The sequence below is a fragment of the Cyclobacterium sediminis genome (assembly GCF_054781075.1).
This window is the reverse complement of sequence record NZ_BAAGVC010000008.1, coordinates 115,343-173,013: the sequence shown is the minus strand read 5'-3', so window position 1 is coordinate 173,013 and position 57,671 is coordinate 115,343. Positions and strand designations below refer to the sequence as shown.

The 57,671-nt window shown below is 36.9% G+C and carries 53 protein-coding genes (2 of these 53 running past the window's edge); 14 read left to right on the top strand and 39 right to left on the bottom strand.

All coding sequences use genetic code 11. The features are described from left to right. The 4 genes from ACYVHJ_RS11470 to ACYVHJ_RS11455 all read right to left on the bottom strand — a co-directional run. On the bottom strand, positions 1-68 hold the beginning of the coding sequence (locus tag ACYVHJ_RS11470) for a Rossmann-fold NAD(P)-binding domain-containing protein (RefSeq protein WP_460514884.1). It extends 703 nt beyond the left edge of the window; 68 of the gene's 771 nt are visible here — the first part of the coding sequence; it begins with the start codon at positions 66-68; the stop codon falls past the left edge of the window. 375 nt (positions 69-443) lie between these two features. Continuing rightward, positions 444-1,460 carry a zinc-dependent alcohol dehydrogenase gene (locus ACYVHJ_RS11465; RefSeq protein WP_460514882.1) on the bottom strand — a complete coding sequence of 339 codons (1,017 nt, stop codon included), beginning with the start codon at positions 1,458-1,460 and terminating at the stop codon, positions 444-446. 192 nt (positions 1,461-1,652) lie between these two features. After that, on the bottom strand, positions 1,653-2,693 hold the full coding sequence (locus ACYVHJ_RS11460) for a sterol desaturase family protein (protein ID WP_460514880.1): 1,041 nt from the start codon (positions 2,691-2,693) through the stop codon (positions 1,653-1,655). 93 nt (positions 2,694-2,786) lie between these two features. Next, the gene (locus ACYVHJ_RS11455; protein ID WP_460514878.1) at positions 2,787-3,863 is read right to left on the bottom strand and encodes an amidohydrolase family protein; all 1,077 of its coding nucleotides are present in this window, start codon (positions 3,861-3,863) and stop codon (positions 2,787-2,789) included. A gap of 331 nt (positions 3,864-4,194) precedes the next feature. Between ACYVHJ_RS11455 and ACYVHJ_RS11450 the strand changes: the two genes are divergently transcribed. Next, positions 4,195-6,894, top strand: coding sequence for a DUF7133 domain-containing protein (locus ACYVHJ_RS11450; RefSeq protein ID WP_460514876.1), 2,700 nt, complete (start codon positions 4,195-4,197; stop codon positions 6,892-6,894). Positions 6,895-7,013: 119 nt separating this feature from the next. Here the strand turns inward: ACYVHJ_RS11450 and ACYVHJ_RS11445 are convergent, their stop codons facing one another. Both ACYVHJ_RS11445 and ACYVHJ_RS11440 read right to left on the bottom strand, forming a co-directional pair. Further along, complete coding sequence (locus ACYVHJ_RS11445; RefSeq protein ID WP_460514874.1) at positions 7,014-8,021, bottom strand: metallophosphoesterase family protein; 1,008 nt, start codon at positions 8,019-8,021, stop codon at positions 7,014-7,016. Positions 8,022-8,119: 98 nt separating this feature from the next. Continuing rightward, a complete protein-coding gene (locus tag ACYVHJ_RS11440; RefSeq protein ID WP_339902093.1) occupies positions 8,120-8,752 on the bottom strand; it encodes a pyridoxamine 5'-phosphate oxidase family protein in 633 nt (210 codons plus the stop codon). 249 nt (positions 8,753-9,001) lie between these two features. Here ACYVHJ_RS11440 and ACYVHJ_RS11435 point away from each other — a divergent pair, with 249 nt between their 5' ends. From ACYVHJ_RS11435 to ACYVHJ_RS11425, 3 genes are all read left to right on the top strand, one after another. Then, positions 9,002-9,448, top strand: a complete 447-nt coding sequence (locus ACYVHJ_RS11435; protein WP_339902092.1) for a Fur family transcriptional regulator — start codon at positions 9,002-9,004, stop codon at positions 9,446-9,448. Positions 9,449-9,722: 274 nt separating this feature from the next. Beyond that, positions 9,723-10,139 carry a hypothetical protein gene (locus tag ACYVHJ_RS11430; RefSeq protein ID WP_460514871.1) on the top strand — a complete coding sequence of 139 codons (417 nt, stop codon included), beginning with the start codon at positions 9,723-9,725 and terminating at the stop codon, positions 10,137-10,139. 111 nt (positions 10,140-10,250) lie between these two features. Next, the gene (locus ACYVHJ_RS11425) at positions 10,251-11,114 is read left to right on the top strand and encodes a Rossmann-fold NAD(P)-binding domain-containing protein (RefSeq protein WP_460514869.1); all 864 of its coding nucleotides are present in this window, start codon (positions 10,251-10,253) and stop codon (positions 11,112-11,114) included. On the opposite strand, the gene ACYVHJ_RS11420 is transcribed toward ACYVHJ_RS11425, so the two are convergent. Next, a complete protein-coding gene (locus tag ACYVHJ_RS11420; RefSeq protein ID WP_339902089.1) occupies positions 11,111-11,905 on the bottom strand; it encodes an SDR family NAD(P)-dependent oxidoreductase in 795 nt (264 codons plus the stop codon). The two genes, ACYVHJ_RS11425 and ACYVHJ_RS11420, sit on opposite strands and share 4 nt — an antisense overlap. A 117-nt stretch (positions 11,906-12,022) precedes the next feature. On the opposite strand from ACYVHJ_RS11420, the gene ACYVHJ_RS11415 reads away from it, so the two are divergent. From ACYVHJ_RS11415 to ACYVHJ_RS11395, 5 genes are all read left to right on the top strand, one after another. Beyond that, positions 12,023-12,484: a YehS family protein gene (locus tag ACYVHJ_RS11415; RefSeq protein ID WP_339902088.1), complete on the top strand. Its 462-nt coding sequence runs from the start codon at positions 12,023-12,025 to the stop codon at positions 12,482-12,484. Positions 12,485-12,512: 28 nt separating this feature from the next. Further along, positions 12,513-13,301, top strand: coding sequence for a polysaccharide deacetylase family protein (locus ACYVHJ_RS11410; RefSeq protein WP_460514866.1), 789 nt, complete (start codon positions 12,513-12,515; stop codon positions 13,299-13,301). Between the two features lie 306 nt (positions 13,302-13,607). Continuing rightward, a complete protein-coding gene (locus tag ACYVHJ_RS11405) occupies positions 13,608-14,633 on the top strand; it encodes a PfkB family carbohydrate kinase (RefSeq protein WP_460514864.1) in 1,026 nt (341 codons plus the stop codon). A gap of 20 nt (positions 14,634-14,653) precedes the next feature. Then, positions 14,654-15,106, top strand: coding sequence for a NanQ anomerase/TabA/YiaL family protein (locus ACYVHJ_RS11400; protein ID WP_460514862.1), 453 nt, complete (start codon positions 14,654-14,656; stop codon positions 15,104-15,106). A gap of 88 nt (positions 15,107-15,194) precedes the next feature. Beyond that, positions 15,195-15,857 (top strand): bifunctional 4-hydroxy-2-oxoglutarate aldolase/2-dehydro-3-deoxy-phosphogluconate aldolase, encoded by a 663-nt coding sequence (locus ACYVHJ_RS11395; RefSeq protein WP_303611208.1) that lies wholly within the window; start codon positions 15,195-15,197, stop codon positions 15,855-15,857. A gap of 101 nt (positions 15,858-15,958) precedes the next feature. Here ACYVHJ_RS11395 and ACYVHJ_RS11390 read toward each other — a convergent pair whose 3' ends face one another. The 3 genes from ACYVHJ_RS11390 to ACYVHJ_RS11380 form a co-directional block, all read right to left on the bottom strand. Then, the gene (locus ACYVHJ_RS11390; protein ID WP_460514860.1) at positions 15,959-16,405 is read right to left on the bottom strand and encodes a nuclear transport factor 2 family protein; all 447 of its coding nucleotides are present in this window, start codon (positions 16,403-16,405) and stop codon (positions 15,959-15,961) included. Positions 16,406-16,558: 153 nt separating this feature from the next. Next, positions 16,559-16,957, bottom strand: a complete 399-nt coding sequence (locus tag ACYVHJ_RS11385; RefSeq protein ID WP_460514857.1) for a hypothetical protein — start codon at positions 16,955-16,957, stop codon at positions 16,559-16,561. Between the two features lie 777 nt (positions 16,958-17,734). Continuing rightward, the gene (locus tag ACYVHJ_RS11380) at positions 17,735-18,085 is read right to left on the bottom strand and encodes a hypothetical protein (RefSeq protein WP_460514855.1); all 351 of its coding nucleotides are present in this window, start codon (positions 18,083-18,085) and stop codon (positions 17,735-17,737) included. A gap of 414 nt (positions 18,086-18,499) precedes the next feature. Here ACYVHJ_RS11380 and ACYVHJ_RS11375 point away from each other — a divergent pair, with 414 nt between their 5' ends. Next, on the top strand, positions 18,500-19,210 hold the full coding sequence (locus ACYVHJ_RS11375) for a class I SAM-dependent methyltransferase (protein ID WP_460514853.1): 711 nt from the start codon (positions 18,500-18,502) through the stop codon (positions 19,208-19,210). 2 nt (positions 19,211-19,212) lie between these two features. Here the strand turns inward: ACYVHJ_RS11375 and ACYVHJ_RS11370 are convergent, their stop codons facing one another. Then, complete coding sequence (locus ACYVHJ_RS11370) at positions 19,213-19,779, bottom strand: acyl-CoA thioesterase (protein WP_460514851.1); 567 nt, start codon at positions 19,777-19,779, stop codon at positions 19,213-19,215. A 766-nt stretch (positions 19,780-20,545) separates the two neighbouring features. Continuing rightward, positions 20,546-21,712: a hypothetical protein gene (locus tag ACYVHJ_RS11365; protein ID WP_460514849.1), complete on the bottom strand. Its 1,167-nt coding sequence runs from the start codon at positions 21,710-21,712 to the stop codon at positions 20,546-20,548. Between the two features lie 267 nt (positions 21,713-21,979). On the opposite strand from ACYVHJ_RS11365, the gene ACYVHJ_RS11360 reads away from it, so the two are divergent. Together ACYVHJ_RS11360 and ACYVHJ_RS11355 are read left to right on the top strand one after the other, a co-directional pair. Next, a complete protein-coding gene (locus ACYVHJ_RS11360; RefSeq protein WP_460514847.1) occupies positions 21,980-23,155 on the top strand; it encodes an SGNH/GDSL hydrolase family protein in 1,176 nt (391 codons plus the stop codon). A gap of 56 nt (positions 23,156-23,211) precedes the next feature. Continuing rightward, positions 23,212-26,739, top strand: coding sequence for a PVC-type heme-binding CxxCH protein (locus tag ACYVHJ_RS11355; RefSeq protein ID WP_460514844.1), 3,528 nt, complete (start codon positions 23,212-23,214; stop codon positions 26,737-26,739). 139 nt (positions 26,740-26,878) lie between these two features. On the opposite strand, the gene ACYVHJ_RS11350 is transcribed toward ACYVHJ_RS11355, so the two are convergent. The 11 genes from ACYVHJ_RS11350 to ACYVHJ_RS11300 form a co-directional block, all read right to left on the bottom strand. Further along, positions 26,879-27,547, bottom strand: a complete 669-nt coding sequence (locus ACYVHJ_RS11350; RefSeq protein WP_460514842.1) for a hypothetical protein — start codon at positions 27,545-27,547, stop codon at positions 26,879-26,881. 92 nt (positions 27,548-27,639) lie between these two features. Then, positions 27,640-29,034 carry a vWA domain-containing protein gene (locus ACYVHJ_RS11345; protein WP_460514840.1) on the bottom strand — a complete coding sequence of 465 codons (1,395 nt, stop codon included), beginning with the start codon at positions 29,032-29,034 and terminating at the stop codon, positions 27,640-27,642. Positions 29,035-29,770: 736 nt separating this feature from the next. Further along, on the bottom strand, positions 29,771-31,060 hold the full coding sequence (locus tag ACYVHJ_RS11340; protein ID WP_460514838.1) for a toxin-antitoxin system YwqK family antitoxin: 1,290 nt from the start codon (positions 31,058-31,060) through the stop codon (positions 29,771-29,773). Between the two features lie 68 nt (positions 31,061-31,128). Then, positions 31,129-31,470: a hypothetical protein gene (locus ACYVHJ_RS11335; RefSeq protein ID WP_460514836.1), complete on the bottom strand. Its 342-nt coding sequence runs from the start codon at positions 31,468-31,470 to the stop codon at positions 31,129-31,131. A 117-nt stretch (positions 31,471-31,587) separates the two neighbouring features. After that, on the bottom strand, positions 31,588-32,064 hold the full coding sequence (locus ACYVHJ_RS11330; protein WP_460514834.1) for a hypothetical protein: 477 nt from the start codon (positions 32,062-32,064) through the stop codon (positions 31,588-31,590). 430 nt (positions 32,065-32,494) lie between these two features. Further along, positions 32,495-33,346, bottom strand: coding sequence for an AbiJ-NTD4 domain-containing protein (locus ACYVHJ_RS11325; protein WP_460514832.1), 852 nt, complete (start codon positions 33,344-33,346; stop codon positions 32,495-32,497). Positions 33,347-33,621: 275 nt separating this feature from the next. Beyond that, on the bottom strand, positions 33,622-34,062 hold the full coding sequence (locus ACYVHJ_RS11320; RefSeq protein ID WP_460514830.1) for a hypothetical protein: 441 nt from the start codon (positions 34,060-34,062) through the stop codon (positions 33,622-33,624). Positions 34,063-34,527: 465 nt separating this feature from the next. Then, positions 34,528-34,824, bottom strand: coding sequence for a type II toxin-antitoxin system RelE/ParE family toxin (locus ACYVHJ_RS11315; RefSeq protein WP_303611193.1), 297 nt, complete (start codon positions 34,822-34,824; stop codon positions 34,528-34,530). Further along, positions 34,821-35,036, bottom strand: a complete 216-nt coding sequence (locus ACYVHJ_RS11310; protein WP_460514828.1) for a hypothetical protein — start codon at positions 35,034-35,036, stop codon at positions 34,821-34,823. Before ACYVHJ_RS11310 ends, ACYVHJ_RS11315 begins: the two co-directional genes overlap by 4 nt. A 557-nt stretch (positions 35,037-35,593) precedes the next feature. After that, positions 35,594-35,938, bottom strand: a complete 345-nt coding sequence (locus tag ACYVHJ_RS11305; RefSeq protein WP_460514826.1) for a hypothetical protein — start codon at positions 35,936-35,938, stop codon at positions 35,594-35,596. Positions 35,939-36,194: 256 nt separating this feature from the next. Next, on the bottom strand, positions 36,195-36,374 hold the full coding sequence (locus ACYVHJ_RS11300; protein WP_460514824.1) for a hypothetical protein: 180 nt from the start codon (positions 36,372-36,374) through the stop codon (positions 36,195-36,197). A gap of 247 nt (positions 36,375-36,621) precedes the next feature. Between ACYVHJ_RS11300 and ACYVHJ_RS11295 the strand changes: the two genes are divergently transcribed. Beyond that, the gene (locus tag ACYVHJ_RS11295; protein ID WP_460514822.1) at positions 36,622-37,782 is read left to right on the top strand and encodes a hypothetical protein; all 1,161 of its coding nucleotides are present in this window, start codon (positions 36,622-36,624) and stop codon (positions 37,780-37,782) included. A gap of 165 nt (positions 37,783-37,947) precedes the next feature. On the opposite strand, the gene ACYVHJ_RS11290 is transcribed toward ACYVHJ_RS11295, so the two are convergent. The 11 genes from ACYVHJ_RS11290 to ACYVHJ_RS11240 all read right to left on the bottom strand — a co-directional run bounded on the left by ACYVHJ_RS11290 (position 37,948) and on the right by ACYVHJ_RS11240 (position 50,332). Continuing rightward, positions 37,948-39,594 carry an FAD-dependent oxidoreductase gene (locus ACYVHJ_RS11290; RefSeq protein WP_460514820.1) on the bottom strand — a complete coding sequence of 549 codons (1,647 nt, stop codon included), beginning with the start codon at positions 39,592-39,594 and terminating at the stop codon, positions 37,948-37,950. 12 nt (positions 39,595-39,606) lie between these two features. Further along, positions 39,607-39,879 carry a ubiquitin carboxyl-terminal hydrolase family protein gene (locus ACYVHJ_RS11285; protein WP_460514818.1) on the bottom strand — a complete coding sequence of 91 codons (273 nt, stop codon included), beginning with the start codon at positions 39,877-39,879 and terminating at the stop codon, positions 39,607-39,609. Positions 39,880-39,945: 66 nt separating this feature from the next. After that, on the bottom strand, positions 39,946-41,451 hold the full coding sequence (locus ACYVHJ_RS11280; RefSeq protein WP_460514816.1) for a serine hydrolase domain-containing protein: 1,506 nt from the start codon (positions 41,449-41,451) through the stop codon (positions 39,946-39,948). A 409-nt stretch (positions 41,452-41,860) separates the two neighbouring features. Further along, on the bottom strand, positions 41,861-42,406 hold the full coding sequence (locus ACYVHJ_RS11275) for a dihydrofolate reductase family protein (protein WP_339903201.1): 546 nt from the start codon (positions 42,404-42,406) through the stop codon (positions 41,861-41,863). Between the two features lie 138 nt (positions 42,407-42,544). Next, a complete protein-coding gene (locus ACYVHJ_RS11270) occupies positions 42,545-42,976 on the bottom strand; it encodes a hypothetical protein (RefSeq protein WP_460514814.1) in 432 nt (143 codons plus the stop codon). Between the two features lie 477 nt (positions 42,977-43,453). Next, a complete protein-coding gene (locus tag ACYVHJ_RS11265; RefSeq protein WP_460514811.1) occupies positions 43,454-44,407 on the bottom strand; it encodes a calcium/sodium antiporter in 954 nt (317 codons plus the stop codon). A 175-nt stretch (positions 44,408-44,582) separates the two neighbouring features. Continuing rightward, positions 44,583-45,188 (bottom strand): dioxygenase family protein, encoded by a 606-nt coding sequence (locus tag ACYVHJ_RS11260; RefSeq protein WP_339905547.1) that lies wholly within the window; start codon positions 45,186-45,188, stop codon positions 44,583-44,585. An 853-nt stretch (positions 45,189-46,041) separates the two neighbouring features. Continuing rightward, positions 46,042-47,736: an FAD-dependent oxidoreductase gene (locus tag ACYVHJ_RS11255; protein ID WP_460514809.1), complete on the bottom strand. Its 1,695-nt coding sequence runs from the start codon at positions 47,734-47,736 to the stop codon at positions 46,042-46,044. Between the two features lie 382 nt (positions 47,737-48,118). Next, positions 48,119-48,967: a dioxygenase family protein gene (locus tag ACYVHJ_RS11250; protein WP_460514931.1), complete on the bottom strand. Its 849-nt coding sequence runs from the start codon at positions 48,965-48,967 to the stop codon at positions 48,119-48,121. A gap of 92 nt (positions 48,968-49,059) precedes the next feature. Beyond that, the gene (locus ACYVHJ_RS11245; protein ID WP_460514807.1) at positions 49,060-49,449 is read right to left on the bottom strand and encodes a DoxX family protein; all 390 of its coding nucleotides are present in this window, start codon (positions 49,447-49,449) and stop codon (positions 49,060-49,062) included. 10 nt (positions 49,450-49,459) lie between these two features. After that, positions 49,460-50,332 carry an SDR family oxidoreductase gene (locus ACYVHJ_RS11240; RefSeq protein ID WP_460514805.1) on the bottom strand — a complete coding sequence of 291 codons (873 nt, stop codon included), beginning with the start codon at positions 50,330-50,332 and terminating at the stop codon, positions 49,460-49,462. Positions 50,333-50,450: 118 nt separating this feature from the next. Between ACYVHJ_RS11240 and ACYVHJ_RS11235 the strand changes: the two genes are divergently transcribed. Further along, positions 50,451-50,810, top strand: a complete 360-nt coding sequence (locus tag ACYVHJ_RS11235) for a winged helix-turn-helix transcriptional regulator (RefSeq protein ID WP_460514803.1) — start codon at positions 50,451-50,453, stop codon at positions 50,808-50,810. Between the two features lie 129 nt (positions 50,811-50,939). On the opposite strand, the gene ACYVHJ_RS11230 is transcribed toward ACYVHJ_RS11235, so the two are convergent. From ACYVHJ_RS11230 to ACYVHJ_RS11210, 5 genes are all read right to left on the bottom strand, one after another. Continuing rightward, the gene (locus tag ACYVHJ_RS11230) at positions 50,940-51,650 is read right to left on the bottom strand and encodes a LytR/AlgR family response regulator transcription factor (protein ID WP_460514801.1); all 711 of its coding nucleotides are present in this window, start codon (positions 51,648-51,650) and stop codon (positions 50,940-50,942) included. Further along, positions 51,643-52,743, bottom strand: a complete 1,101-nt coding sequence (locus tag ACYVHJ_RS11225; protein WP_460514799.1) for a sensor histidine kinase — start codon at positions 52,741-52,743, stop codon at positions 51,643-51,645. The genes ACYVHJ_RS11230 and ACYVHJ_RS11225 overlap by 8 nt, the downstream gene beginning before the upstream one ends. An 18-nt stretch (positions 52,744-52,761) precedes the next feature. After that, positions 52,762-53,439 carry a hypothetical protein gene (locus ACYVHJ_RS11220; RefSeq protein ID WP_460514797.1) on the bottom strand — a complete coding sequence of 226 codons (678 nt, stop codon included), beginning with the start codon at positions 53,437-53,439 and terminating at the stop codon, positions 52,762-52,764. Beyond that, positions 53,436-54,161: a peptidase associated/transthyretin-like domain-containing protein gene (locus ACYVHJ_RS11215; protein WP_460514795.1), complete on the bottom strand. Its 726-nt coding sequence runs from the start codon at positions 54,159-54,161 to the stop codon at positions 53,436-53,438. The genes ACYVHJ_RS11220 and ACYVHJ_RS11215 overlap by 4 nt, the downstream gene beginning before the upstream one ends. A gap of 683 nt (positions 54,162-54,844) precedes the next feature. Then, a protein-coding gene (locus tag ACYVHJ_RS11210; protein ID WP_460514793.1) for a malectin domain-containing carbohydrate-binding protein crosses the window boundary here: on the bottom strand, positions 54,845-57,671 show its 3' end. It continues 5,291 nt past the right edge of the window; the window shows 2,827 of its 8,118 coding nt (coding positions 5,292-8,118); its start codon lies beyond the right edge, outside the window; it ends in the stop codon at positions 54,845-54,847.

Genomic DNA, 57,671 nt, shown 5'->3' with positions numbered 1-57,671 from the left:
ATGCCTCTCTTGCAACCGGTTACCAAAGCTGTTTTACCTTCTAAACTGAAAGAATTCAATACTGACATTTCAAATTGTTTAAATGTTAAAATTTTTAATACCTCGAAAGAGGTAATTTCGTAATGATTTTGTCAACATTGTTGCAGAAAAAAGCAACAATGTTGACAAAATCAAGATATGCTTATTCTTTTATACCAAGGGCTTTCACCCTTGGCTATGATATGACGCCCCGTTGGGGCTTGGTGAGGTCTAATGAAATAATCTGCAACCCCAGTAATAAATAATCCTTGTAATTTTGTCAGTATTGTTGTCGAAAAACAGCAACAATACCGCCAAAATCAAGGTCTGTTTTTTTTCCTCTGTCTATGGGTTTAAACCCATGGCTACCAATTAAATCCTGGATATTTGAGCAAGATAGATGGAAGATAATGTTGAATTTTATTTTATAGCTGGCAATCCATTAATACTTTCAAACCTGAAGGGTTTTTATCGATGGACTCAAAAACCTGCTGGATATTGCTCAAAGGTTGCACATCGGTAATCATTTTTTCAAAAGGAAGTTCATTGGCAGTAATCAGCGCAATGGCTTTCTCGTAATCTTCCTTTTCATACACCCTTGCCCCTATTAGCCTCAACTCTTTCCAAAAGAACTTGAAAAGGTCTACCGGTTTCTTCTCCCCGTGAATGGCCACCATTACTATTCTTCCTCGTATCCCTGCCAATTCGGTCATAACATCTAATGCAGGCTGCACTCCTGCTACTTCAAAGACTACATCTGCTAGTCTTCCTTCTGTTTGCTCCCTCACCAATTCAACGATATCTGTTTTGGTTGGATCCACTGCCTGCAGTCCAAATTCAGCCGCTTTTTTTATTCTGGTCTCATTGACCTCAGAGATAATCACATTTGCACCGGTATTCTTAGCGACCAAAGCCACCAATAAACCTATTGGTCCACCACCTAACACTACAGCAGTTTCTCCAGATACCAAACCACTCATTTTCACATCGTGAACAGCCACTGATAAAGGTTCAATTAGAGCTGCCAATTTCAAGTCAGTTTCAGGTTTCAGCTTGTGCAATACAAAAGCCGGAACATTCCAATATTGCTGCATGGATCCCGGACTGTCAATGCCTATAAACTTAAGTTCTGCACAAATATGGTTATACCCCTTATCAGATGGTTTTACTAACCTGTCATCCAATGGCCGCACCACCACTTTTTCTCCTACGGAGTAGTCACTGACATGCTCCCCTACAGCATCTATGGTTCCTGACATCTCATGCCCAATGGTTTGGGGGATAGCTACACGCTTGTCCATCATGCCATGGTAAATGTGGACATCTGTCCCACAAACACCGGTGTAAGCTACCTTGATGCGTACTTCATCCGCTTTGGGGGCTTCCAAATTTTTATCGATTACAGAAAAAGTGCCATTCCCTTTATAAACTGTTGCTTTCAAAATAGTATTGGTTAAATTAAAATTTCTTTATTAATCATTGCATAAAGCAATCTGTAGAATGTTTAAAAATCAGGGTAAATATATGACCCTATAGGATTTCATAAGTAAAACGTATCATTCCTTTTTGGGTTTTTAAGGATATTATCCCATCTAAAAAGAATGCTATGCTAGTTTAGTGCAAGGTATAACTTATCAGGCAGAATGCTTGTCTTTAATTTTGTGGACGCTGTTGGTCATCTTTTTATCAGCCACCTGCGATTGCAAATAATCAGCCCTCAACTTGGTAGCCAATTGGTATTCCCCGGAATGATGCCATCCCGGAGGTTTGACCATGTACAATAACTTGTTTTTCCAGCCGGGAGCATTGATAACATCCTTGTAAAGAGCTACAAATTCACCAAAATAAACGTCCATAAAGTTACCGGAATCCATTTCTCGCGTGATACCATATTCTATTTTGACTTTGTCATCCTCGTTCTGTAAAGTACCGAAGACCTTGTCCCAGATTAGTAAAAAATTGCAAAAATTGGTATCCATGTACAGCGGGTTTTTGGCGTGATGCACCCTGTGGTGGGAAGGAGTAAGGATAAACCTGTTGAGAAATCCCATTCGTCCATCTTTCATTAAGTTTTCACCCACATGGATAAAAGCACCATAGGTCCCATCAATAAACATAATTACAAATAACATTTCCGGAGGAACTCCCAGCAAAATACAAACCGTGGTACGAATGGTATCTGCATAAGGTGCTTCCAAGAAAAAATGCGCATAAGTAACAGAAAGATTCATGTTTTCCGGTGCGTGATGCGTAGAATGCAGGCACCAAAATAGACGTACCTTATGGCCCCAGTAATGGTAAAGGTAATGCGCAAACTCCCAGACAATATATCCATAGATAAACCAGTACCAAGTCAATTGGGCATTAAAAAGAGCATAGGGTTCCAACCACCCAATAAGTAAAACCACCATGGCAATGGCGATAAACCTACCGACAACCCTATTGAAAACATAAATCAGGAAATTGACTTTATAAACCTTGGTATGTGGTTTTTTATAAATCAAACTTAAAGCCAATTCCATCAAGACAAGTAAAGGAATAATTGGGAAAATCAATGAAGTGATACCGTCGTAGGTTTTAAAAGCTGCATAGTCCCCGGAACTTAAGATTTCCATCAAGCGGTCAATTCCTAAAAATCCGGTTATTTCATTGAGTAAATTGTATAATAATTCCATTTTAATAATAAGGTGATCAAGGTTAATCGATGACGAATCAACTGTTCTATTATAATTTCCAGTCTTACACCATCGGCATTGGGTTATAAATAATTATGGTTTTAAGGCAAACCATCTGTTTGCATTTTTATAATAAACTTTGTCTACAACTTCTTTTGGCAATTGAATGCCTTGAAATGGTGAATTAATTAAGTCGCTTTCCATCATGTGGTCAGTGACAAAATATTCCCAATCTCTTTTCCAGGTATTATCCATCCTGTTTACCAGCGAAGCTTCAGTCATTTGGCCATTGTCTGCCAAGTCTGTTCCGTACATGATTCTGTCCTGGTATTTAATAAAGAAGTCCCTTACTTTCTCTCTATTTTCAACTGTTTGAAAGAAAACCTGCCCCATTCTAGCCGCAAGGCCAATGGCCATGTTGGGAAATTTTTCAAACCTTGCCGCCAAAGAATCTACACTGTACTCAAGGCTTCCCATATGTGCCCCAACAAACCTTAAGTTGGGATGTTTTTCGAGCATCCTGTCCCTACTGGCAATAATTTCCTCATGGGAGGGCATACCAGGTTGTTTGTACATATGGTATTCCGGGTGTTTCTCAAAATAGGTTCTGTCATTATTGGTAGTCATTTCTTCCAAAGGGAGCCAGCAATTTTTTGGTTCGCCCAAATGTCCCAGCAATGTTTTTCCACTTTGTTGAATGTGTTCAAATATAGGATCGAATTTCTTATCATCTATGGTAATTAGATTACCTGATGAATCCCTTGAAACCATGCCTATGTTTTTCCAGACCTTCACTCCCACTGCTCCTTCATTAAAACAACTGTCAAGCCATCCAATCACTCGATCCTCCCAAGCCGGATCATCCCAGTCTGACACCGCAAAAGCAGTAACCAGATCAACTGTTTCCGGATTTTGTTCTTGTTGGTTCTTGCCATGATTGTACTTAAAGTAAACATCCCCCCAGCCTTTATTGATCTCAAGTGCCACATTTACTAAATGAAAGTTATCCGTTTTCGCTTTTTCTACAAAAGTGGGCCTGTCTGCCGTAATATGGATATGTATGTCGGTCTTTTTGACCGATGAATAATCCTCTATTAAATAAAAGGAATCCTTCTCAGTACATGAGACAAGTAATCCCAAAGCAAAAACTATAGATAATATTTTTTTCATTTCAATTAAATATAAATATTCAGTCAATAACATAGAAAATGATTAATTTCGGGCACATTTATTTATAGAAAAGATTGACTCTAAAGGCTCATATTGAAGCATTGATTGATCCGACCCATCTCTGATTTTCACGATAATTTGGCATAATTTAAAGTAAAAAATTACCAGTAAGAAAAAATCCATGGAAAATTATTTTTTAATCATCTATAAAATTAAAAAAAATAGTATACTTTGTACCTCAAATTTTAACCAAATCCATTTATTCATTGGTTAAAATAGCTTATCATCAGAACCTTTACACTTTTAATTAAGTGTAACAAATTAAATTTTAATGCACTTATCAGGAAAATCATTCCAATACCTGCTCATTGTTGTGGGACTACTTACCAGTTGCAATCAGGAAAAATCTTATACAGAAGTCTCACCATTAGAAAGAATGGACCCAAAGCGGATGGAAACACCCTATCCGGAGGTTTCAATACCTGAATCTGCAGATCTTACATCTCCCAGGTGGAAAGGGATAGACCTTAGTCCAGTTGCGCCCTTAAACCCTCTTTCCGCATTAGAAGAACAAAAAACTTTTGTTCTACAGCCTGGGTATTCCATGACACCAATCCTTACAGAACCCCTGATCAAAGAACCTGCAGCCATTCAGTTTGATGGCAATGGAAGGATGTATGTACTTGAATTAAGAAGCTATATGCAGGATATCGATGCAGTGGGTGAGCTTTTACCTACCAGTCGTATTTCCAGATGGGAAGACAAAGACAATGATGGAATTTATGAAGATGGTGTTGTCTTTTTAGACAGCTTGGTTTTCCCAAGGTTTGTGGTACCATTTGGGCCAGGAACCATTTTATCCATGGAGTCTAACGAAGACAATGTATACAAATACACAGATACTGACAGTGATGGCAAGGCAGACAAAAAAGAGTTGTTTGCCACCGGACTGGGTAGATCAGGAAATGTGGAGCATCAAACCAGTTTCCTTACTTGGACCATGGACAATTGGATGTACAGTACTTATAATTCAAAACGGATCCGTTGGACACCTGATGGTGTAATTCAAGAACCAACAGGAAACCCATATGGCCAATGGGGTGTAACTCAGGATAACTATGGGCAAGTATGGTTTCAAGATGGTGCAGGAGGAGTTCCAAGAAATTTTAACTTCCCTATCGTTTATGGCAACTACGCTGTAAAAGAACAATTTCAAAAGGATTTTAGGATTCCTTTCAGTTTAGTAAGATTAGCTGATTTTGAACCGGGAATGAGAGAAACAAAACCGGATGGCTCTCTAAATAATGTTACAGGTGCTGCCGGAAACGATGTCTTTAGAGGAGACAGATTACCAAAAGAGTTGGTCAACCAATATTTTTATGGGGAACCTGTAGGTAGAATAGTAAGGCAGGTTTATTCAGAAAAAAAGGAAGGAATTACCTCTATTCAAAACCAATACCTTGATATTGAATCTGAGTTTATACAATCTACGGATCCTTATTTCAGACCTACAGATATGGCTACTGCCCCTGATGGTACCATGTATATTGTAGACATGTACCGTGGCATTATTCAGGAAGGAAACTGGACCCAGGAAGGAAGTTACTTGCGCACCAAAATTCTTCAGTACCAAATGGATGATGTAATTGAGAACGGAAGAATATGGAGGGTATCTTATGAGGGAATGGAAAGAGACAAAACCCAGCCAAGAATGTTTGAGGAAAGTGCAGCAACGCTTGTCAAGCATTTGGAACATCCCAATGGTTGGTGGAGAGACAAAGCACAGCAGCTCCTTATCCTACGACAAGATCATTCAGTTGAGTCAGACTTAGTGAAAATGGCTCAAAGTTCAGACAACGAATTGGCTAGAATTCATGCCTTGTGGACTTTGGAAGGTTTAGGCCTTCTTAATAAAGATTTGGTTTTGGATTTTTTAGAAGATGAAAGTATAAATATCCGAATCCAAGGCCTGAGGGCAGGTGAAACCTTGTACAAATATGGAGAGAAAAGCCTCGAAAAATCATATATAGAAATGACAGCAGATGCAGATCCATCGGTAGTCATTCAGGCCCTTCAAAGTGCTTATATTTTAAAAATCACGGATTATGAGGCTTTACTAAAAAAATTGCAAGCATCAAACCCTGCCAAGGGTGTACAACTGGTAACCAAACAGCTATTAGAAAAAATTGATAAAGCCAAAAAAATGGCAGAAACGCAATATTCACCTGAGGAACTTGTTTTGTTTAATCAAGGGAAAACGATATTTGATAGTTACTGTGCCACTTGTCATGGAGTAAAAGGCTTGGGTACCCCTACAGGTGCTGCCGGCGGACAATTGATTGCTCCGGCCTTCTCAGGTTCTCCACGAATTCAAGGCCACCCTGAATATATTGTTAAAACGCTGCTTCATGGCCTAACCGGTGCCATAGAAGGCAAAGAATACGAAGGTGTAATGATTGCCATGAGTAGCAATGATGACCAATACATCGCTTCCGTGGCATCATATATTAGAAATGAATTCGGAAATTCAGGAAGCTTTGTAACTCCCGAATATGTAGCAAAAATCCGTAAAGAAACCGAAAAGAAGGATGGAAATTACCAATACAATGCTTTGCTTGCTGAAGTACCCAAAGCACTTGCCCCACAAGACAATTGGAAAGTAACTGCCAGCAGTACATCTTTACAAGGAGTGGGATCCACTAGAGACCCTTCCTATGTATTTGGGTTTAAAGGTTGGAAAACCGATGGAAACCAAAAGAAGGGCAGTTGGTTTCAGGTGGAGTTACCACAAGCAGCTGCACTTACAGAAGTATCTTTTGAAACAGGAAATGATGAATACCCTAGAAAATTCAAGGTATCCGTTTCTATTGATGGCAAGCAATGGGCGGAAGTAGCTGAGAGAACCGGTGAAAATGGCGCCATAACCATTTCCTGGTCAAACAATACGAAAGCCAAATTCTTAAAAATTGAGAATTTGGAAGACGCTGACAAGCCTTGGAGCATGCGAAAATTAAGTTTATTCGCCAGGTAATGGCCTTTAATGACAAATCATCGCAGTGATAGCGATGATTTGTCATCATTGTTTTAATGAAACATCGATTGTCATTTTTTTTCTAGAATAAGCACTAGAATTTCTATTACTGGGCAAAATCAGAACTTAATCTTATAGTTTGATATTTCTGAGGTAGCCCTGCTCCCGTAAAGGTCTTCAGGCATTCCCAATTCATAGGGAGATGGTTTCATCCAAGTACTCCTTACCCCTTCCACTATTAATTTACCTGAAAGATCTACCGTTACAAAGGCATATAATGGGTTTTCATAAGCAGCAATATGTGGTAGATTGGGATACTTTTCGTACGCTTCTTTGGGAAATCTGTCCAAACTGGTATATTTATCTCCTATCCATTGATAAGACATGCTATTAATTTCAATATAATCTATCCCGTTCAGGTGGCGGTGAAAATCAATATGGTTATGTCCATTGAAACAACAGATAACTTTCTCAGCCTGTGCTTCCATAATTTCTTGTAGTCGCAAACGATTATTTACCCCCCATTGGTGGTGCCATAGACTTTGATGAGAAAGTACAATTGTGGGTAGTTTTGTCGCTTTTAGGTCATCCTCAAACCATTCGATCTGTTCGTTATCAATAAAAGTTCGCATGGAACTATCTACATAAAAATTGGCATTTTTATAATCGATGAATTTTCCATCTTGGTATAAAAAATTGGCGTCTAAAACAATAAAGTGGATCCCTTTTATATCATAGGAATAATAGGTTTTAGGCATACCCCAGAAATCCAGCATTTCTTCTTTGGAATTTCGATCCATGTCATGATTCCCAAGCACATGGTATTTTGGACCTTTAAAGGTTTCCCAGATATCCATAAAATCCTTGTTTTTATTGTCCTTCATACAAAAGTCTCCCAACTGGACAACCATATCCATCTCAGTGTTTATGGACTTATCAATAAACGTTTCCAATCGTTGATTGGCATCAGGAATTAAATCTTTATGTACATCAGCTACCAATCCGAAGCGCAATATTTGATTTTTCACCTTATTCGTAGCATGAGCTTTAAAAGACAATGTGGTAAAAGGAAGACCGGTTAGAAGAGCTCCTGCTCCAAATTGATTCAAAAATTTTCTTCTGTTCATGAATTTGTTAGTTCATTTATATAGTTAAAAAGGCCAAATTATCTCAATTGACCATTTTAAGTCAATTCGTTAATTTAAAATAAGCTGTTTGTTTCTTACTAATACAATCTTTTTTTATAGCTCTCTTCCAGTACGGTTTGTATCTCTTCCTTAGAAAAATTTGAGCTATTGATATGATCAGCCAAAACTTTCGCCACTATTGGGAGCTGTGCTTTCTCCGGCCAAGTCTCTGGTTCCCATAATTTAGATCTTAAAAAAGCTTTTGCACAATGGATGAAACATTCTTCGACTTCTACAATTATTCCTACCTCCGGACATTTGCCATTAACTTCATATTTATGCAATAAGTCTTTGTCACGGGTTAAAATGGCCTTGCCATTGATCCGAAGTGTTTCCTTCAAACCCGGAATAATAAATATTAATCCAATATGGGGATTAGAAAGAATGTTTTCCAAGGAATCACAACGCTTGTTGCCGGGCCGCTCCGGTAATACAAGGTATTGCTCATCCAACACATCTACAAAACCGGAGGGATCTCCTCTAGGGGAAACATCACAACTGCCATTTTCGTTGGCAGTACTAATAAATAACATGGGAGATTTGGCAATAAATTCTTTGCAATGTTCGTCAATGAAATTGATGGACTTTTTTTGCACCAACTCCCTAGGAAATCCCATCAACTCTCTCAACTCATCTATACTTTTAATTTGATTTTTAAATGTAACTTTCATTGAATTTTTATTTACTTTCCCGGTAAAGTGATAGTTCGCTTAAGACATCAAATGATTTTTTTATCAATCATTCGAAACTAAATTTAAAAATAATTCCTCATTTATAGCCTAATAAAATTAGGATAGGTTTTATAAGATTATTAAAGGTTTTTTATTTGATGAGGTAATGCTTTACCTCAAAAAAATGAATAAATTGATGGATTTTTAAGGGGAACTATTTGTAAATTGATCAGCTTCTATAATTAGGAAATGCCTGATCGGATAAGACCAAAAGCGATATTAATTATGGGGCCTGAATTGGAAATCAAACTTGAAGAAAGAAGCATTAAGCCAACTACCATGAGATTATTGGTTTTAAAGAAATTGGTGGAATCCTCAGTGGCAGTTAGCCTCAATGACCTTGAAGGCAAATTTGATCGGGCAGATAAAGCCACATTATACCGAACCCTAAAAACTTTTGAAAAGAATAAACTGATTCACAGTATTGTAGATGGGACAGGTGCTGTTAAATATGCAATATGTGAAGAGGGCTGTGCCTGCGAGCCTAAAGATCAACATACTCATTTCCATTGTATTAAGTGCAATGAGACTTTTTGCCTTACCCAATCCAAAATTCCGCAAGCAAACATCCCAACAGGGTTCAATGCATTAAGCGTAAGTATGGTTTATCAAGGCGTTTGCAATCAATGTTCTTAACCAATTTCACCTTAATTTGGTCATGACCGGATTATTTTTTTTAGCTTCAATGTCTTAAAGTCTAGAAATTTATTTAGGAAGAAATGGTAGTAACCCCTTCCTAAATAACAAAGTCAGGGTTCAACAATCTTTGGTATTAATAAGAATAATCGAAACTATCTTGATGACCTATTTCGGAGTCTATTTGCATCAAACACCACAATAGTATAATTCGTATTTACCAAGGTATTTGACTAAATTGGCTCATATGAACCAATTTCTAAAACAGCAAAAAATGGAAATCTTCAATAAAAAATTAAGATGGTTTATCGTTCTAGGTATGCTCTTTCTCTTGAAGCCTGGATTCAGTCAAGGCCAAACCGATACCCTTTCTACACCTTCAGATAGCATTATGATTACCATCATGATGAAACACCACCAAGATAAAAACATTGAAGAATTAAAAGAGATCCGAAACAAAAATGGATTTTTGGAAAAATTTCCACCAACTTCCGCAAGAGTAATCAATTGGTATGTAATGATGGGAATCGGTCAAGTGGTCACATTAAAGATTCCTGCAAGTGAACTCCGAAATCTTAATATAGCGGTAGAGCAAAGTGTTTGGGGAGCCTTCTCAACCGAGTTCTATCCCACCTACGACCTTTACCCTGTAATTAAAGAAGCCAAAGAAAATTTAAATAAGAGTCAGTAAAGTTAAACTTAATTTAATAATTCTTATCCAACTGATTTACTGATCATTAAAGCATATTTTTTTAATGGTTGATTACGGGGTTAAAAGAAATTGAAGCTTAATAAAATCGAGATGAAAAACAAAATTTGCCTAATTACAGGGGCCAATGCAGGCATAGGATTTCAAACTGCCAAATCACTTGCTGCAAAAGGGTTTAAAGTGATCCTGGTTTGTAGAACGAAAGAAAAAGCCCTAATGGCCATGGAAAAAATTCAGGCAGATCAGGCCAAGGCTGACTTGGATTATGCCATTGCCGACTTAAGTTCTCAAGCGGATATTAGAACCCTAGCCAAAAATATCCTCAGTCGTTATCCAGTATTGGATGTGCTGATCAACAATGCCGGTAGTTGGTATTCTGACATGCAATTAACGGCGGATGGAATAGAACGACAATGGGCCATCAATCACCTTGCCCCATTTTTACTAAGCCATTTATTATTGCCCCTGCTGTCAAAAGCGAAAGATCCAAGAATTATCACGGTGAGTTCTGATTCTCACTTTCATGGGAAAATTCATTTTAAGGATGTCAATCTTACAAACAATTATCATGGCCTGCGCGCTTATGCACAGTCTAAGCTGGCCAATGTACTCTTTACGAAAGCTTTTGAACGGCTCAAACCGATTAAAAAAATTGCAATTTATGCAGTTCAGCCGGGCCTAGTTAAAACCGATATAGGCTTAAAGCATACCTTTTCCTTTCATGGATTGATGTGGAAACTAAGAAGACTTACCGGCAAAACTCCTGCCCAAGGAGCTGCAACCTCCATTTTTTTAGCTTCAGATAAGGGTGTAAAAGGTATTTCAGGTAAATATTGGGACAAATGCAAACCAAAATCCAGTTCCAAAAAAGCCAACTCTATCCCTGATGCTGATCGGCTTTGGACCTTAAGTTGTGAGCAATGTGGAATTACTAATTATTTTGGAAATATTACTTAATGGGTACTGTATACCCTAAAAAGGCGCTCAAGCAGTCGCATCTTTTGGGCTGTTGGGAAAATCCGTGATATTTTCACCAGTAGCCAATTGATTTTACCGGGTATAATAATGGTTTTTCCATTTTCTAAACCTTCCAAAGCAATTTTAGCCACTTCATCCGGCATTAAAACTACCAATTTGGCTCTGCTACCGTGTGCTTCCATACGACGTAAACCTTCAGGGTTTGTCACCACAGGCCCGGGGCAAACTACAGACACCTTTACCGGCCCATTTTTCAATTCTTCCCTCAGTGCAAGGGAGAAGGCATATACAAAGTTTTTACTCCCAGTGTATACGGCCTTATAGGGTAAGGGTAGATTCGCCTCCATGCTGCTCATATTTAAAATATAGGCGCATTTTTGCTTTTTAAGTAAGGGTAGAAAATAATGACACATCCGAACCAGAACTTTATTATTCAGATTTATAATTTGTAGCTGTTTATCCAAGTCAATATTCTCGAACTTCCCTCCCGTTCCTATTCCGGCATTATTGATCAGCATTTGAATAGAGAATCTATTTTCCTGACAAAAGGCAAACAATTTTGTAACAGCATAATCTTCCGTTAAGTCGATGGAAAAAAGGTGTACTTTTACCTTATAAAGCGATAAAATATCATTTTTCACCTCATTCAGAAGGTTGTCAGGCAAGGCTACCAAAATAAGGTTCATGCCTTTCGCGGCACAAGCCATGGCAAAAGCCTTTCCAATACCCATACTTGCTCCGGTAATTAAGGTGTAGTTTTCCTCTTTCATAGGCTTAAGATAAAAAATCCGATTCAATTACTTCACTAATCCTCGGTTAGGAAATAAAATATCTTTTCACTGTGAAAATTTTAACCTTTTCATCCCCTTTGTTTATCTTTATGCCCTATGCAAAACAATGATGTGATAAGAAGTTTAAGGTACACCTTCGATTTTGGAGATGACCAAATGATTAAAATTTTCAGCCTCGCTGAACTTGAAGTAACCCGAGCAGAAGTGAGCGATTGGTTAAAGAGAGATGATGACCCGGAAGCAAAGCCTATCAGTGATTTTAAGTTGGCCGTATTTTTAAATGGCTTGATTAATTATAAAAGAGGCAAAAAGGAAGGCCCACAGCCGGTGCCTGAAAGCAGACTTACCAACAATCAAATCATTCGGAAAATAAAAATCGCACTCCAACTACAAACTGAAGATATCATTGAAATTTTAGCTTTGGCTGGGAGGAACATGAGCAAGCATGAAATAAGTGCTTTTTTTAGAAAACCCGATCAACACCAATACCGTCTTTGCAGGGATCAGGTATTAAGGAATTTTTTACAGGGGCTGCAAAAAAAATTAAGGGCAGCTTAGAGAAGCACACCCTATTAAGGTATTTGATATGATAAAGTTTTTCTTGTCCTCCCTCCTGATTTTGGCTTGCTTGCCCGGTTTTAGCCAAGTTTTGAAGCAACCGATTCCCGACAAAACTGTGGTCTTGACCTTTGATGATGGGGTAGCCAGTCATTATTCCAACGTAGCACCTTTATTGTTGGAATATGGTTTTGGAGGAACCTTCTTCGTTTGTGAATTCCCTCCTAACTTTTCTGACAGTACGCTTTATATGAATTGGCGGCAGATTCAACAATTGGATAGGATGGGTTTTGAGGTGGCCAATCATACCCACCACCATGCACCTGTAGGCAAATTATCTGAAGAAGAGATTCTACAAGAAATCGACTATATAGAAGAAAAATGCGATTCCTTGGGAATTAAAGCTCCCCTTGGCTTTGCTTATCCGGGTTATTCCATGAGTGAAACTGTACTGAAAGTTTTGGCCAAGAAGAATTATTTATTGGCCAGAGCAGGAGGAGAAAGGGTATACAAGCCATTGGAGGATCACCCTTATCTAATCCCTAGTTGGGCCACTGAGCCCGAAAATGAAAAGGAAATAATGGAAGCCTTAAAGCAGGCAAAGGATGGAAATATTGTGGTCCTTACCATTCACGGTGTACCGGATCTTGAACACCCTTGGGTAAATACCCCCTCTGACATGTTTAAAAGGTATTTGGAATTTTTAAAGGAACACCAATATAATGTAATCTCGCTGGAGCAATTGACTGGGTATATTGATTTAAAAGAAGCAAGAAATCAAATCAAAGCCAACCTAAATAAACGGTTGAAAAACTAAGTAACCTATAAATAAAGGTTGAATGCAAAGATGTTTTAAGTCGCTTTAATAAATATCAATTATTACCTGGGATAGGCCCTTTACCTGGGAACATTCCTCTAATTTGATAGTCAAAAATATACTTAATTATATGTGATTGGTAGCTAATTAGATGCTTTGCCGTACAAGTAAAAGATTTGGTTTTTACAAAATAAAGCAGTAGTCTTGTCTTGAAAAGGGCTTTTTTACGTAAATTGCTCTTTAAATTTTTCTTTGTAGCTTTGAATTACAAGAATTTCAATTAATCATAAAATTTATACAACAATCATGTCCAAAAAAGTAGTTACTCTTGGTGAGGTAATGCTTCGCCTTTCTACCCCTGATTTTAAGCGTTTTGTACAAACTGATTCATTTGACATAACCTATGGTGGTGGTGAAGCTAATGTAGCTGGAGCCCTTTGCAATTATGGGCTGGAAGGAACTTTCGTGACTAAGGTGCCTGACAATCCAATTGGCCAATCAGCCATCAATCATTTACGCAGGTATGGTGTGGACACACAATTTATTGCCAGAGGCGGAAAACGACTAGGAATCTATTTCTTGGAAACCGGTGCTTCTATGAGAGCTTCTCAGGTAGTATATGACAGAGCTGATGCATCCATTTCAGAAGCTGAAATTTCTGACTTTGATTTTGATAAAATATTTGATGGTGCTGTTTGGTTTCATACCACAGGTATCACTCCTGCCCTAAGCGACAAAGCTGCGGCTTTGACTGAAGCTGCCCTAAAGGCTGCAAAAGCAAAAGGTGTTACCACCAGCATTGACTTGAACTACCGTAAGAAATTGTGGAGCAAGGAAAAAGCCAAGGAAGTGATGACCAGACTTTGTCAATATGTGGATGTATGCATCGGAAACGAAGAAGATGCTGAAACCACTTTAGGCTTCCATAGCAAAGAAACTGATGTGACCAAAGGTGAGTTAAACCTTGAAGGATACAAAGATGTCTTCAAACAAATGAAAGAGAAATTTGGATTCAAATACATCGCTTCAACTTTAAGAGAAAGTTACAGTGCGTCTGACAATGGTTGGAGTGCTTTGGTATATGATGGTGACGAATTTTACCATTCCAAAAAATACGACGTAAGAATTGTTGACCGTGTAGGTGGTGGAGATTCATTTGCAAGTGGCTTGATCTATGGCTTGATCCAAGAAATGGGTCTTAAAGATGCAACTGAGTTTGCTGTTGCTGCTTCTGCATTAAAACATACCTTCCCTGGGGACATGAACCATGCAACACTTGCAGAGGTTAAAGTTTTAATGGGTGGTGACGCCAGCGGTAGGGTTCAACGATAGTAACTGCTAAAGCAAATTTCATGATACTTGATACCTTATCCAATGCAAGCAGATACTACAGTTTGCACCCATTGTTTGAAAAAGCTTTTGCTTTTATTCAGTCCAATAATCTGGAGGAAATAGAAGATGGCAAATACGAAATTGATGGGAGTGGGTTAATTGCTGCTGTATTTGAAAAAGCAGCAAAAACTGAAGCTGAATCCAATCAGAAATTTGAATGTCATGACAAGCACATAGACATTCAAGTATGTATCAAAGGTAAAGAAAGCATTGGCTGGAAACCCAGAGAAAAATGCACTAAAATAAAAGGCGAATACAATCCCGATAAGGATGTATCTTTTTATGTGGATTCTCCGGAAATGTACTTTGGTATGGAACCCGGGCAATTTGCAATCCTTTATCCTGAAGACGTTCATTCTCCGATGATTGGCGAAGGCAGTATCAAGAAAATGGTTGTTAAAGTTAAAATCTGACAATCACACATATATCATTAAAAATCAACACTTTAATAAAGATTACCTCGGGAATTTCCCGAGGTAATTTACTTTAAATTTAATCACGATGAGTAAAAACGAAACCATATTAAAAAAAATTACGGATCAGGCCATCCTTCCTCTTTATTTCAATGCAGATGAAACCGTAAGTATTGAAGTTCTTAAGGCCCTTTACACTGCTGGAATTCGCGTGGTGGAATACACCAATAGAGGTGAAGCTGCTTTGAACAACTTTAAGAAAATGGTTGCTTTGAGGGATAGCGAAATGACCGACCTATTGTTGGGTATCGGTACCATCAAAAATGCTGAGATGGCAGAGACATATGTGGATGCCGGTGCAGATTTTATCATATGTCCGGGCTTGGTTGAAGAAGTTGTAGAGGTAGCGAATAAGCATGGGATGATATGGATTCCAGGTTGCATGACGCCATCTGAGATCATCAGAGCGGAGAACCTTGGTGCAAAAATGATCAAATTATTCCCAGGTGATATTTTAGGTCCTAAATTTATGGCCGGTATCAAATCTTTGTTCCCGAATTTGATCTTTATGCCTACAGGTGGTGTTTCTCTTGACAAGGACAACGTTCAGGCTTGGTTCTCTGCAGGCGTTAGTGCGGTAGGTATGGGAAGTAAATTGGTCAGCAAACAATTATTACAAGATAAAAATTACACGGAAATTCACGAGATGGCTAAAAAAGCCATTGCATTGGTGAATGAAGTAAAAGGGTAATTTACAAAGTTTATATTAATTCAAAAGCGGCCAAATTAGGGCCGCTTTTTTTATTCAAGGCGTTACAAATTATCGATGAAAGTCCAGGCTTAATTAAAGGATTATTTAGCAGGTTTCATATTTCTAATTGCAGCTATTTTCCACTGTTTCCCCTTTTTCACTGTTACAAAGGAACTCCACATTTTTCGTTCTGTTCCATCGGCATTTTTAATTGTATACCGGGCATCGGCTATTGCCACATCCTCTTTAACATAACGCACCCTTTCTACCTTCAAAACCCTATCACCCGGATTACTGCGGGAGCTTGCGGCCATCCCTTTGACAGCAGCTTCTACTCCATGTCTCCACTCCCCATTGGAAACCAACTGATCAATGTCCTCCGTCACGATGTATCTAAGCATTACCGTGTCTATGCTTTCCCTTGCTTTGGCGTAATTGGCTATTAAGCCTATTATGGCTTTACCGTCTTCCAGGTCTTGCCCATGCACATGGGTAGCAACACCAGAAAAAAGCAATACAGCAAAAACAAAAACTTTAGATAGATACATATGAAGCTAGGTTTGTAATAAAAGTAAGAATATTTGTAAAATTTCCCTACATTTTTACTACTGATTATTCAATAGTTAGCCTATTGAATACCCAAAAGCTCATGAATATACCGGTTCTATGAAACAGATGTGAAGTATAGTTGCGATTGAATATTATTTCTTTAAACCATCCAATTCAATCGAATACCCCATTCGTATCTTTGTAACGATTGGCATATTTGAGTGGAAATCATTAGAGAATTCTTTCATTACCATATTGGAGGAGTAATTTTTTGATAAGTCTAATATGACCATATTTGGATCTTCTTCATTTTCATCAAGCCTAATTTCAGCAGTCTCCTTTGGCTCATCCTTATCCGTTTCTATACCCTTAAAGGTTGACTCAACCTTGGGTTCTTCAAAATTGAGAAATAACTCAGGTTTAAACTTTTTAATGGACCGAATATCAACCCCTGAAAAAATTTCGCCTTGTTCATAGGGGTAGTGAACAGTTTGTCCAAAAGAAGCAGTTGATAAAAATACAATTCCAAAAATAAATACAACTCTAACCATGACTTTTTATTTTAATGAAAGATGCTTTTCATTTTTTATTTACACGTTAAATTAACTATTAAGTTTGGATAAAAATTTATAATTTCATTCAATAGAGCTGTTTATCTATAAATTTAACAATAAATAACAGATGGAAGAACTTTTTTATCACAGATCCACTTTGTTCATCATTTCCCCATTTTTCGCTTCTTTGTCGCCAAAAAATTTCATTCAACAAATAAATTCAAAAATCATTGTTTAGTGATACTAAACCTAGCAGTTAGGAAGTAGTATTATACATTTACTAACTGTTCGGCTCTTTTGACTTTTCGTTTTTAAGTTAGTTGTTCTCCCGTTAAGATTGCTTCATACGACTCTTGTAATGAGTTCGCAAAAAATGATAAAGTTGTTCAAAATTGCTTCGATCTACATGGTCGACCAGAATTAACTGAGTGTTTGGAAATGTAAGTTTCATCTTCCTGTATCTCACACGATAAAGGTTGGTTTCCTCAGTCCAAGATGTGAGATCGTTCAGGTTATAAGTTCGAGAGCTGAACAATTTTGAGACCTGGAGATGATTTTTGTTTTGTTGAATTTTTGAATAGTTTTGGAGGTTCTTGATAATTAAATATCCACAAAAAGTTGGACAGATAATCATTAAAACCTTCCATGTCCATCCTTGTTCAAGGTTCCTTAGAAAATAAACCATCACAATTGACCCGGTGAAAAACACAATGGATGCTGTTAGGATGACAAAGTATTTCATGGGGCCATTTAGTGCCTAACGAAAGAAAAAAGCTATTTCTTTATACCCTCCAATTGAATCCCAACTTTCACCGGTTTCTTGCTAAACTTACGTATTCTGGAGGGGAAATCTTTGATAGGCATATTGGAAGAAGAATTCTTTGAAGGTCTTAAAATGGATACATTTGTTGAATCTTCCTCCAATTTATTATCACTAGCATTTGAATTAATTGCTGGAACTACCTGGCCAAGTGATGACTCAAACTTAAGGGTTTTATCGCTTAGGGTTTCAGGTACATCCAGGTTACCTTGTATTGAATGGGGAATATGGCGGATAATTAATCCCTGTCCATAAGCTACCGATGAAGATAAAAAGATTCCAAAAATGAGTACCATTCTAACCATGACTTTTTATTTTAATGAAAGATGCGCTCCATTTCCTATTTACATGTTAAATTAACTATTAAGTTTGGATATATTTATATAATTCCATTAAAATGAGCTACTTATGAATAAATTTAACAATAAATAACACGCAGAAGGTCTTTTACGCCACATATCCGCTTTTTTCATCATTATCCCATTTTTCGCTTCTTTTCAGACAATACTTCATTTATCAAATCGCTTCTGAAGTCTATCTGCTACCCTATGTTCCTTATGTATCTTCTTAATTATTAAACTCCACTTGCTCCTTCCGCATTTGCCTCTATTTCCTTTCAAATCATGACTTTCTGGTTTCTTTTTTTCAAAATATCAGCGTCACTTTCAGCAATTTAATGCTAAATTAAGCAACCAATCAACAATAACAGTATAAAAGCCATGAGATACCTACTAATTGTTTTGTCCTTATTTTCCCTGACCCTATCCGGAGAAGTAACTGCTCAAACCGGCAATGAATATTCCCACAAAGAGCCATCGAGAGATGGAACTGGTAAAGTATACATGGGTAGAGAAATTTCTCATGTCATGGGATTTCATGGGGTAGCCTGGCTGGAAAGAGACAGTCGCTCGGAAGAAGAAAACACCGAGCTTGCCATTAGCAATTTACCCATTAATGAGAACAGTAATGTGGCAGATGTAGGGGCTGGTTCTGGCTTTTATACTTTTCGCATTGCATCAAAAGTACCTGAAGGAAAAATATACGCGGTAGACATCCAACAAGATGCGCTTGACTACATCAAAAACAAAGCAATAAAACAAAATGTAGACAATGTATTTACCGTTTTGGGAACAGAAAAAAGCCCAAACCTACCGGAGAAAACAATGGATTTGGTAATAATGGTGGATGTTTATCATGAATTGGCATTTCCTAAAGAGATGTTACAAAATATCAAAAAATCCCTAAAGCCTGATGGTAAACTATTGCTCATAGAATACCGTGGGGAGGATCCCAAAGTGGCCATAAAGCCCTTGCATAAAATGACTGTTAAGCAGGTAAAGAAAGAGTTGGAAGCCAATGGATTCAAATTGTCTACCAATGGACAATTTTTAAACATCCAGCATTTTCTTGTTTTTGAAAAAAAGGATTAGGATTAATTAATATCAAAGGAAATTTCACAGCGTTGTCCTACTAGCATGGTGGAAATGGCTTCTTTGTCCCAGGTCCGTTTTAATTCCTTGAGGATTGCTCCATATTCATTTTTGTACTTTTTCCTTTTGATGGCCTCTACAAAACGCCTGACATCTGTTCGCGTTTCCAATAATAAGGGTGGAACAGGTGTAGGCTTGTCATCCTCCCCTTTGGCTACCATGGTAAAGTAACAGGTATTGGTATGCTTCACAACACCGGTTTTCACATTTTCTGAAATCACCTTGATACCGATAATCATGGAGCTATTGCCCACATGATTGACGGAGGCTTTTAAGGAAACCAATTCTCCAACTTCCACGGGTTGTAAGAAATCGACCGTATCCACGGAGACAGTTACACAATAAGCCCCACTGTGTTTGGTAGCAGCAGTGTAAGCCACCTTATCCATCATGGAAAGTAAAATTCCTCCATGAATTTTACCTCCAAAATTAGCATAGGAAGGAATCATAAGTTCTGTAATGGTAACACGTGAAAAACTGGCCGGTCGGGCACTTAGGGATGCACTCATCAAGTAATAGGATTAGAATAAATCAATAAAGTGGAAGTATTTTCCAGAGACAAATATATATATGATTTTTATAAATAATCCGGAATATCGTAATTGGATTTTTATATTTCCCCTGTTTTGGTTGAATCAATGCCAAGAAAACAAAGAAGACGTTGGGATTTTGTCAGCATTGTTGCGGAAATAGGCAGCAATACCGCCAAAATCAGATACTCTCCTTATGCATCATCCAAGGGTTGTCAACCTTGGCTACAAAATTGCCACCCCTATAGGGTTACTCGCTTTCGTAAGGGATGATAATTTGTATTAATGGGGAAAAAGTAATTCAGTTTATAAGAGGACCAACCAATTAACAATCTTGGATAAATTGAATGGTACCGATAAAGTAAACTTTCTAGGACAGTGTGATATATTAGGTGTTTTTGGCCTTCAAAGCTTATGGTTTTCGGAAATGGATGGTGAACGCTAAAAAAATGAGTTTGCTCCGATTAGGAGATACACTTATTTGTAACCCCATATTCAGACCCAATAATTAAATGATGGAAACATAAATGAAATATTTTCCTTATGTAGCTTTTGTCAGCATTGTTGCAAAAAAAAATCTTAATACCGCCAAACCCAAGCAATAAATATCATTTGCTTCTAAAGGCTTAAACACATGACTATATAATACCGCAAACACAAAATGATTAAAGCCTATCCATCCTAAATCACCTCATCACCAGATCACTACATCACCAAATCACCAGATCACCCAATCACCCAATTATCAATTCTTCCCTCCTATGGGCCTTAATTCATAAATATAATAACACTGGTATTCTTTTTCTACCTTATGGATTTCAGCCTGATCGGCATAATGTAAATAGCGATTGTTTCCTAAGCCGAGTTTTAGCTTTCCCGGCTTATCCCAGAGAACGGGAAGGCCAACTTGAACCCCATCCTCTATGGGATAATAATAGACTTTTCTTGTTTCCATTATGGCCATCCGCTCTCTGTAATCTTCCGTTTGAATATTGTCCTCAGGAGCTAATCCCGCGGTATATTCAACGATAAATGCATCTCCCATTCCGGTAATTTGCGTGAAGCCACCTCCTAGCGCAAAATCTATTCCCATTGATTTAAAACCTTCTCGATCGGCCATTTCCATAGGTACCCTGAAAAGTTGATCAGGTTCTTTTCGTTTCAGCTTAATTTTATTGACCAACTCCAGCTGTTTATTATATTGAAATAAAATGCTATCTGCCGGTAAAATTAAAGAGATCTGCCTGGACTTAATATCCGAAAAATAAACAGGCTTATGCTTCCCCGGGTAAAAGTAATTCTGTTTAAAAATACTGCTTTCATCTATTTTTCCTCCTTTGATTACGGATCCATCCGCGGGGTTTACTAAATGAAAATAGTTTAAAGTATCAAAATAATCCATGGGATATTCTTTCAAATTTTTGTCACTCAAATTGGCAATTCCGTAAGAGACATCGTCGATGTTAACTTCATTTAGATTATCCAATGGCGTATGGATCATCCTTACCCTTGTATCTTGTTCAAAGGGAAGTTTTCTCAGCTTTTTTAAGGCTAAATCATACATAAAAATCTCCTGATCACTCACAAACATTATTTCATCCCCCACAAAGCCGGCTCGGTGCAAAACCATCCCAAAAGCATTCGGCCCCTCACTTAAGAGTTCTTCAGCAAGCATCCCCCCATCACTGTTGAAAATAAAATACCTGCCTTCCACACCTTTGGTAACCATAAGATAAATATCTTGCTCCGGATGGTAGTCCAGCACATTTAATATTTGTAATTCGTCAAAAACCAATGAATCAACCTTGACAAACTCCATTTTTTTAAGGTCTTTGCTTTGATTTTCTGTTCTGTTACAGGAGACCAAACCTATAGATAATATTACCAACAATTGCAAGTATCTAAAAAGCATATGAATCTCGTTTATCTTTAAACTAATTTAATAAAAATATAATTATAATTTTAATTTACAAAAGTTTCTTTCATATTAAAAATACTAAACTTTAATTCCGCGTAAGGCTTAAACCAAGAAACGATTGACCCAAAAGTCTTGGGTAGCACCAATGATCAATCAAAATATCCAATAATAAAATTAAAAAAATATTGTGCCTGATATTCTTAGTTCCTTTTTATATTTAAAGGTTATTTTAAAATAAATTTCAGGTACCTCAACATTCCAATGAAAAGAATTTATTTCCTATTATTTCAATTAATTTTACTTCACTCCTCAGTATTTTCTCAACAAAACTTTTCACCAGAAAATGGTGACAGGCTTGTCCTTTTAGGAAATGCATTGATTGAAAATGAACAACAATTTGGATTTCTTGAATACAAGCTCAGCAGTTTCTATCCTGAAAAACACCTTACCTTCAGAAACTTGGGTTGGTCAGGAGATACTGTATTCGGTGAAGCCAGAAGCTACTATACCAATCCTCCCGGCCCCTATGACTTGCTTATTTCTCAAATAAAAGCGGCTGAGCCAAATTGGGTAATTATAGGCTATGGGAATGTGGAAGCCCAGAAAGGAGCTGCAAGCTTGGACCTTTTCAAAAATGGGATGAATCAATTGTTAGACAGTGTAGAAGCCATAGGCGCTCATGCAATTTTGCTGTCCACCATTCCACAGATTTCTGCAGGAACAAAAGATTTATTGGCCTTAAGAAACAAGGCGTACAGCGATTATAATCAAGCAATTCATGCCATTGCTCAAAGACGGAGATTGGCTTTTGTTGATGTTTTTGATGCTTTTACAACAACTACTGCTACTGAATTTTACGAGAACAATGGGATTCATCTGAATGAAAAAGGATATGCTCAGCTTTCCGAAGCAATTATGAATCAATTGGGCCTTAGCAGGGAAACTCCTACTATTGAAATTGATGCTGCTACTGAAAGCGTTGAAAGTAATGTACCGGTTAATAAGCTCTCCATTGCTGATAAAACCAGAAATATTTCTTTTCAAAGCATCCAAAACGCGCCCTCTTATCCCCATCGAGCCAATGAAACAATTAAGGTGAAAGGCTTAAAAAAAGGTACTTACGCATTGTCTATGGACGGAAAACTCGTTGCCGTGGGAAACAGAAAGGCATGGGAAGCAGGTATTCCTTTGGCGCAAAGCCCCGGCTTACAGCAAGCCGAACAAATGCTGAAATTGATAAGGGAGAAGGATAAAGTCTATTTCCAGCAATACCGGCCTCAAAACAGAACCTATATCCTGGGCTTCCGCTCTTATGAGCAAGGAAGACATAAAGAAGGTTTGGCGGCTTTGGATGCATTGATCCTTTGGTTGGATGATCAGATCAATCAAACCAAAAAGACCAAAATCCTCCATTACCAACTAGAGCGATTGCCCTAACTACAGGATTTTATTCAATTGACCCATTTTATCAAGATACAAACCATACCATGATTTTGGATTTAAAAATATATATAAAACACCCGACTAAAAAGCACCAGAGTACACCTTATATAGGGAGTGCTGTAGGCATGAAAGTCATTTTAATGTTGATCGTACTGTTGGCAAACCTTCCAGTCTATGGGCAAAATGCATTACGCGACATTCCCTCCTCGGATCCGCAGGATCAAATGGACAGGTTTCAAGTGGCAGATGGCTTTGAAGTCAATTTATTTGCCACTGACCCTATGGTGGTCAAGCCCATTCAAATGAACTGGGATGCCCAAGGAAGATTATGGGTAGTGAGCAGTACCATTTATCCTCACCTTAGACCAGGTGAAACAGCCAATGATAAAATATTGGTAATCGAAGACACCGATAGAGATGGAAAAGCAGATAAATCCACTGTTTTTGCCGAAGGTCTCTTCACTCCCACCGGCCTCTTGCCTGGTGATGGAGGTGTCTATGTGGCCAATTCCACAGAAATCTTACACCTAAAGGATACAGATGGAGACGGCAAAGCAGATGAGAGGACCAAAATATTATCTGGCTTTGGAACCGGTGATACCCACCACCTCATCCACACTTTTCGTTGGGGACCTGATGGTTTGATGTATTTTAATCAGTCCATCTATATCTACAGCCATGTAGAGACTCCTTGGGGCATCCGCAGACTTGAAGGTGGTGGTGTTTGGCAATACAATACAAAAACGCAACAATTGGAAGTATTTGCAAAAGGATTGATTAACCCATGGGGCCTACAATTTGATAAATGGGGCAAAAGTTTTTTGACAGATGGTGCTGGAAGAGAAGGGATTAATTACGCCTTTCCCGGTGCTACATTTGTAACTGCCCCCGGAGCTGAACGCATTTTAAGCGGCTTAAACCCCGGTCAACCCAAGCACAGTGGTTTGGATATTGTTTCAGGCGCACATATGCCGGAAGATTGGGCTGGAAGCCTTATTACCAATGATTTTAGGGCCAACCGTGTGAACCGTTTTGTTTTGGAAGAACAAGGTAGTGGCTTTGTATCTAAGCAGGCTGATGATTTATTATGGACAGATCATATTGGCTTCAGACCTGTTGACATCCTAATGGGACCAGATGGCGCAATCTATGTTGCTGATTGGTACAACCCTATCATTCAACACGGGGAAGTTGACTTTTTTGATTCCAGAAGAGACCAGCAGCATGGCAGGATCTGGAGAGTAACTAAAAAAGACAGTCCCCTAGTTAAGTATCCAGAATTAGAAGGAAAGTCTATTCCGGAGCTTTTGGAGACATTAAAATCAGAGGAAAACTGGGAAAGGTTACAGGCAAAATTAATCCTAAAAAACAAGGACGAGCAAGAATTAAAGGAAGCATTAGGTAAATGGATCGAGACACTAAATCCTTCAAATCCCGAATACGAGCACCATTTATTAGAAGGACTTTGGCTACATCAGGCCATTGGTGCGGTGAATGTACCATTGTTGGAAAAGCTTTTAAAAGCTAAAAATCCGGAAGCCAGAGCAGCTGCCATAAGGGTTCTGGTGCATTGGAAAGATCAAGTTCCGGAAACCCAATCCCTACTGGCCAAAGCCATTCAAGACAGTCATGCGACGGTAAGGTTGGAAGCGGTAGTTGGTCTTCAAAATTTCAGCACTTTAGAAGCGACCCTTGCCGCACTGGAAGCCTTGGATCAACCCATGGATGTTAATCTGGACTTTGCCTTATGGCATACGGTAAATACCTTAAGCCCGGTTTGGCTACCCAAACTATTGGAGGACCCGAACTATTTTGGGAGTAAGGACAAAACCATATTTGCCCTCAATACTGTAAGTGATCCAAAATCTACTTCTTTGCTGGCTGAATTGTATAGCGACAATAAGGTACCGGATAAGTACCTGGAAATGGTTCGAGAGAAATTGGCCAAATATGGCACAAGAGCTGATTTAAGCAAAATATACCAGCTAGCCATCAATTCAACCGATACAGAAAGCCAATTGAAAGACCTAGAGCTACTCCACAGGGCAGCGAATGAAAGAGGGCTGGCCCCACAGCATACTTCTGCACAACTAAGAAAATTGCTTTCGAGTGAGAATGAAGCAGTTGAAATAAAAGTATTGCAACTGGTAGGCTTGTGGAAAAAAGCTGATCTTTTGGACCTTATCCTGCAAAAGAACCAAGATAGCAATGAAGAGGTCAGAAAAGCGGCCATGGAAGCCATGGGTAAGCTCGATGATGCAGATAGCCAAGAACTTTTGCTCAACATGGCCAAAACGCATAAAAATGAAAGCATCCGGATATTGGCCATCTCTCAGTTGGTGAAAACAGCTCCTGAGAAGGCTGCCGAGGCTGCCACTACCCTGCTTTCCAATAAGCCTTCGGACATTGGCACGCGAGATCTGTTTGCTGCTTTCCTTTCTTCCAACAATGCCACGGCAGTACTGGCCAATTCCTTGTCCAAAACCCGCATCCCATCAGAAACGGCCAAAACCGGAAGAAAAACCATGCAAGAATTACTGCCCATGCATAGAAGAACCAAGGCTGGAGCCCTACAGCTTAAAGATGCTCTAGAGGCCTCAGGTGGGGTTTTACCTCCTGAGAAAATGCCACAGCAATTGAGCGAACGGGATATCTATCTCCTTGGAATCGAAGTAAAAACCTCAGGGAATCCGGTAAAAGGCGAAGCCATTTATAGGAGATCTTCAATGATGTGTCAAAACTGCCATGGTATAGGAGGTGCCGGTGGTCAGTTGGGACCGGATTTAAGTTCTTTGGGCACCAGTTTACCTATAGATAATATTATCAAATCCATACTCGAACCTACAGAATCAATCAAAGAAGGTTTTGAGCTACAGAAAGTAACCAAAAATGATGGAGGAATATTGATGGGCTATTTAATCAATGATGGTGCAAGAGAAGTTGTCATTCGAGACATGGCGGGTAATGAAAACGGCATTCCTAAATCTCAAATTAAAAACCTAGAAAAGGTTCCCGGCTCCTTGATGCCTGCAGGAATTACAGCAAGTCTGGAAAAAGAAGAATTTATCAATTTGGTCAGTTACCTTTCCAAACTGGGAAGCAATGGAGATTTTAGAGTTACCAATGAAAAACTGGTAAGACGCTGGAAAGCAGCCCCTGATTTTAAGGCATTGAGCAAAATAGTCGGAGTGAATACCTGGGAAAACCTGCCCGCTAAAAACATTGGCCCAAGCAGCAAGGCCTTTTACAGTACGGTGGCCGGAGACCTGCCAATGGAAGATATTCCTGTGATTACAGACCATACAGGCAAAAAATTCAGCCTTGTTCAATTTGAAGTAAATATCCTTAAAGCGGGTGAATTCAGTTTGAAATTAACGGGCATTGATCAGGCCAAGGTCTGGGTAAGTGGTAAAGAAATCCCTCTCAATAAGGGTAAAGGAGCTACAAACCTCAGTTTGGGCAAACAATGGGTGAATATTGCCTTTGACCGAGAAAAAGCCGTATCAGGTTCATTAAAGGTTTTGATAGAAGATGGAAAAGCCAATAGTGCCCAAAGTCAGGTGATTGTAGGACAGTAGGTTAATTGTCCTTCATAGTTGGATTGAAAAGGGCTGTTCCTTCTTGGATAGGATCAGTAGGTTTTAGACTAATTAAAGGAGAGCATTGGATTAACGCCGGTTTTACGACCGGCGTTTTGCTTCTAAAGGGGTTCATTGATTAAGAGAACAGTGAATAGTTGATATACAGTTTATTTCCTTTTCTCCACCTAATCCAACCTTTTCCTTTTTCCTTAAGCTGCACATCAACAAATTTGCCGTAAAGCCATTCTTCATTGACTATTAAAGGCTGAATAAACGCATATTCTATAGCTATTTCTCCTGCTTGTTCAAAAGGTTTAAGCCGTACTTTTCCCGAATTTTCTTCCTTAAGCTCCACACTGTTGACAGTCATTAAAAATTCAGTCCATGAAAAAAATTCCCCTTGGTTCTTGTTCAGATAAGACACTTGGGCATTGTCCTTATTGGCAATCACTTTTAAAAAATCATGGCCAATACCCAAAACTTTAAAATACAAGACACCATAATCTAATTTAAGGTGTTCAGGATAAAGCCAAGGAGGAGCGTAAGAGGTGCTAAATTCACCAAATTGATTTTGGGTAAAAACAACACTATCCATAGGTAAATGTTCTGTCAAACCCTTCTCTAAATTTACATTCCCATAAAAATACAGGCTTGGGTTCTCATAAAAATTCGGTTTAAAAAATCCTATCCCATTCTCGGGATCTTCAATCTGCTCAGATAAAGGCAAAGCCAGTTCTGAATTTCCTTTGATTGATCTTCCACTATCCCCTCTTTGACTAACAGGTGGCTGGTTAAATGGAACCATTGACAAGCTTATTATTGTCCCAAAAAACAGTAGAGTCCAATAATTCAAGCATTTAAAAATGGATTTTATCTTAAAATAAATATTTAACATTCTTAGAAATTTAATGTTTTGCTAATGGTTTCCGCTGCTTTGACTTCCACTTCTATGGTTTGTGCTGCTTTTTCTTTATGTGCTCCAAGAGGCCTTATAGTTACCATATAATTGCCCGGGTTGAGTAGAAATTTCGCTCCCTTATTATAGGTCCGGGCAGCCCCTACACTTTTACCGGATTTTTTCTCCTTAACCGCAACCACCGTATCAATGTCCTCTGATCCTACCCGGGTAAAAATCTCAAAATTGCCCGTTTTAAAATCGTATACCAATGGGGGAGATTTCCCAGCCTCTATGACGATGCTATCCATTGCTGTATTCGTATTCAAACCCTCCATAACCAAGGCCTGAATGGCTACTTTATATACACCGGGATTGACTTCCATTATCTTCTCTCGCCCATAGGTTCTGGTTGTGGCCACTACTTTTCCATTGCTATCGATGATTTTCACCATGCTGTCCCAACCTGCCCCGTTATTTGTAGTCAACACATTCAAAGTTCCCCCATCAAAGGAAATAGTTTGGTGGCCGATGGTATTTTCATGGCTTTCCACATTATTGACCGTGATCATGTCCACATCGCTTCCCTCCAATGGCATCACTTCCAAATTGTATTTGCTGGGGGGAAGGTAAAAATACCCAGTATCTTGATAGGTCCTGAGCATAATGGGCTCTCTTTTGGCGACTATATCATAAGCCTTTACAAAGACATCCAATGGCTCGCCATTTTTTAGTGCATATACCGAGAAATTATTGGCAGGCTTGTCTACCGTAGAAGCTGTGGCCACGTTCAGTATTTCACCAAGGTTTTCAGCATTCTCAGCACTAAAGTAGCTCCCATCCCCTGCTCCTGCTGCACACCTCAACTGTTGGGTATCTTCCTCCTTTAAGCCAAAGCCAATAATATGCAACTTGAAATCTATGCCCTCATCCTTGGCCGCTTGAATTATCTCACAAATATTCCCATCGCAGGATTCTATTCCATCTGTAATTAGGATAATGGTTGCTTTCTGCTTCGCCGCTCTTAATTGATCAATGACCAATGCTGCAGAATAGGCCAAAGGTGTTTTGCCCAGGGGTTTGATCCCTTTCACGGCCGTGATCACCTCCTTTTTTGTTCCGGTGGAAGCATCCACCATAAATTCCACATCCTTGCAATCCCCTTCCTTTCGGTGCCCATAGGCTACAAACCCAATTTTTTGTTGCTCAGAAAGATTATCTATGGTACTGCTCAAGGCATTGGCAGCTATTTCCATTTTGGTTTTCCCTTGCATCTGTCCCCACATGGAACCACTGGCATCATATATAAAAATAATGGGGGCTTGGTTTTCCGGGCTTTGTCCTTGGGTATTGAAAACAATAAATAGAGTCAGGAAAAGGAAGGTTATCTTTTTCATGAGAGGGTCATTTGTTTTGCAGATCAAGTTGGTGAAAGGGCCCCAAAACAAGCAGGCTAAAGGGCAATTTCAGGCATTGGTTGATCTAAAATAACCATTATATTTTATTATCCCCCTATCTATCACGTACTTATATGAAAAAATATTAAAACGACATTTTGATCCTGAAGGGATTATAGATTTATAGGAATAAAATGGGTTTCTCTGGTATTCGACCCTGTAGGGCTCGTATTCCAAACCTGAAAGCATTGACTAAACATTTGATCCTTTTCGGGAAAAATAAATCCAACCACTCAGCAAGAAAAGAAAGCTTCCCTTATATTCCAACCGATTACTCCTGTAATACTTCTATTAACTTATCAGTTTCTGAACGATACTTTTCTATTTCTGCGGCTTACTGGGCGCTTACCTACCGCATTTCTTGCCTTTCTTCCCATTACTTTTGCCTGCCTACCTCTTCCTTATACGTTTCCTATCAATTCTTTTGCATTAATTCGAGCTACTATTGTATTAATTCGTGTTACTTATGCTTACTCTCCCTACTCTTTTCTGTTTTCTCCAATTCCTTTGTATTTCTTCGTAAGGATATTTCATTAATTCGCGACACTTTTGAATTCCTTCGTGTTACTTTTAGATTCCCGCAGGTTTCTTTCCTATTCCTTTACTGTACTTTCCTGTCCCTTCGGGTATTTTTACCTTCCTTCCGCAGACTAATGCTTACCTTTTATGTGTTTTACTATTTAGGAATGGTGGCAAAAACATCCTTGATAGACTTACTTAAGTTTTCAGGAGTAGGCGGAGAGAACATCGTAACCAGTCTTTTACCCGCTTTGTCAAATACTTTATGGGTGAGAACATCCCCGGCAGCACTCACCAAACCAGAGCTTGATGGGATGCCATTTGGGTAATAGGTTTCCCATTTCCCTAGCAATACTCCCTCGGAAGCTGTTATCAATATCAATTTTTCCTCTCCTCTAATGAATAAGATTTCACCATGGAGCAGGCCGTTCTTGTAATGCACCTCATAGCTAAATCTATCTTCATTATTCTTGATATAATCAGGATAAATCCATAAGCCCTCTTTTTTACCTTTGGCATATTTGCCTTTCATTTTAATGGTACCCTCCTCATTATAATGCGTACAGTCACCTTGAAGTGCTCCATTGAAATAGTACATTTCGGATTTTAAAGTGCCGGAAGTATAATAGGTTTGTAACTTTCCAACAAGCTGCTCTTTGGCATTGCGATAGCCTTTCTCATGAATTTTCCCATTGGCATGATGCGTGCTGAATGGGACGGATTTATGTGTAACTGTCTTTGTCTCATAGGTGACCTTGGTCGTCGACTTTATTTCTTGTTTAGGGATGGACTTATAAAACGTTCTCATGGCTTCTAGAAAAGTTTCGGTTTTTTCTTTACTGACCCCAACCTTGTCTACAAATTGCCCATCCTCCGTATATAGGCCCCTCAAGGTAAATTGATTGTCATCGGAAATGAAGCCAACAGCCCATAAATTATCGCTATTATCGTAATACATTTCCCATATTGTATTCGGTGCGGGTTTACCTAAAAAAGCATGTATGGTACGGATTTTATGTGTTCCTTCATAAAGGATTGTCTCTCCATGAAGTTGACCGTTTTTATAATTCACAGTGAAGCGATAAGGAAGACCATCTTTTGATTCAGCAAAGTTATTATAGACCCATAAGCCATCTTTTTTGCCTTTCACATATAGTCCTTCCCTATAAATTGAGCCATCCTCATTGTATTGAATGCATTGGCCATTCAGCACACCATTGTCGTAAACGGCAGTCATCGATAATTTTTCAGAGGGAAAGAAAATGGCTAGCGTATCAACGAATTGCTTGTCGGCATTCACAAAACCTTTTTTGTAAACATTGCCATTGGCATGGTATTCTACATAAGGGCTGGGTTTAAACACCACCCTATTGTATTTTACTTGCGCCCGGGCAAAATTGATTATGGAAAAGGAGAAAACAAGAAGGATAAGCGCACGTAAAACCATGATTATATAGCTATTAGAGCTGATAAAGATATAAAAATATCAATAAAAACAACCTTCACTATTGCCAACTACAATTTAAATCCGCTTAGGTGGACCAACTTAGTGAAGTACTCCTGATTTGAAATCAGTTCATTTAGGATTTTCTCCATATTTTTACTCAATTCATAATCGCTGGTATAGGAGACAAACACATCTCCTTCAGGGGCAAAATAGACCTTTGAAACATCCAATTTGCTATCCTTGGCACCGATTTTTAAAAGGATTTCCCACAGTTCCCCTTGTAATAAATCATTTTTATCCACTAACAGATCGACAAAATCATCGTCAGGTTGTTCCGGTAACCAAACGGTATAATTACCGTTTATTTTCGACCTTTCCACTCTACAGAGATATACTTTACTGGTTTCCATTTCATCACTATTTTTAAAGAAAGAGCCTATTTTTACCTTACTAACACTTAGCTGTGGGCCATATATTAGAAAGAAAATAACATTAACATTTTGTTAGTTATTTGTGCTTTTTTATTTTCACTCCACTCTTTTAAATTGATAGTTGTACCTGTCACAACAAGGAGAATATAATTTTAAAGTATCATTTCCTATAAATTCTACATATTTTTCTGTGTCTATAAAAAATGAATTTGATTTTTCATCATTTTCAAAATCAACTTTTAATCTTAGGTCATTAGCTGTCTGTAGTGCTGGAGAAATTTTGCCATATTCGAGAAGGCTCTTATTTTTAACAAAACCATAAATTCCATATTCTTTTATCACCAAATACTCAAAATTCAAGTCATGTCCACTTCCTGATAATCCTCCAGAAACAGCATATAATTCCCATGTACCATAAATTTTCAAATCTGATTCAGTAAATATTTCAGAGTCAAAATATTTTTCCGTTTCCAGATTTTGAAGGGTTGTATGAGGTTCAATAGTGTCTTTTTCGCAAGAATTTAATCCACTTAATAAAATGGAAAGAATAAGTGTAAATCTAAAGGTTATCATTTTCTGAAATTTTAAGATTTATTTCTAAGATGCCTTTTATTCTCAATTGATTTCTTCAGCATAACCGCTACCAATTGTATAAAGCTATGCTTTAGCTGGGAGTTACATAAATATCAAGTATGCACCCGACCCCTTCTACTTATTTTTCCTGTCAAATTAAGCATTCCAAACAAAGTATCCAGTTAATAGACTAAGAATTTAATGGAAACTGCTGAAAATGGACGTGAAAATGCTGAAGAGACGAAAAGATTATCAGGCTATCATTAGAGGCACAATTCAAAAAAATTTTCTACTACCTAAAGCCCTCAATAAATTCTATCCTATCCCCATAGCAAAAAGCTACGGGAGGCTTGAGTCCTATCTCTATCGGTTGGGCCTACAATAAACAGAAGCATTAATCGGATCCTTGTGGTTTAATTGTTGGCACCAGTTATTTTTTATTTTTCACTTTCAAGTAATTTATAAAGGCAGAGCAAGAAACTAACATGAATTTCGCATCTTCAAAAGACACTGTAATATCATCTTCCAAAAGTGAGTGGCGTATTCCACCTGAGTCACTTGTATATCCGTATAGAGCTGAAAAAGCACTTTTTAATGCACCGTGTTTTTGGAATTTTTTTTCAATCACAATCAATGCTTGCCCTAAGGATGCTTTCTTTTCTCCTGTAATTATTATACACAGTGATTCAACTGCTGAAATAGCTTCTTTTATAGAATTTCTATAGGCAGGGTTTTCTCGGTTAGAGAAGTACTCTAAAGCAGTTTTAAGGTGTGTGTTTACTGGCGTCCATTTTGAACTATTATCTAATGCTTGCTCAATTTCTACAATCTCTTCTTCTGAGGTAATTTGAGCTATACATTGATCGACAATTCTATAACCTGCCATTTCTCTTTTCAAGCCACTATTACAGTCTTCTATAAACCCAACACGTAATGCTCTTGCATCAATTTTTGCTAAAAACTCAATTAGATCATACTTTTCATACCATGCAGCCTGCTTGAAGAACCATTTCTTAATGAAGTCAATAACGTCAGGTACATAAATGCCGCCACGTGCATTTTTAGGTAATTCATCAGCTCTCTCTCCGTAAAATTCTTTCCAAATAATCAAACAAATTTGAGCTCGGTCTGACTCTTTTTCATAAGATGAGACATTACTTATTTTATCAAAGAAGTCATTAAGTATTATATTCCACAGTCTATTCTCAAGACGAGTGTCAATCGACTCAATCTGAATGCTTTCTCTGACTGAAGTTTTTCCTATTTTCTGTGAAAATCTCATTTTGTTTAATTGGTGCCAACAACTGCATATAAACGCATTTAGCTTGGTCGTCGAGTATATATCAACTATAGCCCCAACCCCTTTTACTATTTATAGCTACCAAATTAAGCATCCCAAACAAAGTATCCAGTAAATAGGCTAAGAATTTAATGGAAATTATTGATTATGGTCTAAAAATGGCTAAGCTACTTATGGCTGAGTCCAATGCCGATCGATTAAGACTGCAATAAACCGAAACCTTCATCGCATCATTGTGGTTTAATTGTTAGGGTTAGTTATTTAAGCAATGTATCAATTGTATCATCCCATTTAAAGCTATTTATTATCCAGCCTTCTCCACTATTATAATAAGTAAATAAAACTCTAATCATATGCTTTTCAAATTTTAAGATGTAAACTTTTCTAAGTAGAAAATCATTTATTTTTAAATCCGTTATAAATTCGTACCCTTTTGTTTTTCCAAATCTATCAGACACAGAATTGAATTGCTTTATTGTTAAAGATTCTAATTGATCTAACTCATTTTCAGGCAAATGCCAGTTCTTTTTCAATTCAGAAAAAGCAACCTCAAAATCTAGTTTATCCAACGCTGACATTACATTCTCAGCTTGTTCTGTGATGTTTTCAGAGTTTTTTAAAAATTTTTTTTGGGCAAACGAAATAGATGTAAATAAAGTACTAATTATTATAGTAACAACAAGTCTTTTGATTATCATAATATTTATATAATTTTCTAAATAAGCTATAATTACCGAATATACACATGTTTATCCAAGGAATTGCGTATACATCAATTATGCACCCACCCTTTTCGATTGTTTTTCCTGTTAAATTAAGCATTCTAAACAAAGTATCCAGTAATTAGACTAAGAATTTAATGGAAACTGTTGAAAAATGGTCTTGAAATGGTTAAAGGATTTGCTGCAGTGGGTAGACAATTAATGCGAGATTTACACAGTGTCAAATTGTACCTTTAATTGCCCATAAAGCAAAAACTGATCAGTTTGAGACTAACACATGCTTGAAAGAAAAAGACTTCTAAATAAAGGGCAGACACGGAAAATGTTCTGCTTAGGCTAATTTTTTTAAGGGTACCTTGTCCCCTATATTCAGGATAAATCGTAAGGGAAACTCTGTAGGCTTTTAGTTAGTAGCCAATCACTCAATTACCTCTCGTTTTTTTAAAATTTTCTCTTTTTCGGATTTTGCCTAGTGTCCCAAAATTTTAAAATTTCAATGTGTTCATCGCAAATTTTGTAAATTAAATAGTAATTATTTTCAACAAGTCTCATTTTTATATTTGCTGAATTTGAATTTACTCCCAATTTGGGGTGTTTCTCTATTATTTTAATAACTTCTTGAGTTAATTTGAACAATTTACGGCTATATAAATTTGAATTGTTTCTTTTGTCCCAGTATTCACAAATAGCTTCAAATTCATAAATTGCTTCTAATGACCAAATTGTTTTCAATTTCATTTGTTAAATCTCTTTACAAAATCTTCGTTTGTCATAAATTTTCCTTTTTTAATTTCTGTGCTTCTTTTTTCTAGCTCCTGCTGCACTTCTTCCGACAATTCGATCGTCCCATCAGCACTTAATTGACTCACCATATTTGATATTGATTCCAATAGCTCCTCATCGTTTAAGGATGTAATTTGATCTATAAGTTTGTCTTTTACCTTTGACATAAGATTGTATTTTATGTTTCCAAATTATTAATAATAGTGTACTTTTTAATTTTTTAGCTTATGAGAAGTGAAACTGAGATATCTTCTGTTTGAAGAATACAATATAAGAACTACTAAAGCTTGTACAAATTACTAAATGCCTAATGTGGGAATTATGCCTTTTTTTGCCATGTAATAGCACGACTTTCTCTTCCAGCTCCCACCTGTAAATTTAATTAAAAACCGAAACCGAACAACCTTACCGCTATTTCGGTTTTTTATTCTAGTAAATTAAGGATTTCAGACAAGGAATCCATTGGATATCCTAATGTTTTAATGGAAACTGTTAAAAATGGACTGGAAATGGCTAAAGAAGCGTAAAGCTCTATTAGACCATCAACACAGGAACTTTTTAATAATTTTACTTCTTCCTAAAAGTCGACAACAAAACCCATCCAATCCTCATCGCAGAAAGCCACCTGAGGATTAAGTCCTAATCCTGACCAATTAGAACCTCAATAAACCGAAGCCTTAATCGCATCATTGTAGCTTAATTGTTGTAACGCGTTTTTTATTTTTTAATTAGCTAAGGGCCACAATAGATATATTGAAAAAATTACTACCAAATAAGTAAATACCCAGATAATTGCTTGACTTGCAGCACCCTTAAACTCAATATTAAATATTTTAAATGCTACTTGGTCTGAAACTATTCGGAGAACAAGCACTAAAAACAAGGAGGCTGTCCCAGCAAGAGGAATGCCTAATGTAGCTACGGTGTGTTCTTTTGCGATTTCTATCCAATTCGTATCGTTAGTAAATACATTTAAAATCTTAAAAGCCAAATAAGTATGTACAACCAGGATAACAATAGCTGCTACCCAAGAAAAAACTTGCTTTAGTTTGGGAGAAAAATAGAGCATATTCCTTTAGTTTGTATTTAAATGTACGCCAACGTTATATCAGATTGGCGTCGGACCGTTTGCGTGTTCTTCATTCAGGCCTGACTACAATCGTCAAGCTAAGAAATGTAGGGTATTCAATTTACTAAATAAAGTATAAAACAAAAAGTAAGTATCTATGACAATTTTCACTTTGGTGCTTTTACCCTTACTGTTGAAAGGATTTTTACTTGGTTCCTTGAAAGCTGTGTTACCACCTGTTTTAACTTTTCATTCGTTATGTCTTGTCGGCTGCAATAATCCAGAAGATCAATAAAGTTGCGGGGTTTCCTAACAAAATGAGCTCATAAAACTCTTTTAAATACCCGGAGCATGCCAGAGCCACACTCTCTGCCAAAGCGCCGAGTTTACGTTTGAATGTTTCCAGATAGTGGTCTATTTTTAATGATCCCCTCATGCTTCTGATAACTTCGGCGATGGCTGGCTACTCTGCGGTCGTTATGGTAAAACAAAAGCTCGTGGTTCATAACAAAATTTGTGTCAATAATGGAGCTAAGGATTTTATTTCCAAAAAATGAAGTAAAGTATCTCGAACTATTGATGATTTAAGAGCGTATATGATTTGTATTGTCATAATAATTGTCAAATAGATCCATAAATTAAAATAGTGTTTATTAAATAATTTGAAATTTATATTGAGTTTGATGGAGATGTTTTTTTGTGATTTATTAAAAGGATGTAAAGTAATATTTAATTTTTTTATTATTTCTTTTCTTCTATTTCTATGTCCTTCCTGCGATATAAGATCCAATGAAGAAGAAAGTAATCTTGTTACTATTGAAAAAGTTGATTCAATTAGAGTAGATTGGGGAACTAAGTTTGCAATCCTTGATTTTGATCAAAATAAAAGAAGATTTCTGGCTGTTGATCAAGTGACAAAAGAATTTTTGATTATAGATAGCAAAGGTAAGGTGTTGGAGTCAATACAAAGATTTGGGGATGGGCCTAATGAGTATAATTCTAGTTTGATTGCTGCATCTTTTTTTGAAGAAAAGGGGGGCTATCTATTACTTAGTTCACGGGAATTGATATGGTATAGTGATGTTTGGGAAGTGAATGACAGATTTAGATTCGTTTCCGAATGGTATGCAGTTTTTTACACTGGTCCTAGATATGCTGTTCCGTATTATTTTCAGAAGAACGGTTCTGATATTTTTGTCTTTACGAACTTTTTTTCTGGTTTTAATTCAAATGCAGGTATTAAGGATACTAATATTGACTTTCTTGTTGAGCAATTTAATCCTGTGGCAGATCAATTGGAAAAAGTTCTATTGTTTAAAAGTGACGTTATTCCCAAAACTAAATTGCCTAAAGGAAATTCAAGCATGCCTGTTCAGGTTTATCACTTAGATAAAGAAAAAAAATTGATGTATTTAACTTTTCAGAATTCTAAAGAAATTAGTGTTTATGATTTAGGTGAAAATTTTGAATTGAAATATAAAGTAAATTATAATCATGAGGATTTTAACCAATCTAATAATTCCAAAAATGTTGGCCTTTTTCGGTTTGATCAAGGTTTTACTGGGATTCTATATTTTAAAGGGTTAAAGGAATCCACTGAAGTCGCTAGAAAAAGTGTAGATCCCAACTACGTTCCATTTTTTGACCCAAAGTTGTATGGATTTATTTTGATTAATGATGACAAATCGGTAGAAGTTGAAGTTCCATTTCCTTTTCCAGATTGTGAACCAAATTCAGAAATTGTGCAATTACCAGGTAATAGAATCTTGATGCGCGATATTTACAATGGGGATGTAGAACCTGAGTTTTCAAGCTACTCCATTTTCGAAGTTAAAGTACAATAGTTTACAGTCTTGCCATATATTTTTATGGTACCGGTGCCCTTTCAAAATATACAATTTCAAAAAAGCGAATGGTAGTATACTGACAAAACTCAAAAAAGGTTTGGTCTTTTTATAGCGCCATAACAATGTTTTTAATGATAGTCCCTACTATACTCCATAGATGGTTTAATTTGCGGAAGTAGCAAATTTGTCTTGGGCAAGAAATTTATGAATATCACTTACAACAATAGAGCCTTCACCTACGGCAGAAGCTACACGTTTTACAGAACCTGAGCGTACATCGCCAACTGCAAATAATCCCGGTAAACTAGTTTCAAAAGTATACGGTTTTCTCTGACTAAACTCAGGTTCGCTATTTAAAGCATTGTCACAAATGGCAAGTCCCGTATGTACAAAACCTTTGGCATCTGTATCAATAATAGTATCTAACCATTCTGTGCAAGGCTTTGCTCCTACAAATGTGAAAAGATAACCAATATCATTTTCAACTAAGGTCTCATTTTTCTTGATTTCAACCTTTTCTAAATAGGTGCTTCCCTCAACTGTTATCACGTTACTACCGGTCAATACTTCAATATTTTCACAAGCGATAATACGCTGTACCAGATAATCGCTCATTTTGGCACCTATGTCCTCATTTCTAATAATCACATAAACTTTATGCGCATAATTTGCCAAGAATAATGCTGCTTGACCTGCTGAGTTACCACCGCCCACAATACCAATTTCACTATTTCTGCACATATTTGCATGCATAGAAGTTGCGCTGTAGTATATACCGGAACCTTCAAATTTTTGAATACCTTCTAGCGGTAACCTTCTATAGGCTGCACCCGTAGCCGCAATTACTGTTTTAGCTTTTAAAATAGAAGTGTTGCTAGAACTGATTTGATAATAATTGTCTTTTCGCTCTATGCCTTCTACCCTATGCGGTACAGAAATGGTACAGCCAAACTTTTGTGCTTGTATATAGCCGTTATTCGCTAATTCCCTACCGGAAATTCCTGTAGGAAAGCCCAGGTAATTTTCAATTTTAGAGCTCTTTCCGGCTTGTCCACCCGGGGAGTTGCTATCTATAGTCAACACTTTAAGTCCTTCTGAAGCTGCATACACACTAGCTGCCAATCCTGCCGGGCCCGCACCTACTACCAGTACATCGTAAACTTCATCATCTAGCTGTAAACGAACACCTGTACATTCTCCAATTTCATCTATAGACGGACGAATAGAAATATCATTCTGACTATTGATTAAAACAGGTAAATCAGTTTCCTTTAGATTGAAAGTTGCTAACATCTGTACCAATCCTTCTTCCTTATCAGAATCTATAAAATTGTACCAGATATCATTTTTATCCATGAAATCACGAATGGCGTAAGTTTCATTAGAGTGTTCAGAACCAATAAGTTTTATGCCTTGTACGTTATTCTTCAGTGCATCTTCACGTTGTAAAAAAGCGTTTAGAAGCACATCGCTAATATCACTGAATTTAGCAATGGCACTTTTTAATTTTTCTGGACTTATTCTTATAAGCTGTGTGTTTTCTAATGTTTCGCCACAAACACCAACCGTTCTATGAGACAAAATACTACTAGACCCAGAAAACTGATGTCTTCTGTGGATGGCAATGCTATCCTCTCTTTTATCAGGATCTATAATTCTTATTCCACCGGTGAGTACTACAAAAAAATCGTAATGCTGATCACCAAAATCCAACACCACCGTAGGCTCTTTGTAAAATTCAACCTCACCATAGGTTTTAAGTTTTTCAACTTGTATTTCGGTTAACTCCGGATATATAGAATCTATCATAAATGGTTAGGTTTAATAGGTTACAAAAGCTTTATCGGCATAACACCAAAGCCACCTTTCATTAAGTTCTGCTGAACTAATAACCGGGTGGTTGGTGGAACGATAATGAGCTGTTGCATGCTTGTTTTTAAAATTGTCACAACAAAGCGTAACACCACATTCCTGACATGTGCGCAAATGTACCCAACCATCACCCAATTTTACACATTCTTCGCAAACATGTTCATTGGCTGTTTTAATTTCTGAGATAGCAGTGATATGCTTGCAAGAAGTTTGAGACATCATAACCCTTTTTTGGTATTTTATAAATTTAACGAAAGAAATTGATACTAGCCACTTGGCATTATAAGGTTAATGGTTTAATCTTCTTATAAAAGAAGGAACAATAAATTTCTCCATTTCTTTCCATGCCATGGTATGGCTTAACTCCAAATCTTTTGGATTATGATGCAAGAACAAAGTTACAAGTTCCAAATCAGGAACTATAAATAAAAATTGCCCACCGTAGCCGGCTGCATAAATTATAGGGAATTTCATTTCATCCACATTCAATTCACCTCGCCACCAGTGATAACCGTAACCACTGTTTTCCAGGTGTGGTAGATGAAAGGCAGTAGATTCTTCTATCCAAGATTCAGAAATTATCTGTTGTTTATTCCATTTTCCCCTACCAAGTACCAATTGGCCCATTTTCAGAAAATCTCTGGGCCGTAACCAGAGTCCACCACCTGTATGAACTTCATCAGTAAGGGAAAACCAATGGTAATGTTGGATTCCCAATTGATTGAACAATGTTTTTTCGGCATATGTATCAGCTGGCATTCCGGTAACATCGAGTATAACACCACCAAGCAGTACCGAGAGGCCACTGTTGTACTCGAACTTATCTCCCGGTTGTGCTCCGGTGGTAATATTCCGATTCAATACAAAATCATACATGTCTTGACTCAAAAGCATTTTTATTACATCATTTTCCGGGTCTGATATAGGAAGCTCCCATTCATTCCAGTCCAAGCCTGCAGACATTGTAAGTGCATCTTTCAGGCTTACCGGCCAGGTAGCGGTGTGCAGGGTATCGATGTATTTGGGGAAAAAATATTGAATAGGTTGGTCCAAGTCACCTATTAAACCATTGTCATGTGCAATCCCCATCAATAGTGAAGTCACACTTTTTGTACAAGATTGTATGGTATGCAACCTATTTTTAGATCCTAAATGAAAATACTCCTCTAGTACCAGTTTACCATTATGGGTTATTAGCACCGCATCTAATCCTTGGTATTTTCCATCAATCACCTTCTGAAACAATTTATGTAGTGGTTTTTGTGAAATTATTGAGCTTTCCAAGCTAGCTATATTCCAATCATCATCCAATGGTTCAGGAATGCTGTAATTCCAATGATCTAATGCCTCTCCATTTTTATCAATTCTTGCAGGCATTTCGGAAGTCCATTCACTGACCTTAACAAATTTTAAAGTATCATTTTTTCTAAGGGAATCGTAAAAAATTCCTTCCAGAGAACGTTTATCCTTTGATAATTTCCCTTTAAATATCTGCCCATGGCCAAAATCCATCTCAATATTAAGTTTGGCCACTTTTACATTTGGAATTTTACCGGCGTCAAGTAACGCTACTACTTCATAGCGACCACTCCATTCCCCATCTAAGAATCCCCTATTTAATTCTAAGTCAAAATTTGAATAGAGCTCAGGAATATATTCTATTTTAGCCTGCCATATTCCTTCCCAATTGTTTCTCTCTCCTGAACAAGAAATCAGTAAAAGCAGCAAAACCAAACTTATCAAGTATGGACAGATTATGATAATTTTTAGTGGCTTTGGATTTTTAGGTTTCATTCCTTCCTCTTTAAAATACCAATTGTATTTGGAACTACATAATGAAAGGTAATATTCGTATAAATACTTGTTTATCTTAGGAGTTAGGCATACATCAACCATGCACCAACCCTTTAAATTGATTGCCTGCCAAATTAAGCATTCCAGACAAAGTATCCAGTTAATAGACTAAAAATTTAATGGAAACTGTTGAAAAATGGTTAAAGGAAAAGAAAGCTATATTATGCCATCATCACAGGATCAATTTAATTATTCAACTGCTAAATAATTCCCTAAAAAAATCCTACCCAATCCCCAACGCAGAAAGCTATTTACAGCTGAATCCGATCCTGGTCGATCAGGGCTACACAGAATTGAAACCTTAATTGCATCATAGCGGTTTAACTGGGAGTGTAAATTAATGCTGTGTTCAATTCCTATACTTTAATACGGTTATTCCACACTCATAAGCTTTTGCTTCTTCCAACTTCAACTCCTTTTTATAGTCAGTTTTCTCAAATATTGGCATTCCATCACCTAAAATAGAAGGGTTAATAAAAAAGTAATATTCATCAATCAAATTTTCTTTGATTAGTGATGAAACAAATGCTCCCCCACCATAGGCTATCATGTCATTCCCTTTTAAAGATTTTAATTCTTGTATCTTATCTGTCAAATCTCCCTTTTCTAAAATGGTATTTTCCCAGTTCGAGCTTTCAAGTGTTTTTGTAAAAACTATTTTCTTAGAATTATTAATTTTATCAGCACCTTCCAACTCCTTATTTGATCTCCAGTATGGAATAAATCCTTCTGCCAGTTTGCGACCCAAAACTATAGTATCAGTTGATTCCGTAATTTGGGTTACGAAATCCTTTAGCTTATCATCCCAATTCCAAATCATCCAGTCCATTTCTCCATTAGGACCAGCAATGAATCCATCAATGGAAAGTTGAATTTGAAGTTTTAATTTTCTCATTTTTAATTGTTAAAACATATGTATATACATAATTGGCATAGAAGTTTTGCTTATAAATATTATATCCCTTCTACTTTTCCTTAATGTATTTATTAAAATAAACATTTCAAACCGGAAATTCAGCGACGATCCTAAATTTTAATTCAAACTATAGTATACAAGTTTAGGTTGTTTTTTTGGATGCTTCCAGCTTCTGTAAATCAGCCTCGATTTAATTTCCCAATTTTTTGCTTCTTTCTTCAAGCTGACGCGTGTATTGTTACATGAAGCTGTATAAAATTTCACTATAGCCTTATTCTTATTAATTTTTATCTTTTTGATAATTCCTTTTTGTATAGCATTACTATTGTTACCATTATGTTCTTGAAATTCAACATTTCCATCATTAAAGATATAATACCCGGATCCATGAAATAATTTATATTCATTAATATCTTCTTTCCCAATACCAGCCATATATTTATTAATTACTGAATCAGCCAAAACAATCTTCATCAATGAAGTCTTTGAATCCTGTGCAAATGCGCATAATGAAAAAAATGTTAAACTCATAGTAAATAAATATTTCATAGCAGATCTTTTTGTTTTATGAGATTAAGGTATTGAATCGTCTTAAAATGTAAAATAATATTTAGTTTTATATAAACCAATTTTGGAACTACATATTGAATTGTTAAACTAAAACACCGGAGATGATACCGGAAATTAGCAATGCCTTTCCAGAGGAGTAATAGCTTTTTATTATACACATTCATCCTTCTTAACTTACTTTTTAAATTAGGAATTGCGAAAACATTAAACCTAAAAAAATTTTAAAAACCCTTATAAAATGAGCTAAAAACGCCTTTAATACGTTGGATTTGAATACTTTTCGGAAAAAGGGATAAAATTATTTCATTATATTAAGCCAATACCTCTCCTTAAACAAGGAATTCCGGCTTTAGGACGCAAGATTTTTCAATCCATCCGTTATTCATTATAAAAAGTACCCTTCGACCAGCTCAACGACCAATATCCGGTCATAGAATTTTTGGTTTATGGTAATTTTTATATTTTTTTCGATACCAAATTAATGGTGTAAATCAAATAGAAAATTAATAAGATTAAAGCCTCCCACCGATCTAGTTTTTTTCTTTTTCCGGTAAACATTGCCAAAAGTAGAAAAACAGTACCCCCAATTAATATAAATAAATCCTTATTAAAATTCGGGTTGTATTCAATTGGATTTACAAACGAACTGATGGAAAGTATCAACAGAACGTTAAAAATATTGGAACCAATTACGTTTCCAATGGCGATATCGCTATTCTTTCTAATGGCTGCAACCATTGATGTAACCAATTCCGGAAGTGAGGTTCCGGCAGCAACTATGGTTAAACCTATTATTTTTTGACTAACACCTAATTCAGTCGCCATATTTATACTATTGTCAACAACTAATTTCCCGCCAATGATAAGCCCTGCCATGCCAAATATTATCAAGGCCCAAATTTTAAAATTGGACTTTTCTTCAAAGGCAATTTCTTCAGGTTTCTCTTGTTTCAATTGAGCAAAAACATAATAAATAAAACAAACAAATCCGGTCAATAAAATCAGGCCATCAATGTTTGAAATTTCAGGGTTTTGATTTATAAAAAAATCGTTGGCAAGGACCAACAATAATAAGGCGACAATCAGGGAAATAGGAATTTCTTTCCATGCTGTGGAAGATTGAACGGTAATTGGATAAATGAGACCTGCAATACCAAGGATAATGAACAAATTGAAATTATTACTACCGATAATATTTCCAAAAACGATGTCAGAAAACCCGTTTAAGGAAGCTAAAAAATTAACGATTAATTCTGGTGCCGATGTACCAAAAGCTACAATTGTCAATCCAATTACTAAATCGGAAATATTATTTTTTTTCGCTAATGAAGAAGCTCCGGATACAAGCCAATTCGCTCCAAAAATTAGGCTTATAAACCCTAAAACAATCAGTAAAGAAGCTATTGTCATATTTTCTCGCTATTATTCATGCACCACAATTATTACTTAGCCCCCTAAATAACTATGAAGGTAGAGATGAAATTCCTCCCCTCTCCTTTTACGTATTTCTTATGTTAAATTATACTTTTCAGACAAGGAATGTGGAAGATACGCTTAATTTTTTTTTAAGATGATAGCAGATGATTTATTTGGCTTTTAAGTAAATGTCGAAATTTATGGCCAGATTGCCGTTTATGTCCACCGGTGCTATTTCCAAAATTCTATGCTTTGCTTTGTCTTTTGAAGCCCAAGGATCTTTCACGATATGTGGGTCACCTTTGAAATAAATTTGGGAGATTAATTCTTTGCTGTTTTTTTCAGTTACCCGGACATGAATATGAGCCGGTCTATACAGTGCTCCATTCAAATACTTGCCTGGTAAAATGGTTGTAAAAGCATACTCTCCCTTAATGTTTGTGTTTAAACCAGCTCGTAGCCTAAATGCTTTGGTATCATTATCATATTTGCCTTCAGTATCGCAATGCCATATTTCTACCAATGCATCTTGAAGCACAGTTGCACAATCTGACTTAAATACTTTTCCTTTTAATTCCAGACGTGTCCCTTTCAAACCTTCGTAGGTCAAATCTGAACGAATTGGTGCATCCGGACGATAGAATGGGCCTAAAATGTCATTGGTGGTGTCACAGTCACCTTTATATTCTCCATTGGCTCCTTTGGTTATAAAGCCAAATGTGGTCAGGGAGAAAGCTGTTAATGTTGACCTGATAATAAATTTTTTTCGGTCCATGATGATGTTGGTTGAATATACCTGTGTCAAGCTTAGGAGTAGTTTATAAACAAGCCATGCACCTCACTCCTTCAGCTTATTTCATATTAAATTAAGGATTTTAAACAAGGAACTCACCAGGTAGGGTAAAATATTAATAAGAACTTTTTAAAATTGAACAGAAAAAATCTATTAAAGTGGAGCTAGTTGGTCCGTAAACAATTAGATGATTTTAAGAAAGGACCTGATTTTTAGATTCAATTGGACTTAGGCTTAAATGCAGTTATTTTTCAAACTCCTGGCGCTTTAAGGTTAAAAATGTTGAATAGATTTTCTATGCAGATCCTGGTCCATAGCTTAATATCTTGGTTGTCCAGGTTCATTTCTAAATGTTCGGTAGCAGCGTAACTTAATAATGATAATAAAGTGATAGTTGTGCTTGCACCTTTATGTCGTGAATCTCTCGGCTTTCAGAACTTAGTATCACTAGTTTCCTACACCTATTCGTTTGGCATTGAATTGAGACTTAGTGGGCCCGGTCGCCTACTTATTTATTAAAATCCTTCTTTCTCTTACAATCCCGCATTTCCTATGGGCATAAATCAGCTTGATTAGGGCTACTTTAGAATTTGCTACTACAGTCTCTGCTGGCATTTCAATTTTCAAAAACCCGGTGCGGAAATTTTGAACTTGTTTGGATAATTATAAGCTAGAAATTTTTCAGGAAAGTTAATACTGCGCTGGATGGTTACCTTAGTTGATTGGTCCGAGACCTAGTAAATAGTTTATGTTTTGAATGCTTAATTTAAATCAACCTATGCTGTATTCAATTTTATCTTAGGCATACTAAATTTAAATTTCTAGGCAGACCCCATTAGTTTGCAACTTCTATGGAATCATATGCTAAAATTTGTCCTGCACTAATCAATCTTTTCTGGTACTTGGACTGATCAATATTTTGAACAGAAACTTTTTCATCTATTGCCTGGGCGGCTGCTATCCCTGCAGATTCACCATTTATCATAAAAACAGGTTCCATTCGTGCGGAAGCATAACCTAAATGTGTTGCCGAAAAGCAAACTGGAACCAATAAATTAGTACACTCATGGGACAGTGGGGTAATGGCACGGTAAGATATTGGATAAGGAATATTGGTTGGGCCTTGTGCGCCGCCTATGAACATTTTTCCCCCAAGGGCCACAAAAACAGAATCATTGCGTTCTGCTACAATACGGCGAGAAGGATAGGTATCAATCCCATATTGAGCCAACCCAATAGGGTCTTCAACTTCCATCTTGTTATACACATCATGTTCTGTGATGGTATAGCTTCCAAGCAGTCTCCGTGATACCCTGATATATAGTTGGTGGGGCCAACCATTAGTCTCCGGGTGATGATTGATATCCAACCCTAAGCCTTTCACATAGTTTTTGTAATCTTGTGGGATTCTAGAATCAGTGGACATAAAATGATAAAGCCCTTTTAAGTAGTCCTTGTGCATTTTCCATATCCGGGATTTTGTTGCATAATCTCCATTGGCATAACGATGACTTATCCCCACCGGAGCCATAGTGATCAGAGATTTTCGCTGATAGTTATATTCCCCATCATTTTTCCAACCAGGAAAAATCTGTTTCAACTTCAAAATCAATTCATTGGAAGATGGTATTGTTTTCTTCAGATATTCAATATAACGTCCTATGAGTTCATAATCTTCGGATTTATAATCTTCAGGTGGGGTAATCAAGGTCTGATTAGTAGTATCAGAAGTAAGGTAAAACCTAAAATTGTAAGCTTGAGTATAATGGTCACCACTCCCCAAGGGTTTCCCATGATCGGTTTCCACCCACTTTAAGAGCCCACTACTTGGGTCTCCGGGTATTACATAAGGATCAATCGGTGTGAAATGATCCAAAGGACGAACTCCTGCCAAAGTTTCTCCATGATCAAGAGTGGATTCTCTACCAATTCTGAAAGAGACACCAGCTTTAAATAACAAATCTCCTTCATAGCTGGCATCAATATACATTTTGGACTTTACCACCAGATTGTTACTTTCTTCTGCTTTTTCAATAGGTAATCCTTCACTAGTAAAAGGAGCAAAATCAAATAGGGCCTTTTCAATGATACCATTATTCAACAGGCATAAATTGACACGATGATCATAAATCACGTTAACCTCGTATTTTTTGAGTAAAGAAAGAAAGTCTTCTCGGATGTCTTTAGGACTTATTTCGGTTCTATTTGATACTCCTTTCCTAAACCCTAAAGTGTCGACCAATCCTCTGCTCATCCCTCCCACAGCATTTATATTCGGGCAATCTTGTTCCGGTTTTATACCTGCACCAAGAATACCTCCAACCCACCGACTTGGTTCTATAATAACTACAGATTTACCTTCTCTTTTTACCGCTAAGGCAGCCAATATTCCCGAAGCTGTGGCCCCGTAAATACAAACATCAGCTTCAATGATCCGGTTGGAGTTAATATTCGGATCAGGTTTTTTATTTTGGCATGAAACAGTTAAAATTAAAATAATCGTTAATAAGGTAATTGAGCTCTTCACCATTTTTATTTCTATTCATTTGTTTGAATGCATCCACTAATTCAGGGTTTGGCTGTTAAAATTGTTATGGTGCAGGCTATTTATATTTTCACAATTAGGCCCACTACCACATTATAGAGTACCGTATTAATAGATTATTGGTAGGGTGAATAGGCTAAAAAACCTCGTCATTTTAACAACACCAAACGAATATAGTTATTTATTACTATAAGCGATGAAATAAAATATTGATCCTTGATAATCTCTAAAGTGGATCCTGCCCATTATTAATGTGAATAACAAAAACCAATTATAGGCAGAATTCATTGAAAGACGAAAAGTTATAATTAATATGTTTATAGATTGAATAATTCCGGATACGTAACTGTTACCTGTTTGATTTTAATTATAAAATTATAAAACTACGTTCACTAAAAGCAGGCAAGTTGGGTCCTCTATCATAAAAATATTTGATATTATCCTTCTTATCTGATATACCTAAACTGTACAAAACGGGCACATAATGGTCAGGAGTGGGAGAAGCTATTTTCCCCAGTTTGTGGCTTGTTTCATATTTAATTAGATTATCAAAGTTACGTTCATCAATCTGTTTTTTTAACCAAAAATCATATTCTGCTTCCCAACCATATGGAGTCATATCGCCACTTCTCATTTTTTGTCCAGCCATTTGTAAGTTATGAATTAAGGAGCCACTTCCTATTATCAGGACGCCTTTTTCCCTTAAGGGTTTTAATTGATTTCCTAAGTGATAATGATAATTTGGATTTGCATGATAATCAATACTCATTTGAAATACAGGAACATCGGCATTTGGAAATAAGTGCATAAGCATAGGCCAAGCGCCATGATCCAGGCCCCAATCTTCAGTTTGCCCTACTGAAGGTACAATTCTAGTAACCTCTTGAGCTATTTCTGGTGCTCCCTCGGCATGGTACCTTGGATCATAAAAGTGTTTTGGAAAACCATAATAATCGAAGATTTGCTCTTGTTTTCGAGAAATATTAACAAATGTTCCATTGGTACACCAATGGGCTGAAATTATCAAAGCAGCTTTAACCTCATAGTCTTTTTGTAAGGTTTTACCTAATTCAAATAAAGTGTTCCAGAATGGACGTTCTTCTTTCTTCATAGGAATATCCATAGGATTACCATGAGAGGTAAATAAGACAGGCATTCGCTTGCTTTGTTTAGGTAAGGCATCTGTAAATGCTTTTAATTGATGTAAGTCATTCATAGCTACAATTGATATTGCTGATTTTCTTTTCAGTTTACACATGATGAAGTAAGGAGCTCGTCAATTAAACGATCTCCTTACTTGATATAATACTATGCAATTTTCACTTTTTTACTTCTTCCCCAAGCAATAAAGTAGGCTGCTAAACCCAGAAATATACACATCCCTATCGCTTGAAACTCACCCCTAAACACATGGAAAATAGTAGCCAAAATCATGACTATTACCAAACCATAAGCAGCTAATACACTAAGTGTGGGTTTAATTTTTAACAAGGAAGGAAGCAATAATCCCAGGCCACCTAATAATTCAGAAAGTCCAATAAACCTTATTAATAGGACCGGTGCTTCGGTCACCCAAGGGATAGAATTTGCTATTTCTTTGATAGGCTGAAAAGTTTTCATCCCACCAGCCATTATAAACATAATTGCCAAAATTACTTGAGCTACCCAAAGTAAAATGTTCAATGTTTTTGTATTCATGTTTTCTGAATTAACTTTTGTTATATACTTTATTTAAAAATTCACTAGCTGAAGTAGGTTTTCTCCTTAAAACTTTTTCCAAATCTCCGGCATGGTTTTCTAATTCACCTTGATTGATAGCTTCGGCGAAACCTGCAAAAACACCAATATAATCAGCAGGTACTCCTGCCTCAGTCAACACTTTTTTATAGGTTTCTTGATCAGGACTAACATATTTAATGCTTTTCCCTGTAATGCTTCCTAGTATATCAGCTAGCTCTTGAATGCTTGGATTTTCAGAATTTGAAAAATTATAAGACTTATTGATATGCCCATCTTCTATTAAAATATTGGCAGTTGCTTCAGCCATTTCATTTCTTAGGGTAAATGCGGCCTTTCCTTTTCCTGCAGGTAAAAAGATTCCTGTTTCTAATACTTTTTCGCCAAAAAACATTGGCAAAAAATCCATATACAGATTGTTTTTAAGAATGGTATAATCCAAGTCACTCTCCTCTATCCATTTTTCGGTATCAATATGCGACTTCGCAAGAAAGGCAATGGGAGAAGTTTCCGTTTCATTTTTCCGTTCAAAGCTGGTGTATACAATATGCTTCACTCCTGCTTCCTTGGCTGCCTTAATTGCATTTTCATGTTGCTTACTTCTATTGGCAATGTCTGAACCTGATACGAGTAACAACTTACTTGCCCCTTTAAATGCACTTACCAAAGATTCATAATTATCGTAGTCTCCTTTTTTTAGCTGCACCCCTTTATCTTTTAATTCACTAGCTTTACCTTCATCTCTAACCAATGCCGAAATATTATTTGCATTTACACCTTTCTTAATTAAATAATTTATGGTGGCGCCACCATAGCTTCCTGTTGCTCCTGTTATTAAGATCATTTATTTATATTTTTTTGTTATTAATATCACAAAATTACTACCTTTGATATACAAAGTATAGTAAATAGCTAATAAATACCACTATACTTTTGTATACCAGGTCTTAAAACAATTGATAATGAGTTTAATAGATGATTTTGAAGACGTAAAAAAATGTCCAGTACAATATGTATTGGCCATTAATGATGTATTGAATGTAATTAGTGGAAAGTGGAAATTACCAATTATTGCAGCCCTTATTCACGGAAAAAAACGGTTTAAAGGCTTGCAAGATTCTATAGATAAAATTACTCCCCGCATGCTTTCAAAAGAACTAAAAGAGCTTGAGCTAAATGGTATTGTGAATCGGATTGTTTATGATTCAACTCCGGTTTTAATTGAGTATGAATTAACAGAATCTGGTCATCGTCTTACCAATGTGATAGATCCTATGGTAATTTGGGGTTTAGAACATAGAGCGGTTACTTTACAAGCATAAACAATTTATAGGAAAAGAAAATAATTATCAGGGATTACCAATGCTTCGAAAAAGGCGGAAATATTCAATTTAAACCAAAATATCCTTATTAAGCTTGACTAATTAGATGTGGCCCTCATGTTTTATCGTTTAGCGATAATTATTTTTTGTCCTATGGCTGTTTGATTTTAATATTTCCTTTACCTTCTTATAATAAGTTTTTCCAATTGGGATTTCAATATTCCCAATTATAACTTCACGGTTAGCCCATTGTCGAACTTTGTTAAATGGAACAATGTATGAACGATGTATCCTCATAAAACCTTTGGGCAATAATTCCAATATATGATTCATGGTCATGCGTGTCACTACTACCTTGTCACTTATACGATGTATTTTGAGATAGTCTGTATAAGCTTCAATAAATAGGATGTCTTCAGTAGAAATTTTCACAAGGCTGTAATCCGCCTTTATAAAAATTTCCTTTTTAATATTCCCTATTTGATATTGATGAAATTCTAAAGCTTTATCCACCCCTTGCATGAAACGGTCTAAACTATAGGGTTTAAGTAAATAGTCTACCGCCTTAAGATTGAAACCATCAATGGCAAATTCGGAATGTGCAGTTGTAAAAATGACCATACACCTATTTTTCAGAGATTTAAAAAAGTCAAGTCCTGATTGTGCAGGCATATTAATATCTAGGAATAAAAGATCTACATGGTTTTCGGATAACCAATTTTTGGCAGCTTGGGTACTAGTAAATGTTTTGATTAGCTCGACTTTGTCAGTTTCTTGTGAATATCTGGACAGTATATTCAATGGCATTGGCTCATCGTCAATAGCTATGGCTTTAATCATGTAATTCCAATTTTAAATTTACTTTGTACTGATCAGAAAAATTATCAACCTGCAAGGTATGTTTATTCTGGTAAAGCATACTTAGTCTTTCTAAGGTGATTTTCAAACCAGCACCGCTCTTCTCATGATTCGGGATGTTAACATTAGTCTTCCTATTTTCTACCAGGAGGTTGAGCGTTTTTCTATCCATAGAGATCACTATTTTTATTAGAGATTTTTTGTCTGGATTAATTCCATGCTTGAAAGCATTTTCAATAAAAGGAATTAAAATGAGCGGAGCAATTTTCAATGATTCAGAATAGGACCCTTTTAAATCGTACAAAAGCTTTACACTGTCTCCAAGTCTTTGGCGCTGCAATTCTATATAATTTTCCATATATGCCATTTCCTTCTGTATTGGTACCCAAGGGAATTGAGCATCATGGACCACATACCTAAGCATTTCGGAAAGCTTTAAAATACTGGTTGCTGTTTGAAGAGAATTATCTTCAATGGCCTGCCCGTAAATATTGTTGAGGGTATTGAATAGAAAATGCGGGTTGATTTGTTCTTTAAGGGATAAAATTTCCATTTCATTTTTGGCCTTCTCTACTTTGAACAACCGTTCCTGAATTCTCAAAAAAATGGAAAATATCACTACTGATAAAAACAACAGAATGTTATGACTAATGGAAATAAGAAAACTATTTTTATTAGGAGGACGCAATTGCTCATCCCTATTCATGCCACTAATACCGGAGAGATCAGAAGGCTCGGGGGTTGCAACCATTTCAGCATCAATTGATACAAATTCTGTCAGAGGTGAGTATCCTGTAAGAATTGAAGGAGCGAGAATAATTACCACAAATGAAATGAAAGTAAGAATGATATAGATCACATATTTTTTTCTCAAGAATAATCTGGTAACCAGAAAGTAGTAATTGAGATAAAAAAATCCAATCATAAGAATACTTGCTAGCAAATCCCTAAATGCTGGTAATGTATGATTGACCAGAGATACACCATCAGGTCTTGGAGATAGAATAAGTGAGAGTAATAAAAAAATGATTACTCCAATTAAATGTAGAAGAAAAGACTTTTTAAAAATCACCATATGATTATAACGTTTTTTTTAGGCCATTTCTAGAAAGATAATTATTGCATTGTTTGAAAGTGCTTCAAATTCAATTTTTTCTGACTGGAAAACTGCAAGGCCATCTGATTTTTGCAGTAGACAGTTCTCAATTTCAAAAGCACCCTGAATAACCCAAGCAAAGATGTTGGGCGTAGTGGAAACATATTCACCTTTAGCTCTTCCTTTCCATTGACCTACCACTGCTTTAATCAACCCACATTGAGAAGCCCCTTCGAACAAAATTTCCAGTTTGTCTGTACAAAATAAAAACTGAACAAGCCCTTCAGTTGGTTCATTACATGCAAAACCTGCTATAAGATAGTGGACATCTGAATTTTCAAATTCATTGGATATGGTGCAGCTTTTTCTCGATAAATTTGGTAATAATAGGGCCCCACCAATGTCTACTTCATATTGTTTTTCTCTGTTTTGAACTTGTACTCTCCCTATTACAGGTAAGATCAAAAGCAGTATGTTTTCATCAAACATCAATTGCTCCATTTTACCGGCTCCCAGTGTAGTTTCTTGGAACAAATATAGAGAACTAACTGGCATGATAGAATGATTATCTTTCTCCTTATAATTAATAGAGTATCTAGAAAGGTATTCACCTTCCAGATGCTCTTCCTTACGCTTTTCAGCCAATATAATTCTTCTACTTTTTTTTACCATCATGCCGGTACTACGATATTGTGCGTTAATGAAAACCCAGCTGAGATACTGCCTGAAATGCTGCACATTTCGGTAATGACCCCGTCGCTAAATACATTGTCCTTGGCATTGTAAGTATAGCCATTCATACCTTTACTATATCCATACTCACTGGCGGCATTTACCTGTACTACCGCACTACTAGCCCCTTCCGGAAAGGCAATTTGTGTTACAAGAAGAGAATTGCCATTGTCATCAAAAACATGTACATGAATATGAGTGGCTCGACTTTGATACCAGCCAGGGAAAATTGAGGTGAAAGCAACTTTACCATTGGCATCAGCAACTTGTCTGCCTCTTAGGAAATGTTTGTTGGAGTAATCGACTTGCTGCATTTGAGTTCCCCCATATTCCGAATAATATCCGTCTTTATCACAGTGCCAAATATCTACAATGGCTCCTACAAGAGGCGTACAACTTTCATTCCCATTGAGAATAGCGATTTCAATATCCAAATCAACACCAGTCCTGTCACCGATAATATTCATTCGCTCAAGTGAGGCGGGGTCTTTGATAGGAAATGGGCCAGCTGTTTCAGAAGCAGTCGTTAAGCAATCGGCATTGGTTCCTCCCTCATTAACCAATTCATCAATCGGCATAAGGTCATCATCACTAGAACAAGCTGTAAACAAAGGAAAGGCCGTAACTCCAACCCCTAGTTTTCTGATAAATTCTTTTCTTTTCATTTTAGTTATTTTATGTTTGAACTTCAAATAAAATGAATTTGGTGAAGCCTTTAGAAAAAAAGAGATGGGTGGTGAGGAATTTGATGCGAACGTCGAATTTGAAGAAAAAAGGGGTTAAACGTGGTGGTTAATGAACCATAACTATTTTGATTCCACATCTCAGATTTAATTTCTTGTAAGACTTTTTTGAGTAATTCGACCAACCAAATATAGGGACTGCTCCTATTTTGGCTAGTGCTTGTGCAGGCTAATCCAATTTTAGAACGAGATAGCTTTCTTTGGCATATACAACTTCACTCAACAAAATTTACGAATAATGTCATTTTCCTCAATAACCTTTATATCCTTTTCCGACAAAGGATGGTACCGGGATAAAAAATTCAACCAAAACCGTTTTCATTTAATAAATAAGGGTTATTCTAATCCTCTACCCCAATTATTTAAACCTTTTTAATTAAGGAGTTGTGTATGGACTATAACTTCACTCACTTAACCCTTTCTTTCTGTTACAATAAGGATTTCGGACAAAGAAACCATTCGAGTTAGGATTTTTTAAATAAATTCATTGACAATGATCCGCATAATTACCGCATTTTTTTTTGTCGATAAAAAAGAAAGGTCTGGTGGGATACCAGACCTTTCGGGGTAGTTGATTATTTAAAAAAGTGGATTATAAATTCATTTTAGCGATTAATGATTAACCTTAATTGTTCAATCACACCGTCTTTTCCAAGCACCCTAATCATATACACACCCTGATCAAGCCTACTCAATGGAAGGGTGTATTCATGGGTGTTATCCCCACTCACGTTGAAATTCATAACTTGTCTTCCTTTCAGATCATAAATATTGATCCATACAGCTGAAGAAGTTTCAGGTAACCTGATAAATGCTTCATTGTTTGCTGGGTTAGGATAAATCATGGCTTTTGACAAAGTACTTTTTTGAATTTCATCATTACTTTCATCTTCATCAATATCTTGAGAAGATGCCTCTGCAGTCATGATTCTTTGATTAATTCCACCTTCACCATCTATAGGCTCAACACGCTCTAGAATAATTCCTGAAACGCTGGCATTATTAGCTGAGGCGATGAAAGTCAGGTTAATTTCCCCATCAGTGACAACGATATCCTCGAAGATCAATTCCGTTTCCTCGTAGTTGCTTTCCAGATAAAGGTCAAAATCATCTCTAACCAAACTGTCTTCAATCATGATGTCAAAAACGCGTTGTCCCGGTTGACCTGAAGGGCCTCCTAGGCCAAACCATAGTTCATTATGGAAGGTTCTAACCCTGTAAGTACCGTTGTCTACAGGGATAGTATAAGTTAAACTTTTACCATATCTATCGGTCTGGAACATTTCAACAGTACTAGAAGATGAATTACTGTAGGTCTTAGTACTGTTGTACATTTCAGGGAAGGCATTATCCCCTAAGAATAATTTACCTTGATAGGTTGTATTAACAGCTGAACCGGCATTTAATACCATAGACCATACCGGAGCTTCCTCCCAAATATTTATTTCTAAAGTATCTTTATCCATTACAGCCAAACTGTCCATCACTGTCAAGACTACATTATAAGTGCCTGCTTCTTGAAATAAATATTCAGGATCTGCCAATTCACTGGACCCTCCATCTCCAAAGTTCCAATTGTATATTAAATCCCCTGTACCTGTAGAAGAAGACCCATTGAAAGTTATTTCAAAAGGAGCTGATCCTTCCACTGCGGATGAGTTAATAATAGCAACAGGTGGTAAGTTAACAGCGGTTATTTCCTCAACCACAAAACCATTGATAGTGGCATTATTTTTACTGGCTTGAAGCCTGATATTTAATTCTCCATCCCTCACCTCTATATTTTCAAAAACCAGTTCTGTAGGAGCATTATCATTTTCCACATACAGGTCGAAATTACTTTTAACCACTTCACCCTCTATGCTAATAGTATATACCCTCTGGCCTATTTCTGAATCCGGCCCGGAGTTCCCAAACCACAATTCATTATGGTAGGTTTTAACGGTGTAGATCCCATTTTCTAATGGTGCTGTGATCGTAAAGTTTTTACCTGATCTTTCTGTCAAGAACATTTCTGGATCGCCTGCTCCAAAATTATTCCAAGTGGCCGCATTGGTAAATGTTACTCCTGATTCGGGTTCGCCATCAAAATCTATCCCCATATAATTAGTAGATAAGCTGCTACCTGCATTTACACTAAGCGCGTAAGCCGTATTAGACATATTCTCTCCTACAACAATTTCAATTTCATCCGTTGAAATATTTCCATCTTCGTCCGTTACTGTAAGGTTTACTATATAGCTGCCATTCTCTGTATAGGTAAAAACCGGCTGCATTTCATTGGAAAAGGAATTGTTTCCAAAGTCCCATTCATAGGTTAGGTCACCGTTTCCGGTAGAATTACCTGCATTGAAGGTTACTTCTAAAGGAGCATTACCTTCCAGCGAACTGGCCTCTGCCAAAGCCACAGGGTAGGTAATCATTTGCTGTTGGGCTTCGATTGAAAAGCCGGATAAGTTTGCATTGTTGACGACTGCCACCATTTGAATATTCAATGTATCATCTTCAACATTAATATTTTCATGGATTAACTCAAGTGGTTGATATTCATTTTCAAGATACAAGTCAAAGTTTTCTCTGACCAACTCGCCTTCGATATAAATATTGTAAACCCTTTGATTAGCTCTTCCTTCGGGACCATCCTGACCAAACCACAATTCATTATGATAAGTTTTCACTGTATAAATCCCATTTTGAACAGGTACCGCATAGCTAAAGTTATTACCCCAACGCTCCGTCAAAAACAAAGGAGGATCACCGACAACATTGTTGCTAAATGTATTGGACTCAGAATAGCTTACGCCGGCATAGTTTTCACCAAAAAATGATTCTGAATTGTAATCAACCGCAAGATTACTACCCGCATTAATGTTCAATTCAAATTCGGATGGTGCAAGTCCATTGACTGCAATTGAGTCTATAGCTACATCTCCAAAGGCGCTAGATACAGTTAACTTAACATTGTATTCACCCGGTTCCTCGAAAATATGCGTTGGATTTTGATCAGAAGAAGTATTTCCATCTCCAAAGTCCCAAGCAAATGTAAAGTCTTGTGGTCTAGAAATTTCATTTTGAAAATTCACCTCTAAAGGCACTATACCACCAACCGTTGAAGATTCAATATTGGCAATAGGTATTGCTCCAATTTCTCCTTTGTTGACAATGGAAATTCCGGCAATCGAGGCATTGTTAACTTTTGCAAAAAGATTCAAATTCAATATTCCATCAGTTATTTGTATGTCTTCAAAAACCAGGGCAATCGGTTGATTGCCATTTTCCACATACAAGTCAAAATTGGGTTTAACCAAATCATCCTCCAAAATAATGTCATATACTCGCCTTCCGGCTTCGTTTGGTCCACCATTTGGCATGCCAAACCATGTTTCAGTATGATAAGTAGTTACGGTATACACACCATTTGGCACCTCTATT

Excerpts from the sequence above, each read along its gene's own strand:
- ACYVHJ_RS11340 (WP_460514838.1), bottom strand. The coding sequence starts at position 31,060 with ATGGTTTTACGTGCGCTTATCCTTCTTGTTTTCTCCTTTTCCATAATC.
- ACYVHJ_RS11435 (WP_339902092.1), top strand. The coding sequence starts at position 9,002 with ATGCCTGATCGGATAAGACCAAAAGCGATATTAATTATGGGGCCTGAA.
- ACYVHJ_RS11225 (WP_460514799.1), bottom strand. The coding sequence starts at position 52,743 with ATGGTGATTTTTAAAAAGTCTTTTCTTCTACATTTAATTGGAGTAATC.
- ACYVHJ_RS11285 (WP_460514818.1), bottom strand. The coding sequence starts at position 39,879 with ATGATGTCTCAAACTTCTTGCAAGCATATCACTGCTATCTCAGAAATT.
- ACYVHJ_RS11415 (WP_339902088.1), top strand. The coding sequence starts at position 12,023 with ATGCAAAACAATGATGTGATAAGAAGTTTAAGGTACACCTTCGATTTT.
- ACYVHJ_RS11215 (WP_460514795.1), bottom strand. The coding sequence starts at position 54,161 with ATGAAAAGAAAAGAATTTATCAGAAAACTAGGGGTTGGAGTTACGGCC.
- ACYVHJ_RS11230 (WP_460514801.1), bottom strand. The coding sequence starts at position 51,650 with ATGATTAAAGCCATAGCTATTGACGATGAGCCAATGCCATTGAATATA.
- ACYVHJ_RS11365 (WP_460514849.1), bottom strand. The coding sequence starts at position 21,712 with ATGCTTTTTAGATACTTGCAATTGTTGGTAATATTATCTATAGGTTTG.
- ACYVHJ_RS11245 (WP_460514807.1), bottom strand. The coding sequence starts at position 49,449 with ATGAATACAAAAACATTGAACATTTTACTTTGGGTAGCTCAAGTAATT.
- ACYVHJ_RS11310 (WP_460514828.1), bottom strand. The coding sequence starts at position 35,036 with ATGTCAAAGGTAAAAGACAAACTTATAGATCAAATTACATCCTTAAAC.
- ACYVHJ_RS11420 (WP_339902089.1), bottom strand. The coding sequence starts at position 11,905 with ATGAAAGAGGAAAACTACACCTTAATTACCGGAGCAAGTATGGGTATT.
- ACYVHJ_RS11240 (WP_460514805.1), bottom strand. The coding sequence starts at position 50,332 with ATGATCTTAATAACAGGAGCAACAGGAAGCTATGGTGGCGCCACCATA.
- ACYVHJ_RS11360 (WP_460514847.1), top strand. The coding sequence starts at position 21,980 with ATGAAAAGAATTTATTTCCTATTATTTCAATTAATTTTACTTCACTCC.
- ACYVHJ_RS11290 (WP_460514820.1), bottom strand. The coding sequence starts at position 39,594 with ATGATAGATTCTATATATCCGGAGTTAACCGAAATACAAGTTGAAAAA.
- ACYVHJ_RS11450 (WP_460514876.1), top strand. The coding sequence starts at position 4,195 with ATGCACTTATCAGGAAAATCATTCCAATACCTGCTCATTGTTGTGGGA.
- ACYVHJ_RS11325 (WP_460514832.1), bottom strand. The coding sequence starts at position 33,346 with ATGAGATTTTCACAGAAAATAGGAAAAACTTCAGTCAGAGAAAGCATT.
- ACYVHJ_RS11350 (WP_460514842.1), bottom strand. The coding sequence starts at position 27,547 with ATGGTTCCATTTAACCAGCCACCTGTTAGTCAAAGAGGGGATAGTGGA.
- ACYVHJ_RS11385 (WP_460514857.1), bottom strand. The coding sequence starts at position 16,957 with ATGGTTAGAGTTGTATTTATTTTTGGAATTGTATTTTTATCAACTGCT.
- ACYVHJ_RS11460 (WP_460514880.1), bottom strand. The coding sequence starts at position 2,693 with ATGGAATTATTATACAATTTACTCAATGAAATAACCGGATTTTTAGGA.
- ACYVHJ_RS11410 (WP_460514866.1), top strand. The coding sequence starts at position 12,513 with ATGATAAAGTTTTTCTTGTCCTCCCTCCTGATTTTGGCTTGCTTGCCC.
- ACYVHJ_RS11405 (WP_460514864.1), top strand. The coding sequence starts at position 13,608 with ATGTCCAAAAAAGTAGTTACTCTTGGTGAGGTAATGCTTCGCCTTTCT.
- ACYVHJ_RS11445 (WP_460514874.1), bottom strand. The coding sequence starts at position 8,021 with ATGAACAGAAGAAAATTTTTGAATCAATTTGGAGCAGGAGCTCTTCTA.
- ACYVHJ_RS11330 (WP_460514834.1), bottom strand. The coding sequence starts at position 32,064 with ATGATAACCTTTAGATTTACACTTATTCTTTCCATTTTATTAAGTGGA.
- ACYVHJ_RS11300 (WP_460514824.1), bottom strand. The coding sequence starts at position 36,374 with ATGAGGGGATCATTAAAAATAGACCACTATCTGGAAACATTCAAACGT.
- ACYVHJ_RS11280 (WP_460514816.1), bottom strand. The coding sequence starts at position 41,451 with ATGAAACCTAAAAATCCAAAGCCACTAAAAATTATCATAATCTGTCCA.
- ACYVHJ_RS11270 (WP_460514814.1), bottom strand. The coding sequence starts at position 42,976 with ATGAAATATTTATTTACTATGAGTTTAACATTTTTTTCATTATGCGCA.
- ACYVHJ_RS11345 (WP_460514840.1), bottom strand. The coding sequence starts at position 29,034 with ATGAAAAAGATAACCTTCCTTTTCCTGACTCTATTTATTGTTTTCAAT.
- ACYVHJ_RS11315 (WP_303611193.1), bottom strand. The coding sequence starts at position 34,824 with ATGAAATTGAAAACAATTTGGTCATTAGAAGCAATTTATGAATTTGAA.
- ACYVHJ_RS11455 (WP_460514878.1), bottom strand. The coding sequence starts at position 3,863 with ATGAAAAAAATATTATCTATAGTTTTTGCTTTGGGATTACTTGTCTCA.
- ACYVHJ_RS11335 (WP_460514836.1), bottom strand. The coding sequence starts at position 31,470 with ATGGAAACCAGTAAAGTATATCTCTGTAGAGTGGAAAGGTCGAAAATA.
- ACYVHJ_RS11425 (WP_460514869.1), top strand. The coding sequence starts at position 10,251 with ATGAAAAACAAAATTTGCCTAATTACAGGGGCCAATGCAGGCATAGGA.
- ACYVHJ_RS11400 (WP_460514862.1), top strand. The coding sequence starts at position 14,654 with ATGATACTTGATACCTTATCCAATGCAAGCAGATACTACAGTTTGCAC.
- ACYVHJ_RS11275 (WP_339903201.1), bottom strand. The coding sequence starts at position 42,406 with ATGAGAAAATTAAAACTTCAAATTCAACTTTCCATTGATGGATTCATT.
- ACYVHJ_RS11295 (WP_460514822.1), top strand. The coding sequence starts at position 36,622 with ATGGAGATGTTTTTTTGTGATTTATTAAAAGGATGTAAAGTAATATTT.
- ACYVHJ_RS11265 (WP_460514811.1), bottom strand. The coding sequence starts at position 44,407 with ATGACAATAGCTTCTTTACTGATTGTTTTAGGGTTTATAAGCCTAATT.
- ACYVHJ_RS11320 (WP_460514830.1), bottom strand. The coding sequence starts at position 34,062 with ATGATAATCAAAAGACTTGTTGTTACTATAATAATTAGTACTTTATTT.
- ACYVHJ_RS11430 (WP_460514871.1), top strand. The coding sequence starts at position 9,723 with ATGGAAATCTTCAATAAAAAATTAAGATGGTTTATCGTTCTAGGTATG.
- ACYVHJ_RS11390 (WP_460514860.1), bottom strand. The coding sequence starts at position 16,405 with ATGTATCTATCTAAAGTTTTTGTTTTTGCTGTATTGCTTTTTTCTGGT.
- ACYVHJ_RS11250 (WP_460514931.1), bottom strand. The coding sequence starts at position 48,967 with ATGAATGACTTACATCAATTAAAAGCATTTACAGATGCCTTACCTAAA.
- ACYVHJ_RS11255 (WP_460514809.1), bottom strand. The coding sequence starts at position 47,736 with ATGGTGAAGAGCTCAATTACCTTATTAACGATTATTTTAATTTTAACT.
- ACYVHJ_RS11375 (WP_460514853.1), top strand. The coding sequence starts at position 18,500 with ATGAGATACCTACTAATTGTTTTGTCCTTATTTTCCCTGACCCTATCC.
- ACYVHJ_RS11370 (WP_460514851.1), bottom strand. The coding sequence starts at position 19,779 with ATGAGTGCATCCCTAAGTGCCCGACCGGCCAGTTTTTCACGTGTTACC.
- ACYVHJ_RS11380 (WP_460514855.1), bottom strand. The coding sequence starts at position 18,085 with ATGGTTAGAATGGTACTCATTTTTGGAATCTTTTTATCTTCATCGGTA.
- ACYVHJ_RS11395 (WP_303611208.1), top strand. The coding sequence starts at position 15,195 with ATGAGTAAAAACGAAACCATATTAAAAAAAATTACGGATCAGGCCATC.
- ACYVHJ_RS11305 (WP_460514826.1), bottom strand. The coding sequence starts at position 35,938 with ATGCTCTATTTTTCTCCCAAACTAAAGCAAGTTTTTTCTTGGGTAGCA.
- ACYVHJ_RS11260 (WP_339905547.1), bottom strand. The coding sequence starts at position 45,188 with ATGGACCGAAAAAAATTTATTATCAGGTCAACATTAACAGCTTTCTCC.
- ACYVHJ_RS11235 (WP_460514803.1), top strand. The coding sequence starts at position 50,451 with ATGAGTTTAATAGATGATTTTGAAGACGTAAAAAAATGTCCAGTACAA.
- ACYVHJ_RS11220 (WP_460514797.1), bottom strand. The coding sequence starts at position 53,439 with ATGATGGTAAAAAAAAGTAGAAGAATTATATTGGCTGAAAAGCGTAAG.
- ACYVHJ_RS11440 (WP_339902093.1), bottom strand. The coding sequence starts at position 8,752 with ATGAAAGTTACATTTAAAAATCAAATTAAAAGTATAGATGAGTTGAGA.